The 50280-nt window shown below is 70.6% G+C and carries 45 protein-coding genes; 22 read left to right on the forward strand and 23 right to left on the reverse strand.

Annotated elements, in window-relative coordinates; all coding sequences use genetic code 11:
• Positions 1-601 (reverse strand): ATP-binding protein (locus tag AB0I98_RS40985; RefSeq protein ID WP_362950821.1); only part of this gene is annotated, 601 nt, incomplete at its 3' end.
• Positions 602-801: 200 nt separating this feature from the next.
• Between AB0I98_RS40985 and AB0I98_RS40990 the strand changes: the two genes are divergently transcribed.
• From AB0I98_RS40990 to AB0I98_RS41000, 3 genes are all read left to right on the forward strand, one after another.
• Positions 802-1662, forward strand: a complete 861-nt coding sequence (locus tag AB0I98_RS40990) for a helix-turn-helix transcriptional regulator (RefSeq protein WP_362950823.1) — start codon at positions 802-804, stop codon at positions 1660-1662.
• A complete protein-coding gene (locus AB0I98_RS40995) occupies positions 1663-1917 on the forward strand; it encodes a DUF397 domain-containing protein (RefSeq protein ID WP_210575902.1) in 255 nt (84 codons plus the stop codon).
• An 85-nt stretch (positions 1918-2002) separates the two neighbouring features.
• Positions 2003-2818 carry an SAM-dependent methyltransferase gene (locus AB0I98_RS41000; RefSeq protein WP_362950824.1) on the forward strand — a complete coding sequence of 272 codons (816 nt, stop codon included), beginning with the start codon at positions 2003-2005 and terminating at the stop codon, positions 2816-2818.
• Positions 2819-2864: 46 nt separating this feature from the next.
• Here AB0I98_RS41000 and AB0I98_RS41005 read toward each other — a convergent pair whose 3' ends face one another.
• The 4 genes from AB0I98_RS41005 to AB0I98_RS41020 all read right to left on the reverse strand — a co-directional run bounded on the left by AB0I98_RS41005 (position 2865) and on the right by AB0I98_RS41020 (position 8424).
• Entirely contained in the window at positions 2865-3569 is a 705-nt protein-coding gene (locus AB0I98_RS41005) for a dual specificity protein phosphatase family protein (RefSeq protein ID WP_362950825.1), read from the reverse strand.
• 96 nt (positions 3570-3665) lie between these two features.
• Positions 3666-4586 (reverse strand): hypothetical protein, encoded by a 921-nt coding sequence (locus tag AB0I98_RS41010; protein ID WP_362950827.1) that lies wholly within the window; start codon positions 4584-4586, stop codon positions 3666-3668.
• Positions 4583-6766, reverse strand: a complete 2184-nt coding sequence (locus tag AB0I98_RS41015; protein ID WP_362950828.1) for a PEP/pyruvate-binding domain-containing protein — start codon at positions 6764-6766, stop codon at positions 4583-4585. The genes AB0I98_RS41010 and AB0I98_RS41015 overlap by 4 nt, the downstream gene beginning before the upstream one ends.
• Before the next feature lie 242 nt (positions 6767-7008).
• Positions 7009-8424 (reverse strand): PLP-dependent aminotransferase family protein, encoded by a 1416-nt coding sequence (locus AB0I98_RS41020; RefSeq protein ID WP_362950831.1) that lies wholly within the window; start codon positions 8422-8424, stop codon positions 7009-7011.
• Between the two features lie 47 nt (positions 8425-8471).
• Between AB0I98_RS41020 and AB0I98_RS41025 the strand changes: the two genes are divergently transcribed.
• Complete coding sequence (locus AB0I98_RS41025; RefSeq protein ID WP_362950833.1) at positions 8472-8936, forward strand: carboxymuconolactone decarboxylase family protein; 465 nt, start codon at positions 8472-8474, stop codon at positions 8934-8936.
• A gap of 66 nt (positions 8937-9002) precedes the next feature.
• Here the strand turns inward: AB0I98_RS41025 and AB0I98_RS41030 are convergent, their stop codons facing one another.
• The 3 genes from AB0I98_RS41030 to AB0I98_RS41040 form a co-directional block, all read right to left on the reverse strand.
• On the reverse strand, positions 9003-10490 hold the full coding sequence (locus AB0I98_RS41030) for a glutamate synthase subunit beta (protein ID WP_362950834.1): 1488 nt from the start codon (positions 10488-10490) through the stop codon (positions 9003-9005).
• A 145-nt stretch (positions 10491-10635) separates the two neighbouring features.
• Complete coding sequence (locus AB0I98_RS41035; protein ID WP_362950836.1) at positions 10636-11118, reverse strand: anthrone oxygenase family protein; 483 nt, start codon at positions 11116-11118, stop codon at positions 10636-10638.
• 153 nt (positions 11119-11271) lie between these two features.
• A complete protein-coding gene (locus tag AB0I98_RS41040) occupies positions 11272-11961 on the reverse strand; it encodes a DUF2293 domain-containing protein (protein WP_362950837.1) in 690 nt (229 codons plus the stop codon).
• 90 nt (positions 11962-12051) lie between these two features.
• Here AB0I98_RS41040 and AB0I98_RS41045 point away from each other — a divergent pair, with 90 nt between their 5' ends.
• Positions 12052-12684 (forward strand): uridine kinase, encoded by a 633-nt coding sequence (locus tag AB0I98_RS41045; protein ID WP_362950839.1) that lies wholly within the window; start codon positions 12052-12054, stop codon positions 12682-12684.
• 209 nt (positions 12685-12893) lie between these two features.
• Positions 12894-13325, forward strand: coding sequence for a CBS domain-containing protein (locus AB0I98_RS41050; RefSeq protein WP_362950841.1), 432 nt, complete (start codon positions 12894-12896; stop codon positions 13323-13325).
• A 27-nt stretch (positions 13326-13352) separates the two neighbouring features.
• Here AB0I98_RS41050 and AB0I98_RS41055 read toward each other — a convergent pair whose 3' ends face one another.
• Positions 13353-14480, reverse strand: a complete 1128-nt coding sequence (locus tag AB0I98_RS41055) for a magnesium and cobalt transport protein CorA (protein ID WP_362950842.1) — start codon at positions 14478-14480, stop codon at positions 13353-13355.
• A 242-nt stretch (positions 14481-14722) separates the two neighbouring features.
• Here AB0I98_RS41055 and AB0I98_RS41060 point away from each other — a divergent pair, with 242 nt between their 5' ends.
• Positions 14723-15517, forward strand: a complete 795-nt coding sequence (locus AB0I98_RS41060) for a methyltransferase (RefSeq protein ID WP_362950844.1) — start codon at positions 14723-14725, stop codon at positions 15515-15517.
• A gap of 164 nt (positions 15518-15681) precedes the next feature.
• Here AB0I98_RS41060 and AB0I98_RS41065 read toward each other — a convergent pair whose 3' ends face one another.
• Together AB0I98_RS41065 and AB0I98_RS41070 are read right to left on the reverse strand one after the other, a co-directional pair.
• The gene (locus tag AB0I98_RS41065; protein ID WP_362950845.1) at positions 15682-16632 is read right to left on the reverse strand and encodes a sugar kinase; all 951 of its coding nucleotides are present in this window, start codon (positions 16630-16632) and stop codon (positions 15682-15684) included.
• Positions 16629-17537, reverse strand: coding sequence for a pseudouridine-5'-phosphate glycosidase (locus AB0I98_RS41070; protein WP_362950847.1), 909 nt, complete (start codon positions 17535-17537; stop codon positions 16629-16631). Before AB0I98_RS41070 ends, AB0I98_RS41065 begins: the two co-directional genes overlap by 4 nt.
• Positions 17538-17636: 99 nt before the next feature.
• On the opposite strand from AB0I98_RS41070, the gene AB0I98_RS41075 reads away from it, so the two are divergent.
• Positions 17637-18065, forward strand: a complete 429-nt coding sequence (locus tag AB0I98_RS41075; protein ID WP_362950848.1) for a VOC family protein — start codon at positions 17637-17639, stop codon at positions 18063-18065.
• A gap of 79 nt (positions 18066-18144) precedes the next feature.
• On the opposite strand, the gene fdhA is transcribed toward AB0I98_RS41075, so the two are convergent.
• The 3 genes from fdhA to AB0I98_RS41090 form a co-directional block, all read right to left on the reverse strand.
• Complete coding sequence (gene fdhA, locus AB0I98_RS41080) at positions 18145-19371, reverse strand: formaldehyde dehydrogenase, glutathione-independent (protein WP_362950849.1); 1227 nt, start codon at positions 19369-19371, stop codon at positions 18145-18147.
• Positions 19372-19531: 160 nt separating this feature from the next.
• A complete protein-coding gene (locus AB0I98_RS41085) occupies positions 19532-20086 on the reverse strand; it encodes a methylated-DNA--[protein]-cysteine S-methyltransferase (RefSeq protein WP_362950851.1) in 555 nt (184 codons plus the stop codon).
• A 49-nt stretch (positions 20087-20135) separates the two neighbouring features.
• Positions 20136-21014 carry a glycerophosphodiester phosphodiesterase family protein gene (locus tag AB0I98_RS41090; RefSeq protein WP_362950853.1) on the reverse strand — a complete coding sequence of 293 codons (879 nt, stop codon included), beginning with the start codon at positions 21012-21014 and terminating at the stop codon, positions 20136-20138.
• Positions 21015-21298: 284 nt separating this feature from the next.
• On the opposite strand from AB0I98_RS41090, the gene AB0I98_RS41095 reads away from it, so the two are divergent.
• The 7 genes from AB0I98_RS41095 to AB0I98_RS41125 all read left to right on the forward strand — a co-directional run bounded on the left by AB0I98_RS41095 (position 21299) and on the right by AB0I98_RS41125 (position 29924).
• Complete coding sequence (locus tag AB0I98_RS41095) at positions 21299-22165, forward strand: MHYT domain-containing protein (protein ID WP_362950855.1); 867 nt, start codon at positions 21299-21301, stop codon at positions 22163-22165.
• 40 nt (positions 22166-22205) lie between these two features.
• Positions 22206-24344: an excinuclease ABC subunit UvrB gene (uvrB, locus tag AB0I98_RS41100; protein ID WP_362950857.1), complete on the forward strand. Its 2139-nt coding sequence runs from the start codon at positions 22206-22208 to the stop codon at positions 24342-24344.
• Between the two features lie 139 nt (positions 24345-24483).
• Positions 24484-25062, forward strand: coding sequence for a TerD family protein (locus AB0I98_RS41105; protein ID WP_210575856.1), 579 nt, complete (start codon positions 24484-24486; stop codon positions 25060-25062).
• A 49-nt stretch (positions 25063-25111) separates the two neighbouring features.
• A complete protein-coding gene (locus AB0I98_RS41110) occupies positions 25112-27070 on the forward strand; it encodes a TerD family protein (protein WP_362950859.1) in 1959 nt (652 codons plus the stop codon).
• Positions 27071-27293: 223 nt separating this feature from the next.
• Positions 27294-28295, forward strand: coding sequence for a TerC/Alx family metal homeostasis membrane protein (locus tag AB0I98_RS41115; protein ID WP_362950861.1), 1002 nt, complete (start codon positions 27294-27296; stop codon positions 28293-28295).
• Between the two features lie 131 nt (positions 28296-28426).
• Positions 28427-28729 carry a hypothetical protein gene (locus AB0I98_RS41120; protein ID WP_328366670.1) on the forward strand — a complete coding sequence of 101 codons (303 nt, stop codon included), beginning with the start codon at positions 28427-28429 and terminating at the stop codon, positions 28727-28729.
• Positions 28730-28823: 94 nt separating this feature from the next.
• On the forward strand, positions 28824-29924 hold the full coding sequence (locus tag AB0I98_RS41125) for an ionic transporter y4hA (RefSeq protein ID WP_362950864.1): 1101 nt from the start codon (positions 28824-28826) through the stop codon (positions 29922-29924).
• Between the two features lie 14 nt (positions 29925-29938).
• Here the strand turns inward: AB0I98_RS41125 and AB0I98_RS41130 are convergent, their stop codons facing one another.
• Together AB0I98_RS41130 and AB0I98_RS41135 are read right to left on the reverse strand one after the other, a co-directional pair.
• Positions 29939-31243 carry an MFS transporter gene (locus tag AB0I98_RS41130; protein ID WP_362950866.1) on the reverse strand — a complete coding sequence of 435 codons (1305 nt, stop codon included), beginning with the start codon at positions 31241-31243 and terminating at the stop codon, positions 29939-29941.
• A 62-nt stretch (positions 31244-31305) separates the two neighbouring features.
• On the reverse strand, positions 31306-32349 hold the full coding sequence (locus AB0I98_RS41135; RefSeq protein WP_362950868.1) for a S66 peptidase family protein: 1044 nt from the start codon (positions 32347-32349) through the stop codon (positions 31306-31308).
• A gap of 103 nt (positions 32350-32452) precedes the next feature.
• Here AB0I98_RS41135 and aroQ point away from each other — a divergent pair, with 103 nt between their 5' ends.
• Complete coding sequence (gene aroQ / locus AB0I98_RS41140; protein WP_362950870.1) at positions 32453-32926, forward strand: type II 3-dehydroquinate dehydratase; 474 nt, start codon at positions 32453-32455, stop codon at positions 32924-32926.
• Between the two features lie 252 nt (positions 32927-33178).
• On the opposite strand, the gene AB0I98_RS41145 is transcribed toward aroQ, so the two are convergent.
• Both AB0I98_RS41145 and AB0I98_RS41150 read right to left on the reverse strand, forming a co-directional pair.
• Positions 33179-33835: an MBL fold metallo-hydrolase gene (locus tag AB0I98_RS41145; RefSeq protein ID WP_362950872.1), complete on the reverse strand. Its 657-nt coding sequence runs from the start codon at positions 33833-33835 to the stop codon at positions 33179-33181.
• Between the two features lie 44 nt (positions 33836-33879).
• The gene (locus tag AB0I98_RS41150; RefSeq protein WP_362950874.1) at positions 33880-34566 is read right to left on the reverse strand and encodes a maleylpyruvate isomerase family mycothiol-dependent enzyme; all 687 of its coding nucleotides are present in this window, start codon (positions 34564-34566) and stop codon (positions 33880-33882) included.
• Between the two features lie 224 nt (positions 34567-34790).
• Here AB0I98_RS41150 and uvrA point away from each other — a divergent pair, with 224 nt between their 5' ends.
• Positions 34791-37820, forward strand: a complete 3030-nt coding sequence (gene uvrA, locus AB0I98_RS41155; protein ID WP_362950876.1) for an excinuclease ABC subunit UvrA — start codon at positions 34791-34793, stop codon at positions 37818-37820.
• Positions 37821-37876: 56 nt separating this feature from the next.
• Here uvrA and AB0I98_RS41160 read toward each other — a convergent pair whose 3' ends face one another.
• The 4 genes from AB0I98_RS41160 to AB0I98_RS41175 all read right to left on the reverse strand — a co-directional run bounded on the left by AB0I98_RS41160 (position 37877) and on the right by AB0I98_RS41175 (position 41532).
• Complete coding sequence (locus AB0I98_RS41160; RefSeq protein WP_362950878.1) at positions 37877-38788, reverse strand: carbohydrate kinase; 912 nt, start codon at positions 38786-38788, stop codon at positions 37877-37879.
• A complete protein-coding gene (locus AB0I98_RS41165; RefSeq protein WP_362950880.1) occupies positions 38785-39837 on the reverse strand; it encodes a LacI family DNA-binding transcriptional regulator in 1053 nt (350 codons plus the stop codon). The genes AB0I98_RS41160 and AB0I98_RS41165 overlap by 4 nt, the downstream gene beginning before the upstream one ends.
• A 162-nt stretch (positions 39838-39999) precedes the next feature.
• Positions 40000-40947, reverse strand: coding sequence for a hypothetical protein (locus AB0I98_RS41170; protein WP_362950882.1), 948 nt, complete (start codon positions 40945-40947; stop codon positions 40000-40002).
• Between the two features lie 213 nt (positions 40948-41160).
• Complete coding sequence (locus tag AB0I98_RS41175; RefSeq protein ID WP_362950884.1) at positions 41161-41532, reverse strand: response regulator; 372 nt, start codon at positions 41530-41532, stop codon at positions 41161-41163.
• 171 nt (positions 41533-41703) lie between these two features.
• On the opposite strand from AB0I98_RS41175, the gene AB0I98_RS41180 reads away from it, so the two are divergent.
• Positions 41704-43116: a sugar ABC transporter substrate-binding protein gene (locus tag AB0I98_RS41180; protein ID WP_362950886.1), complete on the forward strand. Its 1413-nt coding sequence runs from the start codon at positions 41704-41706 to the stop codon at positions 43114-43116.
• Between the two features lie 200 nt (positions 43117-43316).
• Positions 43317-46016: a nitrate- and nitrite sensing domain-containing protein gene (locus AB0I98_RS41185; RefSeq protein WP_362950888.1), complete on the forward strand. Its 2700-nt coding sequence runs from the start codon at positions 43317-43319 to the stop codon at positions 46014-46016.
• A gap of 111 nt (positions 46017-46127) precedes the next feature.
• Here the strand turns inward: AB0I98_RS41185 and AB0I98_RS41190 are convergent, their stop codons facing one another.
• Positions 46128-46283, reverse strand: a complete 156-nt coding sequence (locus AB0I98_RS41190; protein ID WP_362950890.1) for a hypothetical protein — start codon at positions 46281-46283, stop codon at positions 46128-46130.
• 199 nt (positions 46284-46482) lie between these two features.
• Between AB0I98_RS41190 and AB0I98_RS41195 the strand changes: the two genes are divergently transcribed.
• Genes AB0I98_RS41195 through rapZ form a run of 3 tightly spaced genes read left to right on the forward strand, consistent with a single transcriptional unit; the run spans position 46483 to position 50203 of the window.
• Positions 46483-47154, forward strand: a complete 672-nt coding sequence (locus AB0I98_RS41195) for a response regulator transcription factor (RefSeq protein ID WP_362950892.1) — start codon at positions 46483-46485, stop codon at positions 47152-47154.
• Positions 47155-47207: 53 nt separating this feature from the next.
• Positions 47208-49250 (forward strand): excinuclease ABC subunit UvrC, encoded by a 2043-nt coding sequence (uvrC, locus tag AB0I98_RS41200; protein ID WP_362950894.1) that lies wholly within the window; start codon positions 47208-47210, stop codon positions 49248-49250.
• Positions 49247-50203, forward strand: coding sequence for an RNase adapter RapZ (gene rapZ / locus AB0I98_RS41205; protein WP_362950897.1), 957 nt, complete (start codon positions 49247-49249; stop codon positions 50201-50203). Before uvrC ends, rapZ begins: the two co-directional genes overlap by 4 nt.
• Positions 50204-50280 lie beyond the last annotated feature (77 nt).

Genomic DNA, 50280 nt, shown 5'->3' on the forward strand with positions numbered 1-50280 from the left:
ACCCGCCCAGCGCGTCCCTGGCGTGTTCGCCCGCTGTGCCCGAGCCGCCGGACGGGCCCGGCTTGGGGCGGGCGCCCCAGCCGAGGTCGCCCCGCGGGCCGGGGACGGCCTCGGCGGTCTCGCGCGGCAGCTCCGCCCAGACGAGCAGGCCGGGACCGTGTTCCTGGGCGCCCCAGGCCCGGCACAGCGCGTCGACGAGGAACAGTCCCCTCCCGTGCTCCTCCTCGGACCGCGGTGCGGCCGGGTGGGGCTCACCCGGAGCGCAGCCCTCGTCGCGGACGGCTATGCGCACGAGGTCGGCGCCGTCATGCAACTCGCACACGATGTGGGTGCTCGCGGTGTGCAGTATCGCGTTGGTGACCAGCTCGGAGACGATCAGCGCCGCCGAGTCGCAGGTGTCCTCGCCCACCGACCAGCCGGTCAGCCGGGCGCGCGTCAGACGTCTCGCCTGGGCGGGAGAGCCCGGATGTGCGGCCAGCTCGAAGTGGAACCGGCGCTCGGCTGCGGCCCCACCAGGGCCTCCTACCGGGGCCGCACCGAGGCCGAAGGGGCCTGCGGCGGCGTCTGTTCCTAAGGGCGCGGACGGAATCACGCTTGCCACTATCGCCCCGCCGTGAACACTTGGCAAGTGTCACTCTGAAAAATGCAGAGTGCTGTGTGACGCGGTGGAATGCCGTGGCACACTGCTCGCAACAGCATGTTGAGCGGCGCCAGTTGAGACCTCGAAGGTTGACCCAGATTTTCGAATAGGTCTTCGAATGGCGCCGCCGGGCTGTCAGGAATCTTTCGTGGAGGTGGAGGGTGAGCGAGCCGCGGTCCGCGCCGACGGTCGGTCAGGTCGTCCTCGGTCGGCGCCTGCTCGACCTGCGCGAACGCGCCGGCCTCAAGCGCGAGGAAGCCGCCCGTATCCTCCGCGTCGCCCCCGCCACCGTCCGCCGTATGGAGATGGCCGAGGTCGGGCTCAAAATCCCGTATCTCCAGCTGCTGTTGAAGTCCTACGGCGTCTCCGAGGAAGAGGCCGACGCCTTTGTGCAGTTGGCTGAGGAGGCCAACAAACCCGGCTGGTGGCAGCGCTTCCACGACATCCTGCCCGGCTGGTTCTCCATGTACGTCAGCCTGGAGGGCGCGGCCGCCCTGATCCGCAGCTACGAACCGCATTTCGTCCCCGGTCTGCTCCAGACCGAGGAATACGCCCTCGGAGTTCTGCAGTCGGGCGCCATCGGCCAGACCCGGCCCGAGGACATAGAGCGCCATGTCGCGCTGCGCATGCAACGCCAGGATCTGCTCACCCGTCCTGACGCCCCCCGATTCTGGGCGGTGATGGACGAGACGGCCCTGCGTCGCCCCGTAGCGGGCCCGGAGGTGATGCGTGCTCAGATCGACAAGCTGCTCGAGGTCACGAAGCTGCCCAACGTGACGCTGCAGGTCGCCCCGTTCTCGAGCGGGCCGCACCCCGGCACGTACGGGCCCTTCGTGCTGTTCCGATTTGCCATGCCCGAACTCCCGGACATGGTCTACAGCGAGTACCTGACCGGCGCCGTCTATCTCGACGCGCGTGAAGAGGTGGCGACCCACCTCGAGGTCATGGACCGCATGGCGGCGCAGGCCGCTACAGCACATCGCACGAAGGAGATCCTCCGGGATCTCCGCAAGGAGCTGTGAATGGATCGCATCAAGCCGCGCCTTCGCGTCTACAACGGCATGCCCGCGCGGGACTTGGGCAGCGAAGGCTGGCACAAGCCGTGGAGCGGCGGTAACGGAGGCAACTGCCTGGAGGCGATGAAGCTGGCCGACGGCCGGATCGCCGTACGCCAGTCGACCGATCCCGACGGGCCGGCGCTGATCTACACCACTGACGAGATGACGGCTTTCATCGAGGGGGCGAAGGCGGGGGAGGCGGACTTCCTGCTGTCTTGAATGTCACATGTTATTGCTTCATCAACTTCCCTAACTTTGGTGCTGACTTGATCACTTTCCGTCTCACACGCTTACGGAGTGCCGCATGACCGGGCAGGACACCGGACGCAACGCCGCCGGGATCGACACCAGCAAGCCGCATCCCGCGCGGATGTACGACTGGTATCTCGGCGGCAAGGACAACTACCCGGTCGACGAGGCCATGGGCCGCCAGATGCTCGCCCTCGACCCGAGGGTCCCGGTGATGGCACGGGTCAACCGCGCCTTCATGCACCGGACCACCCGCTGGCTGGCCCAGCACGGCGTACGGCAGTTCCTGGATGTCGGCACCGGTATACCGACCGAGCCGAACCTCCATCAGGTCGCGCAGGAGATCGCGCCCGACGCGCGCATCGTCTACTGCGACAACGACCCGATCGTGCTCGCCCACGCCGAGGCCCTGCTGCGCGGCACGGACGAGGGGGTGACCGAGTACCTCCAGGGCGACGTCCGCGACCCGGACGCGGTCATCGAGGGCGCCAGGAAGGTTCTCGACTTCACGCGGCCCGTGGCGCTCTCCCTCGTCGCCCTGCTGCACTTCGTCTCCGACGAGGACGGCGCGCACGAACTGGTCGGCCGGCTGCTGTCCGAGCTGCCGTCCGGCAGTTTCCTGACGGTCACGCACGCCACCGCCGACTTCACTCCGGAGGAGTCGAAGGCGGCGGTGGAGAAGATGAAGGCCGCGGGCGTGACCCTGGCCCTGCGCTCCCGCGAGGAGTTCGCCCGCTTCTTCGCCGGCCTCGAACTGGTCGAGCCCGGCGTCGAGTTGCCCCACCAGTGGCACCCGGAGCTGGGCGAGCCGGTGCCCGGGCAGGACGACGGGGTCATCCCCGGGTATGGGGCGGTGGGGCGCAAGCCGTAAGGGCGGCGGGCGGGTTCAACGCAAGCCGTAAGGGCGGCGTGCGGGTTCAGAACCAGGACGCGATGCGGCGCGGTGCGTCGACCACGCGGCTGACGGCCACGACCGGCAGCGGCGGCTGCTCCGCCTTGTTGGGGCTGAGGTTCAGGCCGTAGTAGATCTGCTCGATCGACGGCGGTCCGACCGCGAGGTTGCGCCGCACTGCCTGCGCCGACGACTCCTCACCGGTCTGCACGAGGTAGGCCGCCGCCATCGTGCCCGTACGGCCGACTCCGGCACCGCAGTGCACGAACACCGGCCCGGACGCGTTCGAGACGATGCTGAACAGGTGCTGCACCTGCTTCGGCGTCGGCGTCTGGCCGTCCCGGATGGGCAGGTGTACGACCTTCATCCCGGCCTTGCCGGGTTCGGAGAGCTGGGCCGCGCTCAGCTTCTCGGCGCGCAGGTCGACGACCGTGGTGAAGCCCATGCTCGCCAGCGCGCGGTATCCGGCGGGGGAGGGAGCGGCGCCCCGCCACAGCTTGCCGTCGGGGTCGACCGGCTGGAAGTTGTGGACGCCCTGGACGCTGCGGGTTCCCGCAGGCGCCGGGGTCTCGGCCTTCGCCCAGTACGACAGGCCCAGGATGCCTCCCGCGCCGGCGGCCCAGAGGACGAGGTAGCCGATGAGGACGCCGAGCAGGATCCGCAGTGCGCGCCGCGACAGCGGACGCGTGCGGGGAGCGGGGCGGGGCAGGGTTGCGGTGATGACAGCCATGGGCGACCTGGGGGACTAGGGGACGAGGGCGCTTTGGCATCGTAACCCGGGGCCTGTGATCATCTGTTCGATGTGTCCGCTTTTGTGCTCTATGTCTCAATCCTCGTGATGGTCGGCGTCGCCGATGCCGACCACCGTGAGGTGCGCTCGGTCGAGCGTCGTGTCCTCCAGGCAGCCGCGCAGCCGCAAACGGTCGTGCTCGCTGAGCGCGGGCCGTACGGCTCCGGCGAACAGTCCGTCGCCGAGGTCACCGAGGGTCGCATGGTGCAGGGGTATGGAGGTCGAGTCCCGGCACCGCTCCCAGAGCTGCTGGGCGGCGAGAGACCGGCGCTCTGGTGTCATGCCTGCGTCGCGCGTGTCGACCTGGAAGAGCACGGAGGTCGCCCTGCCGGTCTTCTCCGGCTCCGCCCGGGTCTGGGTGAGGTCGGCCAGCCCGACGACGAGCGCGGCGAGCAGTGCGACGCCGACGACGATGACGGTGGCGATACGCGCCGTGCCCGCCTGTGAGCGCCTCGTGCCCGGAGGCGGCAGATCCTCCAGGTCGTCGCCGATGTCCGGGCCGGGCGCGCTCAGGACGGCCGCCCGCCCCGCGAGCCGCCGCTCCGCCGGACGGGACGTCGCCGTCGCCACCCGCTGCACCACCCAGGCGAGCCCGGACAGCGCGACACCGGCGACCATGAGGACCGGAACGAAGACGTACGTCCGCTCGGCGGGGTCGTCCAGCCAGCGGAACCGGCCGTTGCTCTCCGGCTCGGGCGCACTGGTGCGCAGCCGGGTCAGTACGTCCTCCTGCCGCGCGGTCAGCTCCCGCTGCCGCCGGTCGGTGTCACGTACCCGCTCCTCGATCCGGGCCAGCCGCCCCAGCATCACGATGCCGAGCAGCATGACCTCGACGATCAGCAGCAGCACCCCGCACAGGATGGCGCGCTGCCACTGCCACCGGTACAGGTACACGACCAGGTAGGTCCCGGCTCCCGCGGCGGCCAGGGCCCCGAAGAGGAACGCGATCCGCCTCATGGCCCCTCCCATGTGTCGACGCCTCCGGTCGTCCCGTCGACGGTGAGGCGGGTGCCGGGAGGGAAGCGGCGTACGGCGTCGGTGGCGCCGACCACCGCGGGCAGCCCCAGCTCACGGGCCAGCACCGCGAGATGCGACAGCGGGCTGCCGGTCTGCGCGACCAGTCCGGTGAGGCGGGGCAGCAGCGGGGCGAGCGCGGGGTCCAGCGTCCGTACGACGAGCACCGCGTCCGGCGGCCGGGTGCCGGTCCCGTCCCAGACCGTGCCGACCGCGCGCCCCGCGGACACGCCGCGCGCGCCGTCCTCGCCACGGCGCCGGCCACGGCCACTCCGCTCGGCGACGACCACCCCGCCGTCCGCCAGCCGGAACGCGTCCGGCAGCGGAGGCGACTGCGCCTGCGGCACCCGGTCGTGCAGATCGGCCGGGAGCGCGGCTCCGTCGAGGGCGGCGGTCAGCTCCGGCCAGCGGAGCAGCCCGACACGCTCCACATCCAGGCCGAGTCGCCGGGCCGCTTCGCGGACGAGGCGGACCTGGAGCTCCTGTACCCAGCGGATACGGAGGCGGAGGGCTTCGCGGGGTGGGAGGTGGGGGGTTGCTGGGCGGGTGGTTCGGGGGGCGGAGTGACTGTTGGTTTCTGTGTGGCCGTTGGATGCCTGCTGACCGTTGGTCGCGACGAGGCTGTCGGCTGTCGTGTACGCGTTGATCCCCGAGCCCGCTGCCCCCACCTGCCCCGGAAGCCGCCCGTTTGCCCGCAGGCTCGGCGCCGTGACGGCCAGCACGACCGGATCCGTCGCGGCGACGCGGTCGTCCGGCACGCCTCGGGCACGGGCCGCCGCGAGGGCGGTCAGGGCCGCGCCCGCCGCCGTGCGGGCCTTGGCCTGTTCGGGCAGGAGGGCGCCTGAGAGGGCTTCCTGGGCGTGTAGGGAGACCAGGACCGCGCGGGTCCAGCGGAGCTCGGCCGTGAGGTCGGGCGTGGGCAGCGCGGCGGGCGGCGGGAGCTCGGTGAGATGGCGGTCGACGTCGGCCGTCAGGTCCGTCGCCAGGCCGGGCAGCGCCGAGGTGAGGCGGCCCAGCCGCCAGGCGGCGCCGAGCTTGCGCGCCCCCGGTGCCGGGTTGAGCAGCGCGAGCCACCGGTGCCTCGGTGGAATCGCGCCGAGCAGCCGCAGGTCGGCGGCGGCCCGTCCGCCCGCCGTGGTGACCACCGGCGTCGTCCGCAGCAGCCGGCGCGGCGCGCTGCCCCCGATGTCGAGCGCGGCGGCGAGCCCGCGGGACATGGGCGCCACCCACAGGTCCTCCTCCAGCGGCTCCAACTGGCTGGGCAACGTCTCCGCGACCGGCCCGGGCCCGAGCAGCCGGGCCCCGCGCGCGGGGCGTGCCGCCATCGCCGTGATCGGCCGGCTCTGGAACAGCCACAGCCGCCCGTCCTCGTCGAACCCGAACTCGATGTCCTGCGGCCCGCCGAACACCTGCCGTGCCTGCCGCGCGAGACGCGCCAGCCGGAACAACTCGGTCCGGGTGAGCGGTGAACCGGCCTCCGGCGCCTGGGTGCGCCGTACCCGTCCGCTCCTGCTCAGCCAGTGATTGGTGCCCGTCTGCGCACCGCTGACCAGGCTGTCCGGGCCGCCGCGCACCGCGCTCACCAGCATGCGGTCGGCCCGCCCCTCGACCGGGTCGGCACCGAACACCACTCCGCCGACCCGGGCCGTCAGCATGGGTTGCACCAGCACCGCCATGGGCGCCGTGGACCCGTCGGGCCGGTGCGCCGAATCGAGCACGGTCTGTACGGCCGTACGGAAGTCCCGCCAGCCGCGTACGTCGAGTACGGAGTCGAACTGGCCCGCCAGGGACGACTCCTCGGTGTCCTCCTGCGGAGAGGAGGACCGTACGACCAGCGGGCGCGTGCCGCCGTACGAGAGCCTCTGCCAGGCCTCTCGCAGGGCTGCCGGGTCGTCGCCCGCTCTGCTGGGAATCACGAAGCCGGGGAGTACCGGCAGGCCGGCGCGGGCCGCGCGGGCCAGGTTCGCCGCCTTGGAACCCGTGAGTCGGGGGAGTGCGGCGGTGGGCTGCTCCAGGGCGACCACGGCCGGGCCGTAGGCCTCGACGGGGCTGAGGACCACCTCGCCCCGGGGCTCTTCCCTGCCCCGCGCACCATCTCCGTGACGTTCGTCGATCGTCGTCATCGAACACCCTCCAGGACCGGCCGCCAACAGGGGGGACGCGCTGGGGTGGCCCTGCGCCTGACGGCGGAACGAAGGATGGGGCGGGTCCCTGTCGGGACCGGACCGGGATCCGGTGACGGCAACGACGCGCCTCCTGGGATCAAGGATCCCACTTCTGTTGTCCAACATGACAGGCCTGAGTCATATTCCGGACATATGAGAATTCGGTGACGAGTTTCCGCGACCGGCTCGGCGACGTGAGCTCAGCTTGCCGACGGCAATACGCCGCACAGCGCGTCCAGCGCCGCCCCGTACGCGTGTTCCGGGGGCGTCGCGTAGCCCACGACGAGTCCATCGGCGGCCGGCATGTCCGTCTCCGGGTGCCGGAACTCGGCGAGTCCGTCCAGCGCGACGCCTTGCCAGGTGGCTGCCTTGACGGCGGACCGCTCGGTGCCGGGCGGCAGTCTGAGCACGGCGTGCAGTCCGGCCGCCACACCCGTGACCTCGATGTGCGGCGCCTGCTCGGCGAGCGCCGCGACGAGCCGGTCACGGCGGCTCCGGTACCGCTGCCGCATACGCCGCACATGACGGTCGTACGACCCGGAGACGATGAAGTCGGCCAGGCTCAGCTGATCGAGAACGCTCGCCCAGCCCTCCCGCTCGCCCTTGGTCTCGAGTACGGCACCCACGTACCGCTCCGGAAGCACCATCCAGCCCAGCCGCAGCGCGGGCGACAGGCTCTTGCTGACCGAGCCGATGTGGATCACCCGCTCGGGGTCGAGGCCCTGGACGGCGCCGACGGGCTTGCGGTCGTAGCGGAACTCCCCGTCGTAGTCGTCCTCCAGAACCACCCCGCCACGCGCGCGTGCCCAGTCGACGGCGGCGGCCCGTCGCTCGGCGTGCAGCGGCCCGCCGGTGGGGAACTGATGCGCGGGCGTCAGCAGGACCGCGCGCTCGCGCGCCAGCAGGTCGACGCGGGCGCCGTCGTCGTCCAGGGGGAGCGGCACGGTCCGGGCCCCCGCCGTCTGGAGCAGTTCCCGGTGGAAGGCCAGTCCGTACGCCTCCACCGCCACCGGTCCGCGCAGCACTCCGCCCCCGAAGAGCAGCCGGAGGGCGTGCGCGAAACCGGAGCAGATGACGATCCGGCCCGGCTCGGTGCGCACGCCACGCGCGCGTGCCAGATATTCGGTGAGCGCCTCCCGCAGCTCGCGCCGCCCGGCCGGATCACCGGGCCCGAACACCTCGTTCGGCGCCTGCTGGAGGGCCCGCCGGTAGGAGGCCAGCCAGGCTGCGCGCGGGAACGCCGACGCGTCCGGGGTGCCCTGTCTGAGATCGTGCCGTGGCCCACGCGCGCGTGGAGGTGCCTTTTTGGGCACCCGCTCGGCGTGTCGCAAGGGCTCGGCCCGGTCGGCGACCCGCGTGCCCGAGCCCTGACGGGCGGTGAGCCAGCCCTCCGCGACGAGTTCCGCGTACGCGTCGGCCACCGTGTTCCGGGCCACGCCGAGATCGGCGGCGAGCGAACGGTACGGCGGCAGCCGGGTGCCCGGAGCGAGCCGCCCACCGCGCACGGCGTCACGCAGCGCCCGGATCAGCGCGGCCCGCCGCCCACCCGGCCCCGACAGCTCCAGATGCAGGTCGGCACCGATGCGCTCCGCGGAATTGACCCACGATTCCGTCATGGAAATGCACCCTACAGCCGGTCTTTCGGCTCCATAGATTGATGCACATGACGACGAACACGACGACAACCCGCATCAACTTCGCGAAGACCGCCCCGAAGGTGTTCCGCGCGCTCATCGGCTTCGACGCCGCTGCCCGCGAGGGCCTCGACCCGGCCCTCGTCGAGCTCATCCAGATCCGCGCCTCGCACCTCAACCACTGCGCCTACTGCCTCCACATGCACACCAACGACGCCCGCAAGGCCGGCGAGAGCGAGGACCGGCTCCACATGGTCCCGGTCTGGCGCGAGGCCCGGCACTTCTTCACCCCACAGGAACAAGCCGCCCTCGCCCTCACCGAAGCGGTCACTCTGATCGCCGACGGAGGCGTCCCGGACGACGTCTACGCGGAGGCAGCCGCCCACTTCGACGACGAGCAACTCGCCCACGTACTCGCCCTGATCTTCACGATCAACACGTGGAACCGGGTGGCCCTGTCGACGGGGAAGGTGGCGGGCACGGACGAACGCTGAACCGCACCCCTGGCACCCATGGCATCCATGGCGCCCCACGGCGCCGATGGCCCTTGTGCCCAGCCCCTACACCGCCATCGGCCGGTCATACGGCCCGATCGGCGCCGGCAGCCGTGAACTCCCCGTCAGATGACGGTCGACGGCCGCCGCCACCGCCCGCCCCTCCGCGATCGCCCACACGATCAGCGACTGCCCCCGCGCGGCGTCCCCGGCGACGAACACGCCGGGGACGTTCGTGGCGAAGTCGGCATCCCGCGTGACCGTGCCCCGGGCCTCCATCGTCAGCCCCAACTGGTCGACGAGCCCGTCCGCCCGATCGGGCCCGGAGAACCCGAGGGCCAGCAGCACAAGATCGGCGGGCAGCATCCGGCCGGTGCCCGGCACCGGCCGCCGCTGCGCGTCCACCTCGACCAGGTGCAGTGACCGCACATGCCCGCTCTCGTCGCCGGTGAAGCGGAGCGTGGACGCCGCGAACAGCCGCGCATCCGCATCCGCCGCCGGCGCCGTCCGCAGCTCACCGGCCTCCTCGTGCGCGGCCGACAGCCGGTAGATCTTCGGGTACGTGGGCCAGGGCTCGGCATCGTCGTCCCGTTCCGCGCCCGGCTGGGTGTAGATGTCCAACTGCGTGACGGACGCGGCGCCTTCCCGCACCGCCGTGCCCAGACAGTCCGCCCCGGTGTCGCCGCCACCGACGATGACGACATGTTTCCCGGCCGCCGACATCGGCGAGGACTCCAGATCGCCCTCGCACACCCGGTTGGCCAGCGGCAGATACTCCATCGCCTGCTGAATTCCGGCCAACTCCCGCCCTGGTACGGGAAGTTCACGCCACGCGGTCGCTCCCGTGGCGATCACGACGGCGTCGTACCGCGCCCGCAGCTCCGCGGCGCCGACATCCCGCCCCACCGCCGTCGAGGTACGGAACTTCGTGCCCTCGGCCCGCATCTGTTCCAGCCGCCGCTCCAGATGCCGCTTCTCCATCTTGAACTCGGGGATGCCGTACCGCATCAGCCCGCCCAGCCGGTCGTCCTTCTCGTACACGACGACCGTATGGCCCGCCCGCGTCAACTGCTGCGCGGCGGCGAGACCGGTGGGCCCCGACCCGATCACCGCGACCGTCCGCCCGGAGAGCCGGTCCGGCGGCTGCGGCGGTGCGAACCCCTCCTCCCAGGCCCGGTCGGCGATGGCGCACTCGACGTTCTTGATGGTGACCGCGGGCTGGTTGATGGCCAGCACACAGCCCGTCTCGCAGGGCGCCGGGCACAACCGGCCGGTGAACTCGGGGAAGTTGTTGGTGGCGTGCAGCCGGTCGGCGGCCGCCCGCCAGTCCTCCCGGGAGACGAGGTCGTTCCACTCCGGGATCAGATTGCCGAGCGGACACGCCTCGTGGCAGAACGGGATCCCGCAGTCCATACAGCGGTCGGCCTGCTTGCTGATGATGGGCAGCAGCGCCCCGGGGACATACACCTCGTCCCAGTCCCGGACCCGCTCCTCGACAGGCCGGCGGGGCCAGTCCTCGCGAGGCGTGGTCAGGAAACCCTTGGGATCGGCCATGGCCGTCTTCCTCAGATACGCGTGTGAACAGGCCGTGCGTCATCGGGCGGCACTCTTTCGGCCACGATACGTCCCTCCGGCCACTCGCGCAGAGTGCCCGACAGCGCTTTCTCCCCGGGTTTCCTGCGATGAGGCATGGCCTCCCTCAAGCGATGGCCAGCACATACGCCACCGCCGCGCCGGCCGACGCGACCATGCGGACGTGATTCCAGGCCGTCCACTCGCGCACATACGTCGGCCAGTACGCGGCCGCCTCCGGAGTGCCGGCATCCAGCTTCATCAACGCCTCGTTGCGCGGCACGTTCGCGATCATCGTCAGCCCGAACGATCCGAACAGATACAGCGCACTGCCGACCAGCAACTCCACGGTGCCCTCATCCGGCCAGAGCACGAACGTCACCACCGCGATCACCGCGCACAGCACAGCCGAGCCGACGAACACCAGCATGAAGGCCGGGCGCAGCGCGGTCACGTTGATCGCTTTCATCGCGGCGACGCCCTGCGCGGGCGGCAGCGCGGCCAGCCCCTGCATCACAAAGGTCGAGAACCCGCAGAAGACCCCGGCCACCAGCCCGGTGCCCACCACGCCCAGCACCGTCAGCACGAAGTACGGCCCGTCGATCGACATCTCAACACCCACTCCCACGTCGGCCGAGACCTGCCCGGCACCTTCCGTCACCACAAGTGAAATCCCGTACGAGATCAGTGACCATGGCCCATCCGCGCGACGACATACGCGAGAGTCCAGGCCCAGGCACTCACTCGGAGCAGTCGGCCGACCTCAGACCACCCCCACCGCTCGCCAAGCCCCCAGCCGCGCCTCCACATCCGCCGCGATCCGCCGCCGCGCCTCGTGCCGCGGAACCCCGCTCATCAGCAGTTGGTCGTACGGCGTGTCCACATGCCGCACGGACGCCACGACCGCCGCTGTCACCGCCCCCTCGGACAGCGCCCGCCCCGCCGCACTCCGCCCCACGCGCCCACTGCCCCGCACGGACGCATGCGCCGCGATCTCCCACGCCCGCTCCTGCGGGCAGCCGGGAAACAGCCGCCCTATCTCGCCCGCGAACGCCTCCGTGAACCGCAGATCCTCCGCCGCCCGCCGCGCCGCGTCCCGCACCCGGCGCCGCCGCCGTGCCTCCGCGTCCACCAGACACCGCTGCTCCGCCCGCGCGAGCGCCGCCTCCTCGACCAGCACGCCCTGCCGCTCATACCGACTCTGGCGCCGGTTGAACCGCACGACCACCGCCGACAGCCCGCTCTCCTCCCGCGACCTGCGTGTCAACGCCGTGTCGCCCCGCGGCAGAAAGACCAGATGCCCGAGGTCGGCACAGTCGAGACACCGCGGCGCGCCCTCCTCCATGACGAGCAGTTGCAGCGGCCCGCGATGGCATGCGGAGCAGTTCCGTCTCTTGATCGGTTGGAAGACCAGAAGTCCGGCGCGGTGCACGGACGTTGCAAGGGGTGCCATGTGCGCTTCCTTCCCGCCGATGACCCGCGATCCACGCCGGATTCCCGCCCCCCCGTCACCGCCGACCGGGAACGGGCGCATCATGGCCGTGTGCGACTCGAAGCGATCACCTGGGAGCGGCTCGGCGATCTCCTGGCCGAGCGCCTGCTCGATCTGAAGACGGCCGACGGCAGCCCGTGGCCCCGCATCGCCTTCGACGGCGCGCCGGCCGCCCGCCCGGGAGACCTCGCCGAACGCGTCTGTGAAGCACTGCGCATACGCGGCCGCCCCTCACTCGTCGTGGGCATGGAGGGCTTTCTGCGCCCCGCCTCGGTGCGTCTGGAATATGGTCACCGGGACGTCGAGGCCTACTACAACGGCTGGTTCGACACCGGTGCCGTATGGCGCGAGGTCTTCGGCCCCCTCGAATCCTCCGGCGACGGCCGCGTCCTGCCCGACCTGTGGGACCCGGCCACCGACCGCGCCACCCGCAGCCCCTACGTCCAACTCCCGCCCGGCGGCGCCCTGTTGTTCCACGGTCCCCTCCTGCTGCGCCACTGGTTCCCCTTCGACCTGTCCGTCCACGTCCGCCTCACTTCCGGCGCCCTCCGCCGCCGTACACCCGAAGCCGAGCAGTGGACCCTTCCCGCCTTCGAGCGCTACGACGACGAGACCGACCCCGCCGGCACGGCCGACGTCCTGATCCGCGCCGACGACCCCCGGCATCCCGCCTGGAGCGGCTGACTGGACACACCTCTCTCTTGTCTGCGTGATGTCTGCGTGAAGCCCTCGGTTGTATGCGCGAAGCCCTTGGTCCGGCGCCCGCCCCCGCGCTCGAACGTCATCCCGACGCTCCGGGTGCATCCGCCCGGCCGCACGGCGAGAATGAGGGGCGCCGGGACTAGCGGTGCGTTCCGCGCCGCGCCGGCCGTCCGGCACCGGGAGGTACGCCCATGACCACCGCCGGAGACATCATGCACCGCGGCGCCCAGTGGATCCCTGCCCACGAGACCCTCGACCGCGCCGCCCAGCTGATGCGCGAGCTCAACGTCGGAGCCCTGCCCATCGGCGACTCGAACGACCGGCTCTGCGGCATCCTCACCGATCGCGACATCGTCGTCGGCTGCGTGGCCATGGGCCGCGACCCGGCCAAGGTCACCGCCGGCGAGATGGCCCAGGGCACCCCTCGCTGGATCGCGGCGAACGCCGATGTCAGCGACGTACTCCACGAGATGCAGGAGCACCAGATCCGCCGGCTCCCCGTCATCGAGAACAAGCGCCTGGTCGGCATAATCAGCGAGTCCGACCTGGCCCAGCATCTGACGGAGGACCAGATCGCCACCTGGGCCGAGTCCGTCTATGCGAGGACGACCCCCACGCGCTGACCCGCTCGATCACCTCGATCAGCCAGTTCAGAGCCAGCCGGTGCGCCGGAAGCCGCGGTACAGCGTCAGACAGGCGACGGATATCACGGCCATGACCAAGGGATAGCCGAACTGCCAGTGCAGCTCCGGCATGTGCTCGAAGTTCATGCCGTACACCCCGCAGACCATGGTCGGCACGGCGATGATCGCGGCCCACGCCGTGATCTTCCGCATGTCCTCGTTCTGCGCGACCGTGACCTGCGCCAGATGCGCCTGCAGGATCGAGTTGAGCAGCTCGTCGAAGGCGGCTATCTGCTCCTTGGCGCGCAGCAAGTGGTCGGAGACGTCGCGGAAGTAGGCCTGTATCTCCGGATCGACCACCCGTATCGGCCGGGTGGCGAGATCCTCGAGCGGGCGGCCGAGCGGAACCACGGCCCGCTTCAGTTCGAGGAGTTCGCGCTTGAGCTGATAGATGCGCCCCGGGTCGACCCGTGCGCCGTTCTCCGCGAACACCGCCGTCTCGACCTCGTCGATGTCCCCCTGCACCGAGTCTGTGACACTCAGATAGTCGTCGACCACATGGTCCGCGATCGCGTGCAGCACCGCCGCGGGACCCTGCGCGAGTTGCTGGGGGTCGGACTCCAGCTCCTCACGGAGCGGGCCCAGCGAGCCGTGCCGTCCGTGCCGCACGGTGATCACGAACTCCCGGCCGACGAACACCATGATCTCGCCGGTGTTCACCACCTCGCTGGTCGCCGTGAGTTCCTCGTGCTCGACGTAGCAGACCGTCTTGAACACCGCGAACAGCGTCTCGTCGTAGCGCTCAAGCTTCGGGCGCTGGTGGGCCTCGATCGCGTCCTCGACCGCCAGCGGATGCAGGTCGAAGAGTTCGGCGATACCCGCGAACTCCTGGTCCGTCGGCTCGTGAAGACCGAGCCAGACGAAACCGTCGCCGTGCTTGCGCACCCGCTGCACCGCGTCGACCAGATCGCCGCCGGCGAGATCCCGGGCGCCGTCCCGGTAGGTCACGCAGTTCACCACCGAGGAACCCAGCGGGGACCGGGCAGGATGGCTCAGGTCGACGCGCGGGCGCCGCCGGGCCAGCCGCGCCACTCTGCGCAGGCCACCGACCTTGCCGAGGCCCGTCACCTTCCGCAGATTCCCTGCCATCGCCATCTGGATCTCCTCGCGTGGATCTCCGCGCCGCATTTCTGCGCCCTGGCGTGCCAGTTTGCCAGCTCCGCCGGACTGTTGGGCGGGCCTGTGGGTACAGCCAATTCCGCTTTGTTCCCGGCTGTGGACAACGTTGCGCGTCTCCCACGACGTGGTGACGAAGATGGAGAGGATCGTCTCCGATGGGATCGTCCTACCGGAGCGTCGGCGGACCGGACAAGTGGAGCGAATGGGATGATCACGGCATGACGCGAAGCGATGGATACCTTCTCGACAACCGGCAGACCGAGGCGGCCGAGCGCTTCGCCGCCTTCGCCACCCTCTTCGACCCCACGACGTTCCGGCACCTCGAAGGGTTCGGCATCGGACCCGGCTGGCGCTGCTGGGAGGTCGGCGCCGGTGGTACTTCCGTGGTGTCCTGGCTGGCCAAGAAGGTCGGTCCGACCGGAAAGGTCGTCGCCACCGACATCGACATCTCGCGCCTCACCTCGGCCGCCCGGCCCCCCGTCGAGGTCCGCGTCCATGACGTGGGTGCCGACGAGCCGCCGGGGGACGGGTTCGACCTGGTGCACGCCCGGCTCATCCTCGTCCATGTGCCGGACCGGGAACGGGCGTTGCGCTCCATGGTCAAGGCCCTGCGTCCCGGCGGACGGCTCCTGATCGAGGACGCCGACCCTGCCCTGCAACCCTTGGCCTGCCCCGACGAGTACGGTCCCGACCAGCAGCTGGCGAACCGGCTACGGACCGGCTTCCGCCAACTGCTCGCCGACCGCGGCGCCGACCTCGCGTACGGCCGCACGCTCCCGCGCCTGCTGCGTGAGGCCGGACTGCGCGGTGTGGAGGCCGACGCGTACTTCCCGGTCGCCTCACCCGCCTGTGCCGCCCTGGAATCCGCGACGATCCGTCAGATCCGCGACCAGCTCGTCACCGCGGACCTCGCCACGGAGGCCGACATCGACCGCCACCTGGCGAACGTCGGCTCCGGCACCATGGATCTGGCCACGGCCCCGATGATCTCGGCGTGGGGGCGCAGGGCGTAGGGCCGACAGCGGGATGTCGGCCGGCGGGAGGCACCGCGCGAGGCGGCCCGACGGCAGTCATGCACCGGTGCTCTCGCTCTCGCCTCGTCGTCAGTCATGCACCGGTGCTTTGGCTCTCGCCTCGTCGTCAGTCATGCACCGGTGCTTTGGCTCTCGCCTCGTCGTCAGCTGTGCACCGGTGGCCTGCCACTCGCCCCGTCGGCATCGCGTGCCGGCGGTCTGCCACCCACCCGTTCGACCGCCAGCGCACCCGCCCGGCATCCTTCCGCCGCCGCGTCCTCGGGCCCGGCGCCCGCCAGCAGCGTCGCGAGGAAGGCGCCCGTGAAGGCGTCGCCCGCTCCCGTCGTGTCCGTCGGTGTCGCCGGCGTTGCGGGGACATGGGCGGACACGGTGCCGGACCGGGCCACGAGCGCGCCCTGATCGCCCTGCTTGGCGATCACCAGCGGGACATGGCGGCTCAGCTTGGCCGCCGCGTCGGCCGCATCGGGCAGCCCGGTCAGCAGACATGCCTCGTCACGGCTGGGCAGCAGGACGTCCACACCCTCCACCAGCGCCAGGAAGCGGTCGACGCCCAGCTCCGCGAGAAAACCGGCGGACGCCGGATCCATGCTCACCGGCACGCCACGCGCGCGTGCCGATTCCAGGGCCACGGCCACCAGCGCCCGGCTCGGTTCGGAGAACAGCAGGTAGCCCGACAGATGCAGCCATGCGACCCCGTCCAGCAGCGCCGCCGACCAGTCGCCGGGTTCGAGCCGCAACGACGCCCCACTGTCGGTGAGGAACGTCCGTTGGGCTGCGGCATCCGTGTCGACCAGGCAGATCACCGTTCCGGTCCGAGCCTGCGGGTCCACCACGAGGTGGGGCCGTACTCCGCAGTCGACCAGCTCCTGGTCGTGCCACGCGCTCGCGTCCGCGCCCACCCGGCCGAGCAGCCGCACCTCGGGACAGCCCCAATGAGCCGCCCAGCAGGCCACATTGGCGCCCGCGCCGCCCGGTACCGTGCGGATCGTCGCGGCCGTGTCGGTCCCTGAGGCGAGCGGCCCCCGGTGCCGGGCGACGACGTCCGTGACGACGTCCCCGACGACCAGCAGCGCGTCCCGCTGTTCCGCGGTCACGCCCCGGCCCAGGCCGCCGCGATCTGCGCCGCCAGCCGTACGTTGCCGCGCACCGCCGCCAGATTGGCACTCAGCGAGGCACCCTCGGTGTGCCGCACCAGGTAGTCGAGCAGGAACGGCGTGACCGCCTGTCCACTGACGCCTTCTTCCTCGCACGCGTGCAGCGCGTCGGCCAGCACGCGCGCGTGCACCTCGGGATCCAGCTGCTCGTCCTCGGGTACCGGATTGGCGACGATCAGCGCCGACTCGGGTCCATCGAGCGCGTCCTGCGCCCGCATGACGTCCGCCGCCTGCTCCGGTGTCCGCAGCGTCCAGTCCACCGGGTGCCCCGAGTCGGACAGATAGAAGCCAGGAAACCGGTCCGTGCCGTACCCCGCCACGGCGACGCCCAGCGTCTCCAGCCGTTGCAGCGTGGCCGGCACGTCCAGGATCGACTTCACGCCCGCGCACACCACCGTGATCCGGGTACGGGCCAGCAGCCCCAGGTCCGCCGACTCGTCCTGCGTCACCGTCCACTCCCGGTGCACTCCGCCCAGACCGCCCGTCGCGAACACCCGGACGCCGGCCGAAGCCGCCAGCAGTGCCGTCGCCGACACCGTGGTCGCCCCGCTCGCACCCGACGCCACGGCGAGCGGCAGGTCACGATGGCCCAGCTTGCGGATCCAGTCCTCGTTGGCGATCCGCTCCAGCTGCTCCTTGTCCAGGCCGACGTGGGGCCGCCCGTCCAGTACGGCGATCGTCGCCGGTACGGCACCCTGCTGCCGTACGACGGCCTCCAGCTCCAGTGCCACCTGCAGATTGCGCGGGCGCGGCAGCCCGTGCGCGATGATCGTGGACTCCAGGGCAACCACCGGTCGACGCGCGTCAACCGCCTCCCGCACTTCCTCGGACACCATCAGCACCACGCGCCTGCCTCCTGTCGTTCGGTCTTCCCTCATCTCTGGCGGGCGGCACGCCACGTCAAACCCTTGCGGCCTGTGGGGGAGAGCACCAGCCTGGGGTGCATGACGGACCACACCACACGTCTCGACCACGTCGTTCTCTGGGTGAACGACCCGATCGGCTCGGCCGAGTTCTACGAGAAGACCCTCGGCATGGAGCCCCTGAGGCTCACCGATTTCGCCGCGGGCCAGGTCCCCTTCCCCTCCGTACGCCTCAACGAGGAGACCATTCTCGATCTGATGCCGCAGACCATGGCGGAACGCATGAAGATGCTCCCCGGCGCCGCGGACAGCGCCGGACACCCGGTCAACCACGTCTGCGTCGCCCTGGCCGCCGACGGCTTCGACGCCCTCCGTGGCCGCCTGGAGGAACGCGCCGTTCCGGTGTCGGAGATCTCGTACGACTCCTTCGGCGCCCGCGGTCTGGCGAAGCGCAGCTTCTACTTCCGTGACCCGGACGGGAACGTCTTCGAGGCCCGCCACTACGACTAGGGGCCTGCTGTTGGCAGCAAGGCCATGACAGGGGGTGCTCACGCGCGCGTGAGCACCCCCTGCGTGTTCTGCCGGACGCTCAGACCGGCTGTACCCCCTTCAGCGCCCCGTGCGGGTCGAGCACGTACTTGCGGCTCGCGCCCTGGTCGAACTCGGCGTAGCCGCGCGGTGCGTCCTCAAGACCGATGACGGTCGCGTTGACCGCCTTGGCGATGTGCACTCGCTCGTGCAGGATCGCCATCATCAGGCCCCGGTGGTACTGCATCACCGGGCACTGTCCGGTCGTGAACCGGTGGCTCTTGGCCCAGCCGAGGCCGAGCCGCACCTTCAGCGTCCCGGACTTCGCGTCCTCGTCGACCCCGCCCGGGTCGTCCGTGACATACAAGCCCGGAATGCCCAGGGCACCGCCCGCGCGCGTGATGCCCATCAGCGAGTTGAGGACTGTCGCGGGCGCCTCCGGAGCATCCGGACCATGGGCCCGGGCTTCAAAGCCGACCGCGTCGACCGCGACGTCCACCTCGGGTTCCCCGAGGATCTGCGCGATCTGTTCGCCCACGCTGCCGCGCGACACGTCGACGGTCTCGCAGCCGAAGCTCCGCGCCTGGGCGAGGCGCTCGGCGTTGAGGTCGCCGACGATGACCACCGCGGCCCCCAGCAGCTGCGCGGACGCGGCGGCCGCCAGACCGACCGGGCCCGCCCCGGCGACGTACACCGTCGAACCGACCCCGGCGCCCGCGCTCACGGCGCCGTGGAAGCCGGTCGGGAAGATGTCCGACAGCATGGTCAGGTCGAGCAGCTTCGCGCGTGCCTGGTCCCGGTCCGGGAACTTCAGCAGGTTGAAGTCCGCGTAGGGGACCATGGCGTACTCGGCCTGGCCGCCGACCCAGCCACCCATGTCGACATAGCCGTAAGCCGCCCCGGGGCGGGCCGGGTTGACGTTCAGACAGGTGCCGGTCTTGCGTTCCTTGCAGTTGCGGCATCGCCCGCAGGCGATGTTGAACGGTACGGAGACGATGTCGCCGACGTCGATGTTCTCGACGTCCGGACCCCGTTCGACGACCTCGCCGGTGATCTCGTGTCCGAGGACCAGCCCTTCGGGCGCGGTCGTCCGCCCGCGCACCATGTGCTGGTCGCTTCCGCAGATGTTGCTGGCGAGCACCTTGAGGATCACTCCGTGCCGGCACTTGCGGCCGACGTTCTCGGGTGCGACCCCCGGCCCGTCCTGGAGTTCAAGCGTCGGGTAGTCGATGGTTGTCACTTCCACCGCGCCCGGCTTGAGATACGCGACTGCCCTGTTTCCGCTCATGCGTGATCGCCGTCCCTTCGGCTCCGAGCCCTCGGATGCCAGTGGCTGTGCGCATGGCGGAGTCTGCTACCGGCTCCGCCTCCCGGCCAGCCTCCGCGCAGGGCCGGAGTAAAGGGCCCACCGTCGGCTCGCCTTGGGAGAGGCGTGTTCGCCCGAAGCCTCAGAACAGCGGCTCGGGCAGCACCCCCTCCAGCGCCAGCAGCCGCCGCTTGGTCTCCAGGCCGCCCCCGAACCCCCCGATGCCGCCGTCGCTCTCCACGACCCGGTGGCAGGGCACGACGACCGGCAGGGGATTGGAGCCCATTGCCATTCCGACCGCCTGGGCGGCGCCGGGCTGACCGACCCGCCCCGCGAGATCGCCGTAGCCGACGACCGCTCCGTACGGCACGCCGGAGGCCAGCTCGCGCAGCACCTCCCGGTTGAACCCCGAGATCAGCGACCAGTCCAGCGGCAGCTCGAAGTCGCGCCGCTCACCCGCGAAATAGGCCTTGAACTGCCGTATCGCCTCGGCCAGCAGCGGGGAGTCCGGTGCCTCGACGGGCTCGCTGCCCAGCCGGGACCCGAGCCGGTCGAGGGCCTTGTCGCGCACCGCGTCCGTGGCGTGAAACACGACATTGACCAGGCCGTCGCGGGTCGCGGCCAGCAGCAGCGGACCGATGTCGGTGCCGACGACGGTCCACACGACCTGCTGCTCGTACTGCCCATGGCTGTCCATGCGCTCCACCGTACGGTCCGCCACTGACAACGCCCCGGCCGCGCAGAACTCAGGACCCCTTGACCGCGTCCCGCACCACGTCCGGCTTGTTGGTGATGATGCCGTCGACGCCGTACCCGGCGACCCGGCGGGCGGTCCGCGCGTCGTCGACGGTCCAGGTGAAGACCTCCAGCGGCTTGCCGTGCGGGCCGGTGAACCCGTGGACGGCGGAGACGTAGCCCGTCGAAACCGTGAGGTAGGACGGGTTGATCTGGTCGGTGAAGCGTGCGTACTCCTGAAGGGCCGCCACGGACGGCGTGCCGAGAAAGCCGGTCTTGACGGCGGGCTTGACCTCGTGGACGGTCCGGATGCTGTCCGCGCTGAAGCTCTGCACGATCAGCCGGCCGGCGAGGTGCCGCTGGTCCAGCCAGTCCTCGTTGCCGAGGACCTTGAGGGTCTCCCGCTCGATGCCGGCATACAGCCCGGGGTTCTTGATCTCCAGGAGCAGCTTCTGGTCGTGGTGCTCCACGCGCCGTACGTACTGCTGCAGCGTCGGCACGCGCGCGCCCGCGTAGGCGGGGTCGAACCAGCTGCCCGCGTCGAGGCGGGCGATCTCCGCCGCGGTGAAGTCCTTCACCTTCCAGGGAGCCCGGCCCGGGAAGGCGTCCTCGACGTCGGTCGTACGCGCCAGGCTGTCGTCGTGCAGGACGACCAGCTCGCCGTCCTTGGTGCGCTGGACGTCGTTCTCGACCCAGTCGATGCCCAGCTCGGCCGCCTTGTCGATGGCGGCCAGAGTGTTCTCGGGCGCGTACGCGGAGGCCCCGCGGTGCGCGATGACCGTCGGGGGCTCGGCGGTGGGGTCGGCCTGCGCACCGGAGGTGGGGAGCAGGAGGGCGGCGGTGCCCAGGACCACCGCGGTGCTCGCGGTGGCGACTGCGCGCGCGTGCATGCGTACTCCTCGCGTCGAGGCGATCACGGACAGATCGACTGTGACAGCGGAGGGTCAACAGCGGAGGGGTACAGAATGGCCACAGGTTGAATGAAGTTGCCCGACTCCGCTCACTGATGCCGCACAAGTGCGGCAAGGGCGTGTTTCTTTGCCGGATAATCGTTCGACCGTTCCGGGTGGAGACATACTCTCCACCACAACCTTGACCGCTCGTCGGTGGTCCTGGGATGGGGGGCTTTTTTCATGTAGGTCCGGGACGTAAGAGGGTGGAAGGGCAGCCGCGCATGCAGGGCACGGTCGACGGATTCAGCTACGGACTCGTCACACCGCTGGTGGCCTACCTGATGGCCTGCCTCGGCGGTGCGCTCGGTCTGCGCTGCACCACACGGTCCATGCTGGTCTCCCAGTCCTGGAGACCGGGATGGCTGGCCCTGGGCTCGGCCGCGATCGGCTCCGGCATATGGACCATGCACTTCGTCGCGATGATGGGCTTCACCGTCGTCGGTGCGCCGATCCGCTACGACATGCTGACGACCTTCGCCAGCCTGGGCGTCGCGATCGTCATGGTGGGCATCGGGATCTTCATAGTCGGCTACAAGGGCGCTCGGGGAACGGCTCTGTTCACCGGAGGCACCATCACCGGCCTGGGCATCGCCTCCATGCACTATCTGGGCATGGCCGGAATGCGCCTCAACGGGAACCTGGAGTACAACACCTTCACCGTGGCCGCGTCCGTCGTCATCGCCATGGTCGCGGCCACCGCCGCCCTGTGGGCCGCCGGGCAGGTCAGAGGGTTCATGTGGAGCGTGGGGGCGAGCCTCGTCATGGGACTCGCCGTCAGCGGCATGCACTACACGGGCATGGCCGCCCTCAAGGTCCACGTCCACACCGCGAGCGCCCCCACCTCGGGAGACTCGCCGGCCGGCATCCTCGCGCCCATCATGGTCGGCCCGCTGGCCTTCCTCCTCCTCGCGGGCGTCGTGGTGATGTTCGACCCGCTCATGGTGATGGGGAAGCCCGCAGGGGTCCCCGTCGAGAACAAGCCCGGAATCCCGGCCCACTCCACCCTCCCGCACACCACCCGGCGCCCGATGATCCGCACCCGCCGCAGAGTGGGCGGCCGGAGTTCCCGCACCCCACAGAACAGGTGATCAGGCCGCGTTGTCAGTGGGGGGTCGTACGGTGGATCCCATGCGGCCCGTTTCCAGCATCGAACGCACGGTGGCGCCCTTCGAGGTCGTCAGCCCCTACCAGCCCAGCGGCGACCAGCCGCAGGCCATCGCCGAGCTAGCCCGGCGCATCGAGGCCGGTGAGAAGGACGTGGTCCTCCTCGGCGCGACCGGCACCGGCAAGTCCGCCACCACCGCGTGGATGATCGAGAAGCTTCAGCGGCCCACCCTGGTGATGGCCCCGAACAAGACACTGGCCGCCCAGCTGGCCAACGAGTTCCGGGAACTGCTGCCGAACAACGCCGTCGAGTACTTCGTCTCGTACTACGACTACTACCAGCCCGAGGCCTACGTCCCGCAGTCGGACACCTACATCGAGAAGGACTCCTCCATCAACGAGGAGGTCGAGCGACTGCGCCACTCCGCGACCAACTCGCTGCTGACCCGCCGTGACGTCGTCGTGGTCGCCTCCGTCTCCTGCATCTACGGCCTCGGTACTCCGCAGGAGTACGTGGACCGCATGGTCCCCCTCAAGGTCGGCGACGAACTCGACCGCGACCAGCTCCTGCGCCGCTTCGTGGACATCCAGTACACGCGCAACGACATGGCCTTCACCCGCGGCACCTTCCGCGTCCGCGGCGACACCATCGAGATCTTCCCGGTCTACGAGGAGCTGGCCGTCCGCATCGAGATGTTCGGTGACGAGATCGAGGCCCTGTCCACGCTCCATCCGGTCACCGGCGAGATCATCAGCGACGACGACCAGCTGTACGTCTTCCCGGCCACCCACTACGTCGCAGGGCCCGAGCGCCTGGAGCGGGCCGTCAACGACATCGAGAAGGAACTCGGGGAGCGCCTGGCGGAACTGGAGAAGCAGGGCAAGCTCCTGGAGGCCCAGCGGCTGCGGATGCGCACGACGTACGACCTCGAGATGCTCCGCCAGATCGGCTCCTGCTCCGGCGTGGAGAACTACTCGATGCACTTCGACGGCCGCGAGCCCGGCTCCCCGCCGAACACCCTGCTCGACTACTTCCCGGACGACTTCCTGCTCGTCATCGACGAGTCGCACGTCACCGTCCCGCAGATCGGCGCCATGTACGAGGGCGACGCCTCCCGCAAGCGCACCCTCGTCGACCACGGCTTCCGGCTGCCCTCCGCGCTGGACAACCGCCCCCTGAAGTGGGAGGAGTTCCAGGAGCGCATCGGCCAGGCCGTCTACCTGTCCGCGACTCCGGGGAAGTACGAGCTCTCGCGCGGGGACGGCTTCGTCGAGCAGATCATCCGCCCCACCGGCCTCGTCGACCCGGAGGTCGTCGTCAAGCCCACCGAGGGCCAGATCGACGACCTGGTGCACGAGATCCGCAAGCGCACCGAGAAGGACGAGCGCGTCCTGGTCACCACGCTCACCAAGAAGATGGCCGAGGACCTCACGGACTACTTCCTCGAACTCGGCATCCAGGTGCGTTATCTGCACAGCGACGTCGACACCCTCCGCCGCGTCGAGCTGCTGCGCGAGCTGCGCTCGGGCGAGTTCGACGTCCTCGTCGGCATCAACCTCCTGCGGGAGGGCCTCGACCTGCCCGAGGTGTCCCTGGTGGCCATCCTCGACGCCGACAAGGAGGGCTTCCTGCGCTCGGGGACGTCCCTGATCCAGACCATCGGCCGCGCGGCGCGCAACGTCTCCGGCCAGGTCCATATGTACGCCGACAAGATCACCCCGGCGATGGAGAAGGCCATCGAGGAGACCAACCGCCGACGGGAGAAGCAGGTCGCGTACAACAAGGAGCGGGGCCTCGACCCCCAGCCGCTCCGCAAGAAGATCAATGACATCGTCGCGCAGATCGCCCGCGAAGACATCGACACGGAACAGCTCCTCGGCTCGGGCTACCGCAAGATGACGGACGGCAAGGGTGCCAAGGCCCCCGTGCCCTCGCTCGGCGCCAAGGCGGCCAAGGGCGGCAAGTCCGCCAAGGGCAAGGCCAAGGAGACGGTGCCGACCGACCGTCCGGCGGCCGAGCTCGCCGGGCAGATCGAGGAGATGACCGAGCGCATGCGTGCCGCCGCCGCCGACCTCCAGTTTGAGATCGCGGCCCGGCTGCGCGACGAGGTCTCCGAGATGAAGAAGGAACTGCGCCAGATGCGGGAGGCCGGGCTGTCCTGACCTGGCGTCGAACGCGCTGTGTTGCAAGACCGACACAAAGTACGGACCGGGGTACGTCACTGTCAGTGGCTCTGCGTAGGGTTCACGTCATCCGCGGACTCCGCGGCAACAGGGGACAGCTCGAGAGGGGAATCAGCGCGTGACCGTCAACATGACCAAGGGTCAGGCCATCAGTCTGCAGAAGAACGACGGCGGCAGCCTGACTTCGGTGCGCATGGGTCTCGGCTGGCAGGCGGCTCCCCGGCGCGGCCTCTTCGGCTCGCGTACCCGGGAGATCGACCTCGATGCCTCCGCCGTGCTGTTCGCGGACAAGCAGCCGGTCGACGTCGTCTTCTTCCGCCACCTGGTGAGCGACGACGGCTCGGTGCGGCACACCGGTGACAACCTGGTCGGCGGCGTCGGCCAAGGCGGCGACGACGAGGCGATCCTCGTCGACCTCGCGCGTGTCCCGGTCCACATCGACCAGATCGTCTTCACCGTGAACTCCTTCACGGGCCAGACCTTCCAGGAAGTGCAGAACGCGTTCTGCCGCATCGTCGACGAGACCAACGGCGAGGAGCTCGCCCGCTACACGCTCGCCGGCGGTGGTGCCTACACGGCCCAGATCATGGCGAAGGTGCACCGCAACGGCCCGGGCTGGACGATGACGGCGCTGGGCACCCAGGCCAACGGCCGCACCTTCCAGGACCTGATGCCGGCGATCCTGCCGCACCTGTAACGCGCCTGCGGGCGGCACACGACACGATGAAGCACAGGGGGACGCAGGCATGACGGCCGAGTTGGTGCGGGGGCAGAACCACCCGCTCTCCCAGGCCCGCCTCGAGATCCGGGTCTCGGCCGGCAAGCCGATCGTCGCCGGAGCCACGCTCAGCGACGAGCGCGGCAAGGTGCAGGGCGTCGAGTGGGTGGCCCACCCGGGCACACCCACCCTGCCGGGCCTGGAGGTCTCCCGGCAGGCGGCCGCCGACCATCGTCTCGCGGTGGACCTCGACGCCGTGCCGGAGGCCGTGCATCGGGTCAGTGTGCTGCTCGCCCTGCCCTCCGGGGTGGGAGGCCCGGTCCAGTTCGGCGCCGTGGCCGCCCCCTTCGTCGCGGTCACCGGACTCGACGGCACCGAGATCGCCAGCTACACCATCACCGGCCTGGAGGCCGAGTCGGCCGTCGTCGCCCTGGAGTTGTACCGCAGGCAGGGCGCCTGGAAGGTGCGTGCCGTCGGCCAGGGGTACGCCGGCGGCCTCGCCGAGCTTCTCGCCGACCAGGGCCTGCCCGAGGCCCACCAGCTCGCCGGTGGCATCAACGAGGCGGTGGCCCAGGGCGTGGCCCGCTCGGTGCAGGCACCGCGCACCTCGGACGGCGACCGCTCCCGGCAGGCGGCCGCACCGGCCCTCGGCCCGGACCAGACCGGCTCTCCGTACGGCGCTCAGGGCGCCCCGGAGCCCCGGCAGGGCTACCCCACCGGATCGGTGGACCCCTCGGCCTCCACCCAGCCATCCGGGTCCGGCGTCGGCCCGATCGACTACAGCCATCCACGCCGGCAGAACGCGGCCCCGCCCCCGCCCCCGCCGGCCGCACCCCCGGCCCAGCCGGGGCAGCCCGCCCGGCCCGTCGCGGGTGACGCGACCGGCTGGTCCATGGAGGAGCGGCTCTACAACCAGGTCTGGGGCATGTTCGAGGACCTGGCCCGCACCACGGCCGCCTACCGCAGCGCCGTCGACTTCGCCGACTCGCGGATGGAGAAGGAACTCGACCAGGTGCTGTCCGACCCGCGCAGCCGGATCGGGGGACAGGGTGACGCCGCGCGGGAGACCGCACGGGCCAAGCACACTCAGCTCGTCGACCAGGCCAGGACGGCCCTCGACCGGGACCTCGCCCAGCTCACCGCCGAGATCGAAGTCGTCGAGCCGGCGCTGCCCTTGGCGTTCGCCCGCTGGGACAATCCGGTGTGGCACGGCTACCGGGTGCCGATGGAGATCCCCATGGCCCTGCGCCTCGGCGATCTGCATCTGCCCGAGTGCCCCGAGCTGCGCATACCCATGCTGGTCAGGCTGCCGCTGGAGCGGGGCCTGTGGATCGACAGCGGCCGGTCCGGATCGCTCGACGATGTGTACAACGACTCCCATGACCTGCGGCAGTTGGCCATGGAGACGGCGGTGGCGCATGCGGCCCGGCTGCTCGCCGTCTATCCGGCGGGTGAGTTCACCGTGCACGCCATCGACCCCGCCGGTTCGGGAGCACAGGCGCTCGCGCCGCTCGTGCAGACCGGCGTGCTCGCCGCGCCGCCCGCCATCGGGGCGGCCGGTGTGTCGGACGTCCTCGCCCGGCTCACCCAGCGCGTCGATCTGGTGCAGATGGCGGTGCGCGGCGGCGCGGCCGACTCGCTCCCGCCCGGCTTCGACACCTCCGAGCAACTCCTCATCGTCAATGACTTCCCGCACGGCTTCGACGACCGGGCCGTGACCCAGCTGCGCTACCTCGCGGACGAGGGACCGGCCGTCGGCGTCCATCTGATGATGGTCGCCGATCGCGAGGAGGCCAGCGCCTACGGCCCGTTGCTCGACCCGCTGTGGCGTTCGCTGATGCGACTCACCCCGGTACCCGACGACCACCTCGCCGACCCGTGGGTCGGCCACGCGTGGACGTACGAGCCGTGCCTCGTACCGCACGGCAGCGAGGTGCTCCAGCAGGTGCTCACCCAGGTCGCCATAGCCCGCACCAAGCACAGGTAAAGCCTATCTGACCAGGTCTTTTGGCCTTTCTTTTGCCAAGCGCTTTACCTTTCCTTGGTGATTGGGGTAGTGTTTTTGGTGCGGAGGGGAGTACTCCCTGTCTACTGCGGCGTACCCGTCAATACGGATCAGGCCAGATCCCGGGGCGTCGGCCCACTTGGGTGGAAGAGACCTCCGGCAGCGACGACGCTGACATTTGCCGTTACGTACTGCCGGAGGCGCAGTGGATGTTTCCGTGACCCTATGGGTCCTGACGATCTTGGGGCTTGCCGCCCTCATCGCGGTCGACTTCTTCATCGGCCGCAAGCCGCACGACGTATCCATCAAGGAAGCCGGAATCTGGACCATCGTCTGGATCGTCCTGGCCGGCCTCTTCGGGCTCGGCCTGGCCGTCTTCGGCGGCGGACAGCCTGCCGGTGAGTTCTTCGCCGGGTTCATCACCGAGAAGTCGCTGAGCGTCGACAACCTCTTCGTCTTCGTCCTGATCATGGCGAAGTTCGCCGTGCCCACGCAGTACCAGCAGCGCGTGCTGCTCGTCGGCGTGCTCATAGCCCTGGTGCTGCGCGCGATATTCATCGCCGCGGGCGCCGCGATCATCGCCAGCTTCGCGTGGGTGTTCTACATCTTCGGCGCCTTCCTGATCTGGACCGCCTGGAAGCTGATCCAGGATGCCCGGGCCGACGAGGAGGACGAGGAGTTCGAGGAGAACAAGCTCCTCAAGGCCGCCGAGCGCCGCTTCGGTGTGGCCGACCGCTACCACGGCACCAAGCTGTGGATCCAGCAGAACGGCAAGCGGGTCATGACCCCGATGCTGGTCGTGATGCTCGCCATCGGCTCCACCGACGTCCTGTTCGCGCTCGACTCGATCCCCGCGATCTTCGGCCTGACCCAGGACCCGTACATCGTCTTCACGGCCAACGCGTTCGCGCTGATGGGTCTGCGGCAGCTGTACTTCCTCATCGGCGGCCTGCTGAAGAAGCTGGTCCACCTCAGCTACGGCCTGTCGATCATCCTCGGCTTCATCGGCGTCAAGCTGGTGCTGCACGCCCTGCACGAGTCCGGGGTCCATGTCCCCGAGATCTCCATCCCCGTCTCGCTCGGCGTGATCTGCTCGGTCCTCATCGTGACCACGATCACCAGTCTGCGGGCGTCGAAGAAGCAGGCGGCGGCCGAGGAGGCGCAGAAGGAGGCCGAAGGCGCTCCGAAGGCCGACATCGAAGCCTGACCGCTTCGGGCGTAGAAACAACCATCACCGGGAGCGGTGCGCGGCGAATTGCCGGGCACCGCTCCCGGTGCTTGTTTGGGTCTTGAGCGCGTTCCCCGCCCCGGGGACGCCGCGTCCGGGTGGAGGCACCCATGAAGTTCGTGCAGATCATCGGCTTCGAGACCGAGCGCCTTGAGGAAATGGAGCAGCAGCTCCAGGAGTTCGCCCAGCGCAACGCGGGCAAAGCCGGCGGCCCGACACACCGCATGCTCCTGAAGGACCGCGACAACCCCCGCCGCTACCTCGCCGTGCTCGAGTTCGACTCGTACGACGACGCCATGCGCAACAGCGAAGACCCCGAGACGGCCAAGTTGGCGGAGCAACTGGGCGCGTTGAGCATCGGTGAACGCACCTACACCAACTGCGACGTGCTGGACATGCGCGAGCTCAAGTAGCCCGGCGGCTCCGGAGGGCCCCGCCGGGCCGGAGCACGGGGCCCGGCCGAGGAACCGGAATGCGTGGCCTGTCCCGTTCTGCGACGATCACCGCATGATCGCTCGGCTCAGGTCGCTCACGACACAGTGGACGCTCCTCGTGCCGGTGCTCGCCGCGATCCTGCTGATTCTCACCTGGGGCCGAGACCTGCCCGGCGTTGTCGTCGCCATGGTGACGCTGGTGCTGGCCGGCGCCGTACTGGCCGCCGTCCACCATGCCGAAGTCGTCGCCCACCGGGTCGGGGAGCCCTTCGGCTCCCTCGTTCTCGCCGTCGCCGTCACGATCATCGAGGTCGCCCTGATCGTCACCTTGATGGCGGACGGCGGCGACAAGAGTTCCACCCTCGCCCGGGACACGGTCTTCGCGGCCGTGATGATCACCTGCAACGGCATCGTCGGCCTGTGCCTCCTGGTCGCCTCGATCCGTCACGGAACGGCCGTCTTCAACCCCGAAGGCACCGGCGCCGCTCTCGCGACGGTCGCCACGCTGTCCACGCTCAGCCTGGTCCTGCCGACGTTCACCACGAGCAGGCCCGGCCCCGAATTCTCCGGCGTCCAACTGACCTTCGCCGCGCTCTCGTCGCTGATCCTGTACGGCCTGTTCGTCGCCACCCAGACCGTGCGGCACCGTGACTACTTCCTCCCGATCACCCGGCAGGGCGAGGTGATCACCGCCGACGACCACGCGGACGCGCCGTCCGCCCGTGCCGCCGGGGTCAGCCTGGGACTGCTCGGCCTCGCCCTGATCGGCGTGGTCGGCCTGGCCAAGGGGGTGTCGCCGACCATCGAGTCCGGCGTTGCCGCCGCCGGACTGCACCACGCCGTCGTGGGTGTGATCATCGCGCTGCTCGTGCTGCTTCCCGAGACCATCGCCGCGCTGCGCTCCGCCCGCCGCGACCGGGTGCAGACCAGCCTGAATCTCGCGCTCGGCTCCGCGATCGCCAGCATCGGCCTGACCATCCCCGCCGTCGCGCTGGCGTCGGTGTGGCTGTCCGGGCCGCTGGTCCTCGGCCTCGGCTCCACCCACATGGTGCTGCTCGCACTGACCGTGGTGGTCAGCTCCCTGACGGTCGTGCCAGGACGGGCCACGCCACTCCAAGGAGGGGTCCATCTGGTGCTGTTCGCGGCGTACTTGGAGCTGGCGATCAATCCATAAGGCGATTCATCGACTCATGGCACAGCGGCCTCCTTCGCCACCACCCGCACCGGGCGCGTCTCCGGCAGCAGCGCGAAGCAGCCCAGGCTGAGCAGCGCGATCCCCGTCAGATACGCGGCCACGCCCCATGGCACACGGCCGCTCTGCTCGGCCAGCGCGGTCGCCACGATCGGCGTCAGCGCGCCGCCGAGGACCCCACCGAGGTTGTAGCCCACCGCGGCGCCGGTGCACCGCACCCGCGGCTCGTACAGCTCCGGCAGATACGCGGCGATCACGGCGAACATCGTGATGAACGCGAGCATCGCCCCCAGGAAGCCGAGGAACATCAGCAGCGGCGCCCCCGTGGCGAGCAGCGCGACCATCGGGAACATCCACAGGGCGGCGGCAGCGCACCCCGCAAGGCACAGGGGCCGTCGGCCGCAGCGGTCGCCCAGCAGTGCCGCCACCGGCGTGAGGGCTCCCTTCACCACCACGGCGGCCATGATGCAGGTCAGCATGACGGTACGGCTCACCCCGAGCCGCTCCGTCGCATAGGCGAGCGACCAGGTCGTCACGGCGTAGAAGATCGCGTACCCCACCGCGAGCGCACCGGCGGTCAGCAGGACGAGCCTCCAGTGGTCACGCACCACCTCCGCGAGCGGCACGCGCGCGTGGTCGTCGATTTCCAGGAAACTGGGGCTCTCGGTGAGGGAGGACCGCAGCCACAGCCCCGCCACGGCGAGCACTCCGGCCGCCCAGAACGGCACCCGCCACCCCCAGGTCGCGAACTGCGCGTCGGTCAGCGTCGCCGACAGCGCCAGCATCACGCCATTGGCGAGCAGGAACCCCAGCGCCGGACCGACCTGCGGAAAGCTCGACCACAGCCCGCGCCGTTCGGCGGGCGCGTGCTCCGCCGTCAGCAGCACGGCCCCGCCCCACTCCCCGCCGAGCCCGAGGCCCTGCAGAAACCGCAGGACGAGAAGCAGCACGGGAGCCGCCACACCGATCGTGTCGTAGGTCGGCACGCAGCCGACCGCGACCGTGGAAGCGCCGGTGAGGAGCAGCGACGCGACCAGGACCGGACGTCTGCCGTGCCGGTCCCCGATGTGCCCGAACAGCACCGAGCCGAGCGGCCGGGCGACGAAGCCCACGCCGAACGTGCCGAACGCGGCCAGCGTCCCCGCCACCGGTGAGAACGTCGGGAAGAACAGTGGACCCAGCACCAGCGCCGCCGCGGTCCCGTAGACGAAGAAGTCGTAGAACTCGATGGCCGTCCCGGCGAGTGAGGCGGTCGCGAGCCGCAGCATGGAGGGTGCCCTTACGGTGCGTACATCGTGCATGCCGCGTCAACTACCCACGGTGATCAACGGTTACGGGAGCGCGCGGGGGCGCGGGACGTCCCTCAGTACGTCACAGTGATGCGCCGGGCCGGGCCGTCGACGCGGATCGTGCCTCCGTAAGGAATGACGAGTTGCGGATCGGTGTGTCCGAAGTCCACATCGAAGACCACCGGAAGGTCGGGGGCGTACGCCTCCAGCGCCCGCACCACCGCCTCGCGCTGCCCGGTGGCGTAACGCGCGCTCTCCTCCGGGCTGTTGGGGTGCGCGAAGGACCATGTCTTGGGCCGGCCCATCAGGAGCGAGGCGAACCGCTGGAGCAGCCCGCGCTCGCCCATGTTCCGCAGCGTGCGGAAGACCTCGTCGCTGCTCGGCAGATCCTCCGAGGTCTCCAGCAGCAGCACTCCGCCGTCGTACTCCGTGAGGTCGTGCGAGATCTCCCGGTCGGCCATCAGCAGCCAGCCCAGGATCTCCAGGCAGCCGCCCCAACTGCGGCCCTCGACCACCTGATCGGCGTTCCGCCAGGTCCATCCGGTGCCCGGCCGGGTCTCCGGCTGCGCGTCGAAGGTAGCCGGATCGGCCCAGTCGCGGTCGATGTCCCGCCAGTGCTCGGCGGGCCGCAGTTCGTACTCGCCCGAGGTGAACAGCGCTGCCCGCAGGGAGTCGGCGGTCTGCGGGTGCATGGCGCCGGGACGGCCCAGCTCGACCATCACGGACGCGCCGTGGTAGCCGACGATCCCCGTGTTGTGCAGATACGCGAGCAGGTTTGTGTTGTCGCTCATCCCGAAGAACGGTTTCGGGTTCGCCCGGATCAACTCCCGGTCCAGCAGCGGCAGTACGGTGATCTGGTCGTCGCCGCCGATCGAGGCGATGACTGCCTTGATGTCGGGGTCGGAGAAGGCCGCGTGGATGTCGTCGGCGCGCTCCTTGGGCGTCGAGCCCATCTTCCGGGTCGCCGGATACTCGACCGGTTCAAGGCCGAACTCCTTGCGCAGCCGTTCCAGGCCCAGTTCGTACGGGCGCGGGAAGAGCCCGGCGAGACCGGCGGACGGCGAGATCACGGCGATACGGTCACCCGGCGACGGCTTGGGCGGGTACGAGATCGTCATCCAGGGAGGGTAGAGCGGGTCGCGCTGTCGGTGCACCGTGATAAACCGGGTCCGAGCAGCGGTCCTCGACGGATCGCCCCACCCGTGACGGACCGGAGGAACCGTGCCCCGCACCCTGGCCAACGCCCCGATCATGATCCTCAACGGCCCCAACCTGAACCTGCTCGGCCAGCGCCAGCCGGAGATCTACGGCTCCGACACACTCGCCGACGTCGAGGCGAAGTGCGCCAAGGCGGCGGCAGCGCACGGCGGCACGGTGGACTTCCGGCAGTCCAACCACGAGGGTGAGTTGGTCGACTGGATCCACGAGGCGCGGCTGAACCACTGCGGCATCGTGATCAACCCCGGCGCCTACTCGCACACGTCGGTGGCGATTCTGGACGCCCTCAACACCTGTGACGGCATGCCGGTGTTGGAGGTCCACATCTCCAACATCCACCAGCGCGAGTCGTTCCGGCACCACTCGTATGTCTCGCTGCGCGCCAACGGGGTCATCGCAGGCTGCGGGGTCCAGGGGTATGTGTTCGGAGTGGAGCGGGTCGCCGCGCTCCTCGGCGCGGCACAGACCGAGGCGTAAGTCCCGTCGGCCGGGCGCCCGCCCCTTACCGCCGCCCCGCTTCCACGATCACGGCACCCCGTCTGAGGCATACGCCGGGGCCGCCGGCCGAGGGCGGGGATCGAAGGACCGGCGGCCCTGCCGCGCAGGAGCCGTCATCCTGCGCGGGGCTGCTTCCAGTTGACTGCGCAACCACGTACGCGGGGAGCGTGCGCAGGGCTCCGGCGCGTGTGAAAGGTTCACACGGGGTGCGCGCGCCGTCCACGCCTGCCCTCACCACCCCCGCGCGTGCCACTCCGGCAGATGCGGTCGCTCCGCGCCCAGGGACGTGTCGTTGCCGTGCCCCGGGTAGACCCAGGTCTCGTCCGGGAGGGCGTCGAAGATCTTCGTCTCGACGTCGTGGATCAGGCTGGCGAACGCCTTCGGGTCCTTGCGGGTGTTGCCCACGCCGCCCGGGAAGAGGCAGTCGCCGGTGAAGACGTGGGGATGTCCGTGCGGGTCGTCGTAGACGAGGGCGATGGAGCCCGGCGTGTGTCCGACCAGGTGGCGCGCGGTGAGTTCCACGTGTCCCACCCGGATGGTGTCGCCGTCGTCGACCAGGACGTCGGTCGGCACGGGGATGCCGTCGGCGTCGTCCCGGCCGGCGTAGGTGCGGGCGCCGGTGGCCGCGACGACCTCGGCGAGCGCCTGCCAGTGGTCCCCGTGCTGATGCGTGGTGACGACGGACGCGATGCCGTCGTCACCGATCATGCCGATCAACGTCTCCGCGTCGTTGGCGGCGTCGATCAGCAGCTGCTCGTCCGTGGCCCGGCAGCGCAGCAGATAGCAGTTGTTGTCCATCGGACCGACCGCGATCTTGGTGATCATCAGGTCCTTCAGCTCGTGCACGTCCGCCGGGCCGCCGACCGTCACCTCTCCGCTGTACGTCATGGCGGCAGCCTATAGGGGGGAGGTGCCGGAGGACCGATCGCGCCCTACAGCGGGGGCAGTGCGGGCAGCGGGCCGCCGTCCACGGTCAGCCCGGAGCCGTCCCGGCGCCCGGCGAGCCAGCCGAGCAGGTCGGGCCGGCTCCCTGTGACGGTGATGTCCGGTGCACCAGCCTCCCGGCCCGTGCTCCACGCGCGCGTGCCGTTCGTGAGGCGGGTGGGCGGCACGTCGGCGTGGCCCGTGAACCGCGCCGCGAGGAAGTCGATCTCCCGCTCGACGAACTCCTCCGGCAGATCCTCCAGCTCGTACCCGATCCCGAGGTCCACATGGTGCAGCTCCACCTCGGCCCACCGCCGGAACGGCACCCGGGACACCGAATCGGTCACTCCGCCCCGCAGCTCCACCGTGCGCGACCAGTCCGCGGGCACGGCCCCCGCCTCCTGGAAGCGAGCGGCGCTGTCCCGCACATCGGCGAGCTGGACGTCGAGGGGGCGCGGGGCGTCCCGCTCGATGTCGGCGTCCCGGGCCTCGCCGGAGACGTACATGGGCCGGCCCTGGAGCACGTTCACGAGGGCGTCCGCATTGCGGGCGAGGTGGGCGAGGACATGGCCACGGGTCCAGCCGGGGAGCCGTGACGGCTCGGTCACCGCCGCGTCGTCCAGCTTGACAGCTGCGCTGAGCAGCCGCTCCGTCGCGTCACGTACAGACACCAGGTCACGAGCGTGATCAATCATGGTGCTGACCCTAACCCCGCCACACCTTTGGGTGAAGGTGGTGAACGTGTGCCGTAAATCGAAAGCCCGTGCTATATCGTCGGGAGCGGCGTCGGGCATGCTGGATGGCCCGGGATTGTTATGCCTTCGAGAATCCGACCCGGCGTTGTCAGTGGCTCCCCCTAGTCTGAGAAAGCACGGGGGCCTCGCCCCTGTCACTTCTCTCAAGAAAGGTGCGGACCGGCGTGGCCGACCGTCTCATCGTCCGTGGCGCGCGCGAGCACAATCTCAAGAATGTCTCGCTCGACCTGCCGCGCGACTCGCTCATCGTCTTCACGGGCCTGTCGGGGTCGGGCAAGTCCTCGCTGGCCTTCGACACCATCTTCGCCGAGGGCCAGCGGCGGTATGTGGAGTCCCTGTCCTCGTACGCCCGCCAGTTCCTCGGGCAGATGGACAAGCCGGACGTCGACTTCATCGAGGGCCTGTCCCCGGCCGTCTCCATCGACCAGAAGTCGACCTCGCGCAACCCGCGCTCCACGGTCGGCACCATCACCGAGGTCTACGACTATCTGCGCCTGCTCTTCGCCCGCATCGGCAAGCCGCACTGCCCCGAGTGCGGCCGCCCGATCACGCGGCAGTCGCCGCAGGCCATCGTCGACAAGGTCCTGGAGCTGCCGGAGGGGAGCCGCTTCCAGGTGCTGTCGCCGCTGGTGCGCGAGCGCAAGGGCGAGTTCGTCGACCTCTTCGCCGATCTCCAGACCAAGGGCTACTCCCGCGCGCGGGTGGACGGCGAGACCATCCAGCTCTCCAACCCGCCCACGCTGAAGAAGCAGGAGAAGCACACCATCGAGGTGGTCGTCGACCGCCTCACGGTGAAGGACTCCGCCAAGCGCCGTCTCACCGACTCCGTCGAGACCGCGCTCGGCCTCTCCGGCGGCATGGTCGTGCTCGACTTCGTCGACCTCCCCGAGGACGACCCCGAGCGCGAGCGCATGTACTCGGAGCACCTGTACTGCGCGTACGACGACCTGTCCTTCGAGGAGCTGGAGCCCCGCTCCTTCTCCTTCAACTCGCCCTTCGGCGCCTGCCCCGAGTGCACCGGCATCGGCACGCGCATGGAGGTCGACCCCGAGCTGATCGTCCCGGACGAGGACAAGTCCCTCGACGAGGGCGCCATCCACCCCTGGTCGCACGGCCACACCAAGGACTACTTCGGCCGCCTGATCGGCGCCCTCGCGGATGCGTTGGGATTCCGGACGGACATCCCCTTCGCCGGGCTCCCGCAGCGCGCCAGGAAGGCACTGCTGTACGGCCACAAGACGCAGATCGAGGTGCGGTACCGCAACAGGTACGGCCGCGAGCGCGTCTACACGACGCCCTTCGAAGGCGCCGTCCCCTTCGTCAAGCGCCGGCACGGCGAGGCCGAGAGCGACGCCAGCCGTGAGCGCTTCGAGGGCTATATGCGCGAGGTGCCCTGCCCCACCTGTGAGGGCACGCGCCTGAAGCCGATCGTCCTCGCGGTCACGATCATGGAGAAGTCGATCGCGGAGGTCTCCGCGATGTCCATCAGTGACTGCGCCGACTTCCTGGGCGAGCTGAAGCTCAGCGCCCGCGACAAGAAGATCGCCGAGCGCGTGCTGAAGGAGGTCAACGAGCGGCTGCGGTTCCTGGTCGACGTCGGCCTGGACTACCTCTCGCTGAACCGCGCGGCCGGCACGCTCTCCGGCGGCGAGGCCCAGCGCATCCGCCTGGCCACCCAGATCGGCTCCGGCCTCGTCGGTGTCCTGTACGTCCTCGACGAGCCGTCCATCGGCCTGCACCAGCGCGACAACCACCGGCTCATCGAGACCCTCGTCCGGCTGCGCGACATGGGCAACACGCTCATCGTCGTGGAGCACGACGAGGACACCATCAAGGTCGCCGACTGGATCGTCGACATCGGCCCCGGCGCCGGTGAGCACGGCGGCAAGGTCGTGCACAGCGGTTCCCTGAAGGAGCTGCTCGACAACGCCGAGTCGCAGACCGGGCAGTACCTGTCCGGCAAGAAGTCCATCCCGCTGCCCGACATCCGGCGTCCGCACGACCCGACGCGCCGGCTCACGGTGCACGGCGCCCGCGAGAACAACCTCCAGGACATCGACGTCTCGTTCCCCCTTGGCGTGTTCACCGCCGTCACGGGCGTGTCCGGCTCCGGCAAGTCGACTTTGGTCAACGACATCCTGTACACGCACCTCGCCCGCGAGCTCAACGGTGCCCGCAGCGTTCCGGGGCGGCACACGCGCGTGGACGGTGACGACCTCGTCGACAAGGTCGTACACGTCGACCAGTCGCCCATCGGCCGCACCCCGCGGTCGAACCCGGCGACGTACACCGGCGTCTTCGACCACGTCCGCAAGCTGTTCGCCGAGACGACCGAGGCGAAGGTCCGCGGCTACCAGCCAGGCCGCTTCTCGTTCAACGTCAAGGGCGGTCGCTGCGAGAACTGCGCGGGCGACGGCACGATCAAGATCGAGATGAACTTCCTCCCGGACGTGTATGTCCCGTGCGAGGTCTGCCACGGCGCCCGCTACAACCGGGAGACCCTGGAGGTCCACTACAAGGGCAAGTCCATCGCCGAGGTCCTGAACATGCCGATCGAGGAGGCCCTGCACTTCTTCGAGGCCGTCCCCGCGATCGCCCGCCACCTCAGGACGCTGCACGACGTCGGTCTCGGCTACGTCCGTCTCGGCCAGTCCGCGACCACCCTGTCCGGCGGTGAGGCCCAGCGTGTGAAGCTCGCCAGCGAGCTCCAGAAGCGTTCCACCGGACGCACGGTCTACGTCCTGGACGAGCCGACGACGGGTCTGCACTTCGAGGACATCAGCAAGTTGCTGACCGTGCTGGGCGGCCTGGTCGACAAGGGCAACACCGTCATCGTCATCGAGCACAACCTCGACGTGATCAAGACGGCCGACTGGGTTGTCGACATGGGTCCCGAGGGCGGCGCGGGCGGCGGTCTCGTCGTCGCCGAGGGCACGCCCGAGGAGGTCGCCGGAGTTCCCACCAGCCACACCGGCAAGTTCCTGCAGGGGGTCCTCGGCGCCGACCGCATCAGCGACGCGGCCGATGTCATGGCTCCGCGCAGAGCGGCGGCCCAGAAGACGGTCGCGGCCAAGTCGACCGCCAAGAAGACGGCCACGGCCAGGACCGCCAACAACACGGCGACCAAGAAGGCGGCCGGCGCCACCAAGAAGGCCGCGCCCGCGAAGAAGACGACTCGGGCCCGCAAGGCCTGAGCGGACTCACCGGTGCCGCCCGGCTCCCGGCCGGGCGGCACCGCAGCGGAAACCCGCTACAGATCACCCAGCTCAGAGGCGTACGGCGGCTCCGCCCCCGCCCGTGAGCAGGTGATCGCCGCCGCGCGCGCCGCGAACCGCAGCAGTCGGCTCCAGCTCTCGGCGCCCACCTTCGTGAGCGCCTCCGGAGACAGGGCGTCCCATGCGGACAGGCCGTGCAACAGGGCCGCGTTCACGGTGTCGCCGGCGCCGATCGTGTCGACGACATCGACCACCTGGCCCGGCACGGAGTGCACCGCGCCGTCCCGGGTGAAGGCGGTCAGCCCGTCGCCGCCCTGCGTGATCACGACCGCCGAGGGCCCCGCGGCCAGCCACTCGCGCGGGGTGCCGCCCAGCCACAGCGCGTCCTCCTCGGAGAGCTTGAGCAGCGACACCGAAGGCAGCCAGCTCTTGAAGCGGGCGCGATAGGCGTCCGCATCAGGGATCAGCCCGGCGCGGATGTTCGGGTCGAGCGCGGTGAACACGCCCTGCGCGGACGCGGTGCGCATCAGCTCCTCGTACGCGGTCGCGCCCGGCTCCAGCACGAGCGAGCAGGTGCCGAAGGACACCGCGCGGGCCGACTCGGGGAGCCGGTCGGGCACGGCGAAGAGACGGTCGGCGGTGCCCTCGACGTAGAAGGAGTAGGCGGCCGAGCCGTTCCCGTCGATCGTGGCGACCGCGAGGGTGGTCGGTTCGGCGCCGCGCTGCACGGCCGACACGTCCACGCCCGCCTGCCGCAGCCCGTCGAGCAGCGCATCGCCGAAGGCGTCGTACGACGTCCGGGAGCAGAAGGCAGTGGGGGAGCCGAGGCGGCCGAGGGCGACCGCCGTGTTGTAGGGGCCGCCGCCGAGCGCCGGCTGCAGGCCCGCGAGGGCGCCCCGGCCCTGCGGTACCAGGTCGATCAGGGCCTCACCGGCGACGACGATCACGAGACGGTTCCTTTCTCGGGCGTGCGGGGCTGTCCGGGCTGCTCGGCGCAGCCGCACGAGGTGCGGTGGACGAAGGTGCAGTCGAGCCGTACGGTCCGGGCGGGCCGATCCGGCGAGGCGAGGCGGTCCAGCAGCACCCGGACCGCCTGGGCGCCGATCTCCCTGCTGGGCTGGGCGATCGCGGTGAGCCGGGGCGAGAACAGGTCCGCCCAGGCGAAGTCGTCGAAGCAGCACAGCGCGATGTCGTCGGGCACGGACCGGCCGTGGGCGCGCAGCGCGCGCAGGGCGCCGAGCGTCATCGTGTTGTTGGCGGTGACCAGCGCGCTGGGCGGTGCGCCGAGCGACAGCAGGGCAGCGGTGGCCCGCTCGGCGCCCGCCGACTCGGAGTCGCCATGCACGACGAGGCGTTCGTCGTACGGGAGCCCGGCGGCGGCGAGGCCGTGCCGGTAGCCGGTGATCCGCTCGGCGGTGGTGCTGAGCCCGGGCAGGCCCGCGACCAGGCCGATACGCCGGTGGCCCAGCTCGGCGAGATGGCTGACCAACCGCGTCGTCGGTGCCGCACTCTCGGCGCAGACCTGGTCGAAGCGCGGCGCCCCGTCCGCGTCGACCACCCGGTCGAGGAGCACGGTGGGTACGGCGTGCCGGTCGAGGTACGCGAGGAGTTCACGCGGGTCCGCGGAAGGGGCGACGATCATGCCGTCCACGCGTCGCTCATGCAGGAGCTGGACGACCTTGCGCTCATGGCCGGGGTCGTCGTGCGGATCGGCGATGAGCAGGCTGTAGCCGTGTTCCAGGGCCCCGGCCTCGACACCCTGGAGGATCTCCGTGAAGTACGGGTTGCTGATCGCCGACACCGCGAGCCCGATCGAGCGCGTGCGGGACGTGACCAGCGAGCGGGCGAGGGTGTTCGGCGTGTAGCCGAGCTCCTCTATGGCGTCCAGGACTGCCTGACGGGTGTGGGGCAGCACCGGCCGGGTGTCGTTCAGCACGTGCGAGACCGTCGCCACGGACACGCCGGCGCTCCGTGCGACATCGGCCATGGTCGGCACGTCCCGTTCCCCTTCCCGAGCCCGCGCGGGCCCTCCGACCGGGAAGGTATCCCATCCGTCGGCGGACGTAAACGCTTGCGCAAACGTTTACGCACCCACCGAACGGCAGCCCACCCCGACCGAATCTCGCCCCCAGCACAGCCCGCCCTCAGCCCCGCCCCCTCACTCCCAGTCCCACCCGATCCCCACCATCCCCGTCCGCACCCGTGGCTCGACGATGTGCACCGAGTGGTGCCGTCCGCTGAGCGCCAGCTCCTGGCGGCCGCTGCGGGGCGCGGCCGGCGAGTGCTGATGGAACCGGTGGCAGCGCACCGGCAGGGCGTGTTCGTCGAACCGCACCTGAAGGGCGTACTGGCCGCCCGCCGGCCCGGACCCGCGGACGTACTCGCGGGACACACCGGCGGTGCCGTCCTCGACGCCGTACCGGAAGAGGAAGGTGTCGCCGGCCCGCAGCCGGGTGTCGAAGAGCAGCTCGGCCACGAGCACACCCGTGGCGGTATCCCAACGGACGTGCCCCGTGCGGCAGTTCTCCAGGGCGTGCACGGTCATGCGCTCCGGAGCGCACCCTTCGTCGCCGTGGTGGACGGCGACGAAGCGGTCGACGCCGTCCCGGTGGGCGCGCACGATGTGGTGCGACTCGCGGCCCTGGAGTTCGCGGTGCGCCCCGATGCGTACCCGCTCGTGGTGCCCGAGGGCATGCAGCCCGCCCTCGGGCCGCGCATCGAGCTCGGCCAGTAGCCGTTCCAGGACGCCCGAGGCCTCGACGAACGAGCGGTAGGAGCGGCCGGCGGACCGCTGCCCGGCGGAGGGTTCGTCGGTGTCGGCGAGCAGCCGGATCAGGGACTCCTCCGGCAGCCCGAGGATCTCCTCCAGCGCCCGCACGGCCCGCAGCGACTCGGGGCGCTGCGGGCGGCGTGCCCCCTGTTGCCAGTAACTCAGGCTCGTCACACCGACCTTGACGCCGTAGCGGGACAGATGGTGCTGCACGCGCTGCAGCGGCAGTCCACGGGCGGCGATCGCGGCGCGCAGCGCGACGTGGAACGGGCCGCCTCGCAGGGCCGTGTCCAGTTCGGCGGCGGCGACGTCCGCGGCTTGGGTGGCGTGCGGCATGCAGGGGCCCTTCTGTCGAATGTTCAACGGCTGGTCAGACCGGTCGCGCAGGCTGTCAGGGGGCCACCCCCGTCGGCGCCGGGGAAGTCTTCACATCCGTACGCCTGCGTTCACGGCCCCGAGTTCCCCCGCATTGAAGCGTGTTGACCAAGTCCCGACAACACCTCATGCGGAACGGACGGTGCGGTCCCGGCCGGGTTGCCGTCCCCGACGTCAAGTCGGCGCGCCGGAGCCGTCGTTGCCGAGGACCTCCTGGATCGCGCGGACGGACAGCGCGGACTTGTGCAGGAACCCGCGCGCGGGGCTGGCCGCGATGAGCTCCTGGAAGTCCTCCCGGAAGTGGGTCGAGACCAGGATCACCGCGGGTACCTTGCCGCTCAGCAGCCGGGCCACGTCGAAGCCGTTCTCGCCGTCGAGGTCGAGATCGACCAGCGCGACGTCCGGTGCCGCCTGCTGGGCCAGCGTGAGCGCCTCAGCGCCCGTCGTGGCGAGACCGACGACCCGTACACCACCCCGCTCCAGCAAGGCGCGTGCCGCCTCCAGGAACCGGGCGCTGTCATCGACGAGGAGACAGCGCAAGGTCATGGGCACAGATTGCCAACCCAGGGGCGGCTGCGCCTTCCTGCTAGCCGGAAAGTGCTGAAGTCCCGTGCCGGACGAGACGGTTCGGACTCACCCAGCGCAGTCGCCCGCCGACCGGCGGTAGCATGACGGGCACCCTGGGGAGGCCCGTGTCGCCCGGTGAGGGGGTGCGTCATGAACGCCACGAAGGTGTCGCACGAAAGCACGGCCACGCGCGCGTGGCCCGGCGTCCGCCGGGTCCGAGGTGTCCTGGCGCCGGGGACGTTGTGCGCCGCGCTGCTGCTGGCCGCCTGCGACGACGGAGGCGGCGGCTCGTCGGATGACGGGCGCTCGGCGCGCAAGGACACCACCTGTGACGGGAAGATCGACGGGACCGTGCACCTCAGGGTGTGGTTCCACGCCGGGCCGAGCGGTGAGCTCAGCACGCTGAAGGCGCAGGTCAGCGAGTTCAACAAGGCGCAGCGGCAGGTGCGGGTCGAGCTGGTCACGCTGCCGGAGAACCGCCCCTACACCGACCTGGTGCTGTCGGCCGCGGCCAGCGGCGACCTGCCCGACCTGCTCGACTTCGACGGGCCGAACCTGTACAGCTACGCCTGGTCGGGAAAGCTCAAGCCGATCGACTCCTGCGTCCCCGACGGCGTCCGCGACGATCTGCTGCCCTCGATCCGCCGACAGGGCAGCTACGCGGGCCGGTTGTGGGGCGTCGGCACCTTCGACTCGGGCCTCGGGCTGTGCGTGCGTACGTCGGCCCTGAAGGAGGCCGGGGCACGCATCCCGACCGGCCCCGACGATGCCTGGACGGCCACCGAACTCACCGGCATCCTCCGCGAACTCCGCGAGCAGGGCTACAAGGCCCCGCTCGACCTCCGGCTCGTAGACGCGTCACCGGGCGAGGAGTGGAACACGTACGGCTTCGCGCCCGCCGTGTGGTCGGCGGGCGGCGAGCTCATCGACCCCCGGAGCGGAGGCACGGCCGACGGCCACGTGAACGGGCCGGAGTCGGTCAAGGCGCTGACCACGATGCGGAACTGGGTCGAGGAAGGGCTCGTCGATCTGGTCGAGGACGACCGGGCGTTCGTGACGGGCCGCAGCGCGATCAGCTGGTGCGGGCACTGGGTGTACGGGGAGTTCGACAAGGCGTTTCCCGGTGACGTCACGATCGTTCCGCTGCCCGACTTCGGCTCGGGCACCGTCACCGGCATGGGCTCCTGGCAGTGGGGCATCCCGGCGGACGCCACCGACGGTGACGCGGCCTGGCGCTTCCTCTCGTATCTGCTCGAGCCCGCGCAGGTGCACCGGATGACCGTGGCCAACGGGGCGATCCCGGCCACGAACAGTGCCCTGAAGCTCTCCACGAAATACGCACCCGGCGGCGCCGAGCGCCTGTTCCTCGAGCAGTTGCGGGGAGGATTCGCCCGCCCCCGGCCACAGACCCCCGCCTATCCGGTGATCACCGACGCCTTCTCCCGGGCCTTCGCGAAGATCATGCTCGACGGGGCTCCCGTCAAGTCCACCCTGGACGCGGCGGCGGAGCGGATCGACGAGGACCTGGCCGCTCACGACGGCTATCCGACGAACGGGCCGTAGACCGGCCCATGCCGCCCGCAGGGCGCGCGCCCGTGGACGGCCGCCGGGCCGAGCGGCATGCTGTTGGTCCTGCGCAAGCAAGGAGGGCCGGAGGCGCCCGCGGACTCTGCGCAAGCCGGGCCACCGAACCATTCGATCTCTCCACGGAGTTCGCGGGGACACGCCCCGCGGAATCCGCCCCTGGAACCTGAGAGCCGGTCATGCTCCGCCCCCGACCACTCACCCCGCCCCGCATCCCCTTCCTCGCCCGTCTCCGCATCGGCCGGAAGCTGATGCTTCTCGTGCTGCTGCCGGTGACGACCATGCTGGTCTTCACCCTGGTCGGCGGCGTGAGCCAGTGGCGGGAGGCACGGGCTCTGGAGGAGTTCAGCGCCGCGACCCAGGTGTCGTTCGCGACCACGGCGCTCACCGATGCGGTCGCCCGGGAGCGCATCGCGGCTGTCCAGGCCCGGCTGCGCCCCGGCTCGAGCACCCTGCGGGAACGGTCCGCCACCCAGCAGGCCACTGAGGCCGTCCTGCACAAAGCCCTTGACGACAGCCGCTCCTGGACCGGTCAGCCCGACGTCCCCGGCCGGCTCGACGCCGCCGACCGCAAGCTGCACGCCCTGCGCATCCAGATCCGGACCGGTTTCCTCACCGCCCCGCAGCTCGCCGGCCAGTACGACACGATCGAGGACGACCTGCTCAGCACCGTCGCCACCCTCGAATCCGGCCGCCCCACCCGGGAGTCGGGCCGCGCCGCCGACGCCCACCTCGCGCTCCTGGACGCCATCGAGGCCGCCGAGCGCGAACGCGTCGAACTCGCCGTCCTCCTCCACGCCCCGCCCGACCGAGCAACCGCCACCAGCCGCTGGTCGGCCCTGGAGCGGTCCCGCCTGGACGCCTTCCGGCAGACCGCCTCCGCCGCCCTCCAGGGCGAGCTTTACGCCACGCTCCTTCGGAACCCGGGCCTGGTCGTGCGCAAGACCCGGGACACACTGGCGGATCCGGACGGCAGACGGGACTGGCCGTCGTACGACCGCTGGATGACCGCTTCGACGGCCCGGATCGACGCCTTGCGCGGCATCCAGGGGCGGGCAGCGGCAGAGCTGGGGCGCACCGCTGCCGCCGACCTCGACGCCGCCCAGCGGCGCGAGATACGCGACCTCGTCGTCTCCTTCGGCGTCCTCGCCGCCGTCACCGCCCTCGCGCTGGCTCTGCGACGCTCGATCACCCGGCCGCTGAGCGCGGTCTCCGCGGGCGCCAGGGCGCTGTCGGAGGGCGATCTGTCGTACGACATCCGGTACGCCGGCCGGGACGAACTCGGCGACGTCGCCGACACGTTCCGCGAGCTGCGGGTGACCACCGAACGGCTCGCCGCCGAGATCCACGCCATGAACGAGGCGATCGACGACAACCGGCTCCAGCACCGGGCGGACGTCGGCGCGTTCCAGGGGACCTGGGCGCGGCTGCTGGGCGGCATGAACGGCACCATGGCGTCCTTCGCCGCCGCCCATGGACGGCGCCGCCAGGCGGAACAGGAGCTGGCGAGCATCTTCCACCTCTCGCTCGACCTGCTGTGCATCGCCGGGCTCGACGGCCTCTTCAAGCGCGTCAATCCCGCCTTCGAGCGGACCCTCGGCCACACCACCGAGGCCCTCATCGGCACGCCCTGGCTGGAGTTCGTGCACCCGGACGACCGGGCACGCACGCGTGCCGCACTCGAACGGCTCGCCGGCGGTGTGGAGCTGGCCGAGTTCGAGAACCGCCTGCTGCGGGCCGACGGCACCGAACGCTGGCTCCAGTGGAGCGCGCGCCCGGTCACCGACGAGGGCCTCATCTACGCCGCCGCGCGCGACGTGACCGAGAGCCGCCGCACGGCCCGTGAGCAGGCGGCGCTGCGCCGGGTCGCCACCCTCGTGGCACGCGGTGTGCCGCCGCAGGAGGTGTTCTCCGAAGTCGCCGACCAGGTCGGCACGGTCCTGGGCAGCGGCTCCGTCGCCGTCCTGCGGTACGCCGCCGACGGCACCGCCACCGTTCTCGGCACCGCCCGTGGTCCCGCGGCCGAGGGCGAGGCGGTCGCTGCCGAGGTGGCGGCGACGCGGTGTCCCGCGCGCGTGGGGCGTGCAGTCGGTGCGCCCATCGTCGTCGACGGCCGTCTGTGGGGTGCCGTCGTCGCGGCCGCCGCCGGGCCCGAACCACTGCCCCCGGGCACCGAGTCGAGGCTCGCCGACTTCACGGAACTCGCCGCCACCGCCCTGGCCAACGCCGACAGCCGGGCCCAGCTCACGACGTCACGCGCGCGCGTGGTGGCCGCCGGGGACGCCTCCCGGCGCCGTATCGAACGCGATCTGCACGACGGGGTCCAGCAGCGCCTGGTCTCGCTCCAACTCGACCTGAGAACGGCCCAGTCGATGCTGGAGGAGCAGCCCGACGCCCTGCCCGACCAGCTCGACCACATCGCCAAGGGGCTCGACGACGCCTTCGCGGACCTGCTCCAGGTCGCCCGCGGCATCCACCCGGCGATCCTCTCCAAGGGCGGCCTCGGCCCTGCCCTGCGTGCCCTGGCCAGGCGCTCCTCGGTCCCCGTCGAGCTGGACCTCCGTCTGCCACCGGACCGGCTCGCCGAGCAGACGGAGGTCGCCGTCTACTACGTCACCTCCGAATGCCTCACCAACGCCGCCAAGCACGCGCGCGCGAGCGTCGTACAAGTGACGGCGCGGACCTACGACGACGTCCTGGAGGTGACGATCGCCGACGACGGGACGGGCGGCGCCGAGCCCGCACGGGGTTCCGGCCTGATCGGCCTCATCGACCGAGTCGAGGCGATCGGCGGCAGGCTGGCCGTCAGCAGCCCGCCGGACCAGGGCACGACCCTGACCGTACGGTTGCCGCTGACCAGGGCCGCGACGGATACGTGACCGCCCGGAACGTACACGAGGGGAGTCGTCCGGGACGGGGGGACCCAGGACTCTGTGACGTGCGCATACGCTCCGGGCGGCCTCTTCGGACGGTGGGCCTGCCGTCCGGCTCTAGAGGCGGTCGGTACCGCTGTTCCCGGCGAGCCGCAGCCGCTTGGCCCGCACGATGTCGGGGTCCCTGGGGTCCAGGGGCCGCGTGTACAGGTCGTCCGCGTCGCGACGGGCCCGGGCCGGCCGCCGTGCTTTCTCGATCCGCGTCCGCCGCATCCGCCGCGCCCTTCGCCGTGACCCGCGGCCTCCTGTGGAGGCTGCCGGTCCGTTTGCAACCGCTGCTTAGAGCATCGCCCGCCGATGTCCCCGTGTCGTCACGGCCACCCCCCAATTCCGCTTCCTGCTAGCCGTAACCCAGGCGGTCGGGCAGGCTGTTGGGGCGCAGCACATCGGTCGGGCAAGGGGAGCCGGGACCATGGACGCATCGCAGCAGCCCGCGCGGGGACGGGTCGTACTCGCCGACGACGACGTTCTGCTGCGCGAGGGTCTCGCCAGCCTCTGCGAGCGCGTCGGATACGACGTGGTGGGCCAGGCGGGTGACGCGGAACGGCTGCTGGAGCTGGTCGCCGAGCAGAGACCCGACCTAGCGATCGTCGACATAAGGATGCCGCCGGACCACTCCACCGAGGGCCTGAAGGCGGCCCGCACGATCCGCGAGCGCCACCCCGGCACCGGCATCCTCGTGCTGTCCGCGTACGTCGAGGTCGAGGACGCCCTGGAGCTGCTGGCGAGCGGCCGGCAGGTCGGCTATCTCCTCAAGAGCCGGGTCACGGTGGTCGACGACTTCATCGAGGCCCTGGAACGGATCCACCGGGGCGGCTCGGTCGTCGACCCGTCCCTGGTGCACGAGCTGTTCTCCGCCCAGCGCCGCGACGACCCGCTGTCCCACCTCAGCGCCCGCGAGCGCGAGGTGCTCGCCCTCATGGCCGAGGGTCGCTCCAACGCGGGCATCGGCCGCCGACTGTGGGTCACCGAGGGCACCGTCGAGAAGCATGTGCGCAGCATCCTGGGCAAGCTGAACCTCCAGGAGGACACCGACGCCCACCGCCGTGTCCTCGCGGTGCTGACCTTTCTCGAGACCCGATAGGCGTTGTCCACAGGCTCGTCGCTCTGTCACCCCTCGCCAGTAGGGTGTGAAACATGGCCGACCCCTCCAGCTACCGCCCCAAGCCGGGGCAGATCCCCGACTCGCCCGGGGTGTACAGGTTCCGCGACGAGCACCGCCGGGTGATCTACGTCGGAAAGGCGAAGAGCCTGCGCCAGCGCCTGGCGAACTACTTCCAGGACCTGGCGGGCCTGCACCCGCGCACCCGCACCATGGTCACCACGGCCGCGTCCGTGGAGTGGACCGTGGTGTCCACGGAGGTCGAGGCCCTGCAGCTGGAGTACTCCTGGATCAAGGAGTACGACCCCCGGTTCAACGTCAAGTACCGCGACGACAAGAGCTACCCGTACCTCGCGGTGACGATGAACGAGGAGTTCCCGCGCGTACAGGTGATGCGTGGCCACAAGAAGAAGGGCGTGCGCTACTTCGGGCCGTACGGGCACGCGTGGGCGATCCGCGACACCGTCGACCTCCTGCTCCGCGTCTTCCCGGTGCGCACCTGCTCGGCCGGCGTCTTCAAGAACGCCGCCCGCACCGGCCGCCCCTGCCTGCTCGGCTACATCGGCAAGTGCTCCGCGCCCTGCGTCGGCCGGGTCTCCGCCGAGGAGCACCGCGAACTCGCCGAGGAGTTCAGCGACTTCATGGCCGGCCGCACGGGCACATATCTGCGCCGCCTGGAGAAGCAGATGACGGCGGCGGCCGAGGAGATGGAGTACGAGCGGGCGGCCCGCCTGCGCGATGACATCGAGGCCCTGAAGAAGGCCATGGAGAAGAGCGCGGTCGTGCTCGCCGACGCGACCGACGCCGATCTCATCGCGGTCGCCGAGGACGAGCTGGAAGCGGCCGTGCAGATCTTCCACGTCCGCGGCGGACGCGTGCGCGGCCAGCGCGGCTGGGTGACCGACAAGGTCGAGGAGATCACCACCGGCGCCCTGGTGGAACACGCCCTCCAGCAGCTCTACGGGGAGGAGACGGGAGACGCGGTCCCCAAGGAAGTCCTCGTCCCGGCGCTGCCCGACCCGGTCGAACCGGTCCAGCAGTGGCTCACCGACCGCCGCGGCTCGATCGTCTCCCTGCGCATTCCGCAGCGCGGCGACAAGAAGGCCCTCATGGAGACGGTGCAGCGCAACGCCCAGCAGGCACTCGTCCTGCACAAGACCAAGCGCGCCTCCGACCTGACCACACGATCGCGCGCCCTGGAGGAGATCGCCGAGGCCCTCGACCTGGACAGCGCCCCCCTGCGGATCGAGTGCTACGACATCTCGCACCTCCAGGGCGACGACGTCGTGGCCTCCATGGTCGTCTTCGAGGACGGCCTCCAGCGCAAGAGCGAGTACCGGCGCTTCCAGATCAAGGGCTTCGAGGGCCAGGACGACGTCCGCTCCATGCACGAGGTGATCAACCGCCGCTTCAGGAGGTACCTCGCCGAGAAGGAGAAGACGGGGGAGTGGAGCGAGGAGGACGGCCTCGTCGAGGAGAACGGCCGGCCCAAGCGCTTCGCCTACCCGCCGCAGCTCGTCGTCGTCGACGGTGGCCGGCCGCAGGTCGCGGCGGCCAAGCGGGCCCTGGAGGAACTGGGCATCGACGACATCGCCGTGTGCGGGCTGGCCAAGCGCCTGGAGGAGGTCTGGGTGCCGGACGCGGACGACCCCGTCGTGCTGCCCCGCACCAGCGAGGGCCTCTATCTGCTCCAGCGGGTCCGCGACGAGGCCCACCGCTTCGCGATCACCTATCAGCGCACCAAGCGTGCCAAGCGCTTCCGGTCGAGCCCTCTGGACGATGTGCCGGGACTCGGCGAGACACGCAAGCAGGCACTGATCAAACACTTCGGGTCGGTGAAAAAGTTGCGATCCGCGACAATTGACCAGATCTGTGAGGTTCCGGGCATAGGTCGTAAGACGGCCGAGACCATTGCCGTGGCCTTCGCCCAGGCGGCCCCGGCGGCACCCGCCGTGAACACGGCGACCGGAGAGATCATGGACGACATGGAAGACGGGGCGCCCGAGACGACGGCGGGCACCCCGGGGGAGCCCGTGTCCGCGGGCACCCCGGACGAGCGACGGGGGATGGAGAGATGAGCGAGCAGGACAAGCAGCCCACAGGCCAGGAAGACCAGAGCGACGGAGAACAGGTGACTACGGGCAGCGACACCGCCGGGGCCCCCGAGGCGGCCATCCCCGAGCTGGTGATCATCTCCGGCATGTCCGGGGCCGGCCGCTCGACAGCCGCCAAGTGTCTGGAGGACCTCGGCTGGTTCGTCGTCGACAACCTCCCACCCGCGCTGATCCCCACCATGGTGGAGCTCGGCGCCCGCTCCCAGGGCAATGTCGCCCGGATCGCGGTCGTCGTCGATGTCCGCGGCCGGCGCTTCTTCGACAACCTCCGCGAGTCCCTCGCCGACCTCGCGGCCAAGCACGTCACACGCCGGATCGTCTTCCTGGAGTCCTCCGACGACGCCCTGGTCCGCCGCTTCGAGTCGGTGCGCCGCCCGCACCCCCTCCAGGGCGACGGCCGCATCGTCGACGGCATCGCCGCCGAGCGTGAACTGCTGCGCGAGCTGCGCGGCGACGCCGACCTGGTGATCGACACCTCCAGCCTCAACGTGCACGAGCTGCGCGCCAAGATGGACGCCCAGTTCGCCGGCGATGAGGAGCCGGAGCTGCGGGCCACCGTCATGTCCTTCGGCTTCAAGTACGGCCTCCCCGTCGACGCCGACCTGGTCGCGGACATGCGCTTCCTGCCCAACCCGCACTGGGTCCCGGAGCTGCGCCCGTACACCGGCACCCACGAGGAGGTCGCCGCGTACGTCTTCAACCAGCCCGGCGCCAAGGAGTTCCTCGACCGGTACGCCGAACTGCTGCGGCTGATCGCGGCCGGGTACCGCCGTGAGGGCAAGCGCTATGTGACCATCGCCATCGGCTGCACCGGCGGCAAGCACCGCTCGGTCGCCATGTCGGAGAAGCTCGCCGCGCGTCTCGCGGCCGAGGGTGTGGAGACGGTGGTCGTACACCGGGACATGGGACGGGAATGACAGGACGTACACCGCGGCTGAGCAGGCTGCGCCGGGCCGTGCCCGAGGCCCGGGCCGGCCGGCCCGCCGAGGCCCGT

Origin of the sequence: Streptomyces sp. NPDC050211 (assembly GCF_040656035.1) — a bacterium.
Classification (GTDB): Bacteria; Actinomycetota; Actinomycetes; order Streptomycetales; family Streptomycetaceae; genus Streptomyces.

Excerpts from the sequence above, each read along its gene's own strand:
- AB0I98_RS41120 (WP_328366670.1), top strand. The coding sequence starts at position 28,427 with ATGAAGTTCGTGCAGATCATCGGCTTCGAGACCGAGCGCCTTGAGGAA.
- AB0I98_RS41095 (WP_362950855.1), top strand. The coding sequence starts at position 21,299 with ATGCAGGGCACGGTCGACGGATTCAGCTACGGACTCGTCACACCGCTG.
- AB0I98_RS41180 (WP_362950886.1), top strand. The coding sequence starts at position 41,704 with ATGAACGCCACGAAGGTGTCGCACGAAAGCACGGCCACGCGCGCGTGG.
- AB0I98_RS41125 (WP_362950864.1), top strand. The coding sequence starts at position 28,824 with ATGATCGCTCGGCTCAGGTCGCTCACGACACAGTGGACGCTCCTCGTG.
- AB0I98_RS41190 (WP_362950890.1), bottom strand. The coding sequence starts at position 46,283 with ATGCGGCGGACGCGGATCGAGAAAGCACGGCGGCCGGCCCGGGCCCGT.
- AB0I98_RS41090 (WP_362950853.1), bottom strand. The coding sequence starts at position 21,014 with ATGCACGCGCGCGCAGTCGCCACCGCGAGCACCGCGGTGGTCCTGGGC.
- AB0I98_RS41150 (WP_362950874.1), bottom strand. The coding sequence starts at position 34,566 with ATGATTGATCACGCTCGTGACCTGGTGTCTGTACGTGACGCGACGGAG.
- AB0I98_RS41010 (WP_362950827.1), bottom strand. The coding sequence starts at position 4,586 with ATGAGGCGGATCGCGTTCCTCTTCGGGGCCCTGGCCGCCGCGGGAGCC.
- AB0I98_RS41075 (WP_362950848.1), top strand. The coding sequence starts at position 17,637 with ATGACGGACCACACCACACGTCTCGACCACGTCGTTCTCTGGGTGAAC.
- AB0I98_RS41025 (WP_362950833.1), top strand. The coding sequence starts at position 8,472 with ATGACGACGAACACGACGACAACCCGCATCAACTTCGCGAAGACCGCC.
- AB0I98_RS41145 (WP_362950872.1), bottom strand. The coding sequence starts at position 33,835 with ATGACGTACAGCGGAGAGGTGACGGTCGGCGGCCCGGCGGACGTGCAC.
- fdhA (WP_362950849.1), bottom strand. The coding sequence starts at position 19,371 with ATGAGCGGAAACAGGGCAGTCGCGTATCTCAAGCCGGGCGCGGTGGAA.
- AB0I98_RS41195 (WP_362950892.1), top strand. The coding sequence starts at position 46,483 with ATGGACGCATCGCAGCAGCCCGCGCGGGGACGGGTCGTACTCGCCGAC.
- AB0I98_RS41185 (WP_362950888.1), top strand. The coding sequence starts at position 43,317 with ATGCTCCGCCCCCGACCACTCACCCCGCCCCGCATCCCCTTCCTCGCC.
- AB0I98_RS41055 (WP_362950842.1), bottom strand. The coding sequence starts at position 14,480 with ATGGCGATGGCAGGGAATCTGCGGAAGGTGACGGGCCTCGGCAAGGTC.
- AB0I98_RS41035 (WP_362950836.1), bottom strand. The coding sequence starts at position 11,118 with ATGTCGATCGACGGGCCGTACTTCGTGCTGACGGTGCTGGGCGTGGTG.
- AB0I98_RS41130 (WP_362950866.1), bottom strand. The coding sequence starts at position 31,243 with ATGCACGATGTACGCACCGTAAGGGCACCCTCCATGCTGCGGCTCGCG.
- AB0I98_RS40995 (WP_210575902.1), top strand. The coding sequence starts at position 1,663 with ATGGATCGCATCAAGCCGCGCCTTCGCGTCTACAACGGCATGCCCGCG.
- AB0I98_RS41040 (WP_362950837.1), bottom strand. The coding sequence starts at position 11,961 with ATGGCACCCCTTGCAACGTCCGTGCACCGCGCCGGACTTCTGGTCTTC.
- AB0I98_RS41110 (WP_362950859.1), top strand. The coding sequence starts at position 25,112 with ATGACGGCCGAGTTGGTGCGGGGGCAGAACCACCCGCTCTCCCAGGCC.
- AB0I98_RS41135 (WP_362950868.1), bottom strand. The coding sequence starts at position 32,349 with ATGACGATCTCGTACCCGCCCAAGCCGTCGCCGGGTGACCGTATCGCC.
- AB0I98_RS41000 (WP_362950824.1), top strand. The coding sequence starts at position 2,003 with ATGACCGGGCAGGACACCGGACGCAACGCCGCCGGGATCGACACCAGC.
- AB0I98_RS41050 (WP_362950841.1), top strand. The coding sequence starts at position 12,894 with ATGACCACCGCCGGAGACATCATGCACCGCGGCGCCCAGTGGATCCCT.
- AB0I98_RS41060 (WP_362950844.1), top strand. The coding sequence starts at position 14,723 with ATGACGCGAAGCGATGGATACCTTCTCGACAACCGGCAGACCGAGGCG.
- AB0I98_RS41085 (WP_362950851.1), bottom strand. The coding sequence starts at position 20,086 with ATGGACAGCCATGGGCAGTACGAGCAGCAGGTCGTGTGGACCGTCGTC.
- uvrB (WP_362950857.1), top strand. The coding sequence starts at position 22,206 with ATGCGGCCCGTTTCCAGCATCGAACGCACGGTGGCGCCCTTCGAGGTC.
- AB0I98_RS41020 (WP_362950831.1), bottom strand. The coding sequence starts at position 8,424 with ATGACGGAATCGTGGGTCAATTCCGCGGAGCGCATCGGTGCCGACCTG.
- rapZ (WP_362950897.1), top strand. The coding sequence starts at position 49,247 with ATGAGCGAGCAGGACAAGCAGCCCACAGGCCAGGAAGACCAGAGCGAC.
- AB0I98_RS41030 (WP_362950834.1), bottom strand. The coding sequence starts at position 10,490 with ATGGCCGATCCCAAGGGTTTCCTGACCACGCCTCGCGAGGACTGGCCC.
- uvrC (WP_362950894.1), top strand. The coding sequence starts at position 47,208 with ATGGCCGACCCCTCCAGCTACCGCCCCAAGCCGGGGCAGATCCCCGAC.
- AB0I98_RS41015 (WP_362950828.1), bottom strand. The coding sequence starts at position 6,766 with ATGACGACGATCGACGAACGTCACGGAGATGGTGCGCGGGGCAGGGAA.
- AB0I98_RS41175 (WP_362950884.1), bottom strand. The coding sequence starts at position 41,532 with ATGACCTTGCGCTGTCTCCTCGTCGATGACAGCGCCCGGTTCCTGGAG.
- AB0I98_RS41005 (WP_362950825.1), bottom strand. The coding sequence starts at position 3,569 with ATGGCTGTCATCACCGCAACCCTGCCCCGCCCCGCTCCCCGCACGCGT.
- AB0I98_RS41170 (WP_362950882.1), bottom strand. The coding sequence starts at position 40,947 with ATGCCGCACGCCACCCAAGCCGCGGACGTCGCCGCCGCCGAACTGGAC.